General features: G+C 55.6%; 51 protein-coding genes and 10 pseudogenes. 40 read left to right on the top strand and 21 right to left on the bottom strand.

All coding sequences use genetic code 11. The features are described 5' to 3' along the window. The first annotated feature begins 362 nt into the window (after nucleotides 1-362). Nucleotides 363-2,735 (top strand): autotransporter domain-containing protein, encoded by a 2,373-nt coding sequence (locus tag GS611_RS19865; protein WP_371732303.1) that lies wholly within the window; start codon nucleotides 363-365, stop codon nucleotides 2,733-2,735. Between the two features lie 88 nt (nucleotides 2,736-2,823). Here GS611_RS19865 and GS611_RS19870 read toward each other — a convergent pair whose 3' ends face one another. After that, a complete protein-coding gene (locus tag GS611_RS19870) occupies nucleotides 2,824-3,753 on the bottom strand; it encodes an SdiA-regulated domain-containing protein (RefSeq protein ID WP_171638315.1) in 930 nt (309 codons plus the stop codon). 182 nt (nucleotides 3,754-3,935) lie between these two features. Between GS611_RS19870 and GS611_RS19875 the strand changes: the two genes are divergently transcribed. Next, a complete protein-coding gene (locus GS611_RS19875; protein ID WP_170428316.1) occupies nucleotides 3,936-4,694 on the top strand; it encodes a hypothetical protein in 759 nt (252 codons plus the stop codon). Here GS611_RS19875 and GS611_RS19880 read toward each other — a convergent pair whose 3' ends face one another. From GS611_RS19880 to GS611_RS19915, 8 genes are all read right to left on the bottom strand, one after another. Next, a complete protein-coding gene (locus GS611_RS19880; protein ID WP_171638317.1) occupies nucleotides 4,695-5,636 on the bottom strand; it encodes a metallophosphoesterase in 942 nt (313 codons plus the stop codon). Then, a complete protein-coding gene (locus GS611_RS19885; protein WP_171638319.1) occupies nucleotides 5,626-7,059 on the bottom strand; it encodes a hypothetical protein in 1,434 nt (477 codons plus the stop codon). The genes GS611_RS19880 and GS611_RS19885 overlap by 11 nt, the downstream gene beginning before the upstream one ends. A gap of 19 nt (nucleotides 7,060-7,078) precedes the next feature. Beyond that, nucleotides 7,079-7,723: a hypothetical protein gene (locus GS611_RS19890; protein WP_171638321.1), complete on the bottom strand. Its 645-nt coding sequence runs from the start codon at nucleotides 7,721-7,723 to the stop codon at nucleotides 7,079-7,081. Nucleotides 7,724-7,843: 120 nt separating this feature from the next. Beyond that, a complete protein-coding gene (locus tag GS611_RS19895; protein ID WP_171638323.1) occupies nucleotides 7,844-8,071 on the bottom strand; it encodes a hypothetical protein in 228 nt (75 codons plus the stop codon). A 348-nt stretch (nucleotides 8,072-8,419) separates the two neighbouring features. Then, nucleotides 8,420-9,034, bottom strand: a complete 615-nt coding sequence (locus tag GS611_RS19900; protein ID WP_171638325.1) for a hypothetical protein — start codon at nucleotides 9,032-9,034, stop codon at nucleotides 8,420-8,422. Between the two features lie 55 nt (nucleotides 9,035-9,089). Next, nucleotides 9,090-9,452: a hypothetical protein gene (locus GS611_RS19905; RefSeq protein WP_171638327.1), complete on the bottom strand. Its 363-nt coding sequence runs from the start codon at nucleotides 9,450-9,452 to the stop codon at nucleotides 9,090-9,092. Beyond that, complete coding sequence (locus tag GS611_RS19910) at nucleotides 9,425-9,730, bottom strand: hypothetical protein (protein ID WP_171638328.1); 306 nt, start codon at nucleotides 9,728-9,730, stop codon at nucleotides 9,425-9,427. The genes GS611_RS19905 and GS611_RS19910 overlap by 28 nt, the downstream gene beginning before the upstream one ends. A 22-nt stretch (nucleotides 9,731-9,752) precedes the next feature. Beyond that, complete coding sequence (locus GS611_RS19915; protein WP_171638330.1) at nucleotides 9,753-10,052, bottom strand: hypothetical protein; 300 nt, start codon at nucleotides 10,050-10,052, stop codon at nucleotides 9,753-9,755. A gap of 568 nt (nucleotides 10,053-10,620) precedes the next feature. On the opposite strand from GS611_RS19915, the gene GS611_RS19920 reads away from it, so the two are divergent. From GS611_RS19920 to GS611_RS19940, 5 genes are all read left to right on the top strand, one after another. Next, on the top strand, nucleotides 10,621-11,136 hold the full coding sequence (locus tag GS611_RS19920) for a DUF805 domain-containing protein (protein ID WP_171638331.1): 516 nt from the start codon (nucleotides 10,621-10,623) through the stop codon (nucleotides 11,134-11,136). A 71-nt stretch (nucleotides 11,137-11,207) separates the two neighbouring features. Continuing rightward, entirely contained in the window at nucleotides 11,208-11,978 is a 771-nt protein-coding gene (locus GS611_RS19925; RefSeq protein ID WP_171638333.1) for a hypothetical protein, read from the top strand. Further along, the gene (locus tag GS611_RS19930; RefSeq protein WP_171638335.1) at nucleotides 11,962-12,498 is read left to right on the top strand and encodes a hypothetical protein; all 537 of its coding nucleotides are present in this window, start codon (nucleotides 11,962-11,964) and stop codon (nucleotides 12,496-12,498) included. Before GS611_RS19925 ends, GS611_RS19930 begins: the two co-directional genes overlap by 17 nt. Nucleotides 12,499-12,777: 279 nt before the next feature. Beyond that, nucleotides 12,778-13,497 (top strand): TetR/AcrR family transcriptional regulator, encoded by a 720-nt coding sequence (locus GS611_RS19935; RefSeq protein ID WP_253285144.1) that lies wholly within the window; start codon nucleotides 12,778-12,780, stop codon nucleotides 13,495-13,497. Between the two features lie 122 nt (nucleotides 13,498-13,619). Then, nucleotides 13,620-14,726 carry an alkene reductase gene (locus GS611_RS19940; protein WP_171638337.1) on the top strand — a complete coding sequence of 369 codons (1,107 nt, stop codon included), beginning with the start codon at nucleotides 13,620-13,622 and terminating at the stop codon, nucleotides 14,724-14,726. A gap of 786 nt (nucleotides 14,727-15,512) precedes the next feature. On the opposite strand, the gene GS611_RS19945 is transcribed toward GS611_RS19940, so the two are convergent. After that, complete coding sequence (locus GS611_RS19945) at nucleotides 15,513-16,847, bottom strand: hypothetical protein (RefSeq protein WP_171638339.1); 1,335 nt, start codon at nucleotides 16,845-16,847, stop codon at nucleotides 15,513-15,515. A 99-nt stretch (nucleotides 16,848-16,946) separates the two neighbouring features. Between GS611_RS19945 and GS611_RS19950 the strand changes: the two genes are divergently transcribed. The 11 genes and pseudogenes from GS611_RS19950 to GS611_RS20000 all read left to right on the top strand — a co-directional run bounded on the left by GS611_RS19950 (nucleotide 16,947) and on the right by GS611_RS20000 (nucleotide 25,873). Further along, the gene (locus GS611_RS19950) at nucleotides 16,947-17,165 is read left to right on the top strand and encodes a hypothetical protein (protein ID WP_171638341.1); all 219 of its coding nucleotides are present in this window, start codon (nucleotides 16,947-16,949) and stop codon (nucleotides 17,163-17,165) included. A gap of 25 nt (nucleotides 17,166-17,190) precedes the next feature. Further along, nucleotides 17,191-18,657, top strand: coding sequence for a guanitoxin biosynthesis MBL fold metallo-hydrolase GntH (gntH, locus tag GS611_RS19955; RefSeq protein ID WP_216598352.1), 1,467 nt, complete (start codon nucleotides 17,191-17,193; stop codon nucleotides 18,655-18,657). 14 nt (nucleotides 18,658-18,671) lie between these two features. Then, complete coding sequence (locus tag GS611_RS19960; RefSeq protein ID WP_171638343.1) at nucleotides 18,672-19,652, top strand: GTP-binding protein; 981 nt, start codon at nucleotides 18,672-18,674, stop codon at nucleotides 19,650-19,652. 165 nt (nucleotides 19,653-19,817) lie between these two features. Continuing rightward, nucleotides 19,818-20,615 (top strand): transporter, encoded by a 798-nt coding sequence (locus tag GS611_RS21210; protein ID WP_171638345.1) that lies wholly within the window; start codon nucleotides 19,818-19,820, stop codon nucleotides 20,613-20,615. Nucleotides 20,616-20,666: 51 nt separating this feature from the next. Beyond that, nucleotides 20,667-21,248: pseudogene (locus GS611_RS21355) on the top strand (TniQ family protein); the annotation flags it as partial. 480 nt (nucleotides 21,249-21,728) lie between these two features. Then, nucleotides 21,729-21,845, top strand: a pseudogene (locus GS611_RS19975) (IS5/IS1182 family transposase); the annotation flags it as partial. A gap of 165 nt (nucleotides 21,846-22,010) precedes the next feature. After that, entirely contained in the window at nucleotides 22,011-22,424 is a 414-nt protein-coding gene (locus GS611_RS19980; RefSeq protein ID WP_171638347.1) for a DUF2141 domain-containing protein, read from the top strand. A 4-nt stretch (nucleotides 22,425-22,428) separates the two neighbouring features. Beyond that, a complete protein-coding gene (locus GS611_RS19985; protein WP_171638349.1) occupies nucleotides 22,429-23,019 on the top strand; it encodes a TetR/AcrR family transcriptional regulator in 591 nt (196 codons plus the stop codon). Between the two features lie 489 nt (nucleotides 23,020-23,508). Continuing rightward, a pseudogene (locus GS611_RS19990) lies at nucleotides 23,509-24,012 on the top strand (DUF1501 domain-containing protein); the annotation flags it as partial. 439 nt (nucleotides 24,013-24,451) lie between these two features. Next, on the top strand, nucleotides 24,452-25,351 hold the full coding sequence (locus tag GS611_RS19995) for a sterol desaturase family protein (protein WP_171638351.1): 900 nt from the start codon (nucleotides 24,452-24,454) through the stop codon (nucleotides 25,349-25,351). Nucleotides 25,352-25,366: 15 nt separating this feature from the next. Further along, nucleotides 25,367-25,873 (top strand): DUF2141 domain-containing protein, encoded by a 507-nt coding sequence (locus tag GS611_RS20000; RefSeq protein WP_171638353.1) that lies wholly within the window; start codon nucleotides 25,367-25,369, stop codon nucleotides 25,871-25,873. 9 nt (nucleotides 25,874-25,882) lie between these two features. On the opposite strand, the pseudogene GS611_RS20005 reads toward GS611_RS20000, so the two are convergent. Continuing rightward, nucleotides 25,883-25,993: pseudogene (locus GS611_RS20005) on the bottom strand (IS5/IS1182 family transposase); the annotation flags it as partial. A gap of 10 nt (nucleotides 25,994-26,003) precedes the next feature. Here GS611_RS20005 and GS611_RS20010 point away from each other — a divergent pair. Together GS611_RS20010 and GS611_RS20015 are read left to right on the top strand one after the other, a co-directional pair. Beyond that, nucleotides 26,004-26,411: pseudogene (locus tag GS611_RS20010) on the top strand (transposase); the annotation flags it as partial. Between the two features lie 137 nt (nucleotides 26,412-26,548). Further along, nucleotides 26,549-26,881 (top strand): annotated as a pseudogene (locus GS611_RS20015) (transposase); the annotation flags it as partial. Nucleotides 26,882-26,948: 67 nt separating this feature from the next. On the opposite strand, the pseudogene GS611_RS20020 reads toward GS611_RS20015, so the two are convergent. Next, nucleotides 26,949-27,309: pseudogene (locus tag GS611_RS20020) on the bottom strand (hypothetical protein); the annotation flags it as partial. A 12-nt stretch (nucleotides 27,310-27,321) separates the two neighbouring features. Here GS611_RS20020 and GS611_RS20025 point away from each other — a divergent pair. Beyond that, nucleotides 27,322-27,654: pseudogene (locus GS611_RS20025) on the top strand (DDE-type integrase/transposase/recombinase); the annotation flags it as partial. A gap of 75 nt (nucleotides 27,655-27,729) precedes the next feature. Here the strand turns inward: GS611_RS20025 and GS611_RS20030 are convergent. After that, nucleotides 27,730-28,361 (bottom strand): annotated as a pseudogene (locus GS611_RS20030) (peroxiredoxin). A gap of 134 nt (nucleotides 28,362-28,495) precedes the next feature. On the opposite strand from GS611_RS20030, the gene GS611_RS20035 reads away from it, so the two are divergent. The 6 genes from GS611_RS20035 to GS611_RS20060 all read left to right on the top strand — a co-directional run bounded on the left by GS611_RS20035 (nucleotide 28,496) and on the right by GS611_RS20060 (nucleotide 34,680). Further along, nucleotides 28,496-28,966, top strand: a complete 471-nt coding sequence (locus GS611_RS20035; RefSeq protein WP_171638354.1) for an Rrf2 family transcriptional regulator — start codon at nucleotides 28,496-28,498, stop codon at nucleotides 28,964-28,966. After that, the gene (locus GS611_RS20040) at nucleotides 28,963-29,628 is read left to right on the top strand and encodes a Crp/Fnr family transcriptional regulator (RefSeq protein ID WP_171638356.1); all 666 of its coding nucleotides are present in this window, start codon (nucleotides 28,963-28,965) and stop codon (nucleotides 29,626-29,628) included. Before GS611_RS20035 ends, GS611_RS20040 begins: the two co-directional genes overlap by 4 nt. 151 nt (nucleotides 29,629-29,779) lie before the next feature. Then, nucleotides 29,780-30,151, top strand: a complete 372-nt coding sequence (locus tag GS611_RS20045) for a hypothetical protein (protein ID WP_171638358.1) — start codon at nucleotides 29,780-29,782, stop codon at nucleotides 30,149-30,151. A 99-nt stretch (nucleotides 30,152-30,250) separates the two neighbouring features. After that, the gene (locus GS611_RS20050; RefSeq protein ID WP_171638406.1) at nucleotides 30,251-31,135 is read left to right on the top strand and encodes an MBL fold metallo-hydrolase; all 885 of its coding nucleotides are present in this window, start codon (nucleotides 30,251-30,253) and stop codon (nucleotides 31,133-31,135) included. A 14-nt stretch (nucleotides 31,136-31,149) separates the two neighbouring features. Then, nucleotides 31,150-32,832 (top strand): bifunctional protein tyrosine phosphatase family protein/NAD(P)/FAD-dependent oxidoreductase, encoded by a 1,683-nt coding sequence (locus tag GS611_RS20055; protein ID WP_171638360.1) that lies wholly within the window; start codon nucleotides 31,150-31,152, stop codon nucleotides 32,830-32,832. A 114-nt stretch (nucleotides 32,833-32,946) separates the two neighbouring features. Next, nucleotides 32,947-34,680, top strand: coding sequence for a SulP family inorganic anion transporter (locus GS611_RS20060; protein ID WP_171638362.1), 1,734 nt, complete (start codon nucleotides 32,947-32,949; stop codon nucleotides 34,678-34,680). Between the two features lie 5 nt (nucleotides 34,681-34,685). Here GS611_RS20060 and GS611_RS20065 read toward each other — a convergent pair whose 3' ends face one another. The 4 genes from GS611_RS20065 to GS611_RS20080 all read right to left on the bottom strand — a co-directional run bounded on the left by GS611_RS20065 (nucleotide 34,686) and on the right by GS611_RS20080 (nucleotide 38,399). After that, nucleotides 34,686-35,438, bottom strand: coding sequence for an anti-sigma factor (locus GS611_RS20065; protein ID WP_171638364.1), 753 nt, complete (start codon nucleotides 35,436-35,438; stop codon nucleotides 34,686-34,688). Further along, nucleotides 35,435-35,944 carry an RNA polymerase sigma factor gene (locus GS611_RS20070; protein WP_171638366.1) on the bottom strand — a complete coding sequence of 170 codons (510 nt, stop codon included), beginning with the start codon at nucleotides 35,942-35,944 and terminating at the stop codon, nucleotides 35,435-35,437. The genes GS611_RS20065 and GS611_RS20070 overlap by 4 nt, the downstream gene beginning before the upstream one ends. Nucleotides 35,945-35,991: 47 nt before the next feature. Then, nucleotides 35,992-36,381 (bottom strand): hypothetical protein, encoded by a 390-nt coding sequence (locus tag GS611_RS20075; RefSeq protein ID WP_171638368.1) that lies wholly within the window; start codon nucleotides 36,379-36,381, stop codon nucleotides 35,992-35,994. 350 nt (nucleotides 36,382-36,731) lie between these two features. Continuing rightward, nucleotides 36,732-38,399, bottom strand: coding sequence for a GMC family oxidoreductase (locus GS611_RS20080; protein ID WP_171638370.1), 1,668 nt, complete (start codon nucleotides 38,397-38,399; stop codon nucleotides 36,732-36,734). A 225-nt stretch (nucleotides 38,400-38,624) separates the two neighbouring features. Here GS611_RS20080 and GS611_RS20085 point away from each other — a divergent pair, with 225 nt between their 5' ends. The 3 genes from GS611_RS20085 (at nucleotide 38,625) to GS611_RS20095 (ending at nucleotide 40,712) form a co-directional block, all read left to right on the top strand. Then, complete coding sequence (locus GS611_RS20085; protein ID WP_171638372.1) at nucleotides 38,625-39,536, top strand: LysR family transcriptional regulator; 912 nt, start codon at nucleotides 38,625-38,627, stop codon at nucleotides 39,534-39,536. A gap of 176 nt (nucleotides 39,537-39,712) precedes the next feature. Beyond that, the gene (locus tag GS611_RS20090) at nucleotides 39,713-39,889 is read left to right on the top strand and encodes a hypothetical protein (protein ID WP_171638374.1); all 177 of its coding nucleotides are present in this window, start codon (nucleotides 39,713-39,715) and stop codon (nucleotides 39,887-39,889) included. Between the two features lie 478 nt (nucleotides 39,890-40,367). Then, nucleotides 40,368-40,712, top strand: coding sequence for a TetR/AcrR family transcriptional regulator C-terminal domain-containing protein (locus tag GS611_RS20095; protein WP_256420312.1), 345 nt, complete (start codon nucleotides 40,368-40,370; stop codon nucleotides 40,710-40,712). 182 nt (nucleotides 40,713-40,894) lie between these two features. On the opposite strand, the gene GS611_RS20100 is transcribed toward GS611_RS20095, so the two are convergent. Then, nucleotides 40,895-41,404 (bottom strand): MarR family winged helix-turn-helix transcriptional regulator, encoded by a 510-nt coding sequence (locus GS611_RS20100; RefSeq protein WP_171638378.1) that lies wholly within the window; start codon nucleotides 41,402-41,404, stop codon nucleotides 40,895-40,897. Nucleotides 41,405-41,481: 77 nt separating this feature from the next. Here GS611_RS20100 and GS611_RS20105 point away from each other — a divergent pair, with 77 nt between their 5' ends. After that, nucleotides 41,482-42,369: an EamA family transporter gene (locus GS611_RS20105; protein WP_171638380.1), complete on the top strand. Its 888-nt coding sequence runs from the start codon at nucleotides 41,482-41,484 to the stop codon at nucleotides 42,367-42,369. A 12-nt stretch (nucleotides 42,370-42,381) separates the two neighbouring features. After that, nucleotides 42,382-43,023: an NAD(P)-dependent oxidoreductase gene (locus GS611_RS20110; RefSeq protein ID WP_171638382.1), complete on the top strand. Its 642-nt coding sequence runs from the start codon at nucleotides 42,382-42,384 to the stop codon at nucleotides 43,021-43,023. A 76-nt stretch (nucleotides 43,024-43,099) separates the two neighbouring features. Here the strand turns inward: GS611_RS20110 and GS611_RS20115 are convergent, their stop codons facing one another. Both GS611_RS20115 and GS611_RS20120 read right to left on the bottom strand, forming a co-directional pair. Continuing rightward, nucleotides 43,100-44,194, bottom strand: coding sequence for a Gfo/Idh/MocA family protein (locus tag GS611_RS20115; protein ID WP_171638384.1), 1,095 nt, complete (start codon nucleotides 44,192-44,194; stop codon nucleotides 43,100-43,102). A 12-nt stretch (nucleotides 44,195-44,206) separates the two neighbouring features. Then, on the bottom strand, nucleotides 44,207-44,917 hold the full coding sequence (locus tag GS611_RS20120; RefSeq protein ID WP_171638386.1) for a UTRA domain-containing protein: 711 nt from the start codon (nucleotides 44,915-44,917) through the stop codon (nucleotides 44,207-44,209). A 105-nt stretch (nucleotides 44,918-45,022) separates the two neighbouring features. Here GS611_RS20120 and GS611_RS20125 point away from each other — a divergent pair, with 105 nt between their 5' ends. From GS611_RS20125 to dctP, 6 genes are read left to right on the top strand one after another with little or no spacing between them, the layout of a single operon-like run. Continuing rightward, entirely contained in the window at nucleotides 45,023-46,177 is a 1,155-nt protein-coding gene (locus tag GS611_RS20125; protein WP_171638388.1) for an LLM class flavin-dependent oxidoreductase, read from the top strand. Further along, nucleotides 46,177-47,067, top strand: a complete 891-nt coding sequence (locus GS611_RS20130) for an aldo/keto reductase family oxidoreductase (protein WP_171638390.1) — start codon at nucleotides 46,177-46,179, stop codon at nucleotides 47,065-47,067. The genes GS611_RS20125 and GS611_RS20130 overlap by 1 nt, the downstream gene beginning before the upstream one ends. Then, on the top strand, nucleotides 47,064-47,582 hold the full coding sequence (locus GS611_RS20135; RefSeq protein ID WP_171638392.1) for a flavin reductase family protein: 519 nt from the start codon (nucleotides 47,064-47,066) through the stop codon (nucleotides 47,580-47,582). Before GS611_RS20130 ends, GS611_RS20135 begins: the two co-directional genes overlap by 4 nt. 53 nt (nucleotides 47,583-47,635) lie before the next feature. Beyond that, complete coding sequence (locus GS611_RS20140; RefSeq protein WP_171638394.1) at nucleotides 47,636-48,223, top strand: TRAP transporter small permease; 588 nt, start codon at nucleotides 47,636-47,638, stop codon at nucleotides 48,221-48,223. Next, nucleotides 48,224-49,513, top strand: a complete 1,290-nt coding sequence (locus tag GS611_RS20145; protein WP_152460165.1) for a TRAP transporter large permease — start codon at nucleotides 48,224-48,226, stop codon at nucleotides 49,511-49,513. A 24-nt stretch (nucleotides 49,514-49,537) separates the two neighbouring features. Further along, entirely contained in the window at nucleotides 49,538-50,599 is a 1,062-nt protein-coding gene (gene dctP / locus GS611_RS20150; protein WP_171638396.1) for a TRAP transporter substrate-binding protein DctP, read from the top strand. Nucleotides 50,600-50,629: 30 nt separating this feature from the next. On the opposite strand, the gene GS611_RS20155 is transcribed toward dctP, so the two are convergent. Then, nucleotides 50,630-51,100 (bottom strand): tetratricopeptide repeat protein, encoded by a 471-nt coding sequence (locus tag GS611_RS20155; RefSeq protein WP_171230701.1) that lies wholly within the window; start codon nucleotides 51,098-51,100, stop codon nucleotides 50,630-50,632. 3 nt (nucleotides 51,101-51,103) lie between these two features. Here GS611_RS20155 and GS611_RS20160 point away from each other — a divergent pair, with 3 nt between their 5' ends. Both GS611_RS20160 and GS611_RS20165 read left to right on the top strand, forming a co-directional pair. After that, nucleotides 51,104-52,387 carry a cytochrome-c peroxidase gene (locus tag GS611_RS20160; RefSeq protein WP_171638398.1) on the top strand — a complete coding sequence of 428 codons (1,284 nt, stop codon included), beginning with the start codon at nucleotides 51,104-51,106 and terminating at the stop codon, nucleotides 52,385-52,387. A gap of 63 nt (nucleotides 52,388-52,450) precedes the next feature. Beyond that, a pseudogene (locus GS611_RS20165) lies at nucleotides 52,451-52,564 on the top strand (IS5/IS1182 family transposase); the annotation flags it as partial.

The following is a 52,564-nucleotide window of genomic DNA, read 5'->3' on the forward strand; positions in this document are numbered from 1 at the left end:
GTTTTCAGCCGTGAATCATGCCGCTCGCTGAAAATCAATGGGTCCTGACCCTAGCTATCGACTCCGAAATCCAATGATCCATGCCTACACTCAATGGCGCTGTTCAGCGCCCATCAAGCTCGGCAAAATCGTTTCAAGGCTTGACCTTTTGCGATTGCTTCTGCGCATAGGTGGGCATGGTCGGAATGTAAAACCCGGCTTGTCTTGTCTCGCAGTAAATGCACGAGCAGGTCTGCGTTGCGCAGACCTTCCCGTGTTGTGAGCTTGCTCATATGCCACAACAAAAAATCCAAAAAGATAAACTTTGTTTTTCTAGTCCTAAGTTGAGGTAGCTTCGCTTGTACCGCGAGAGGAGAAAGTTGGTGATAAATAATAGGCCGTTCCCACTAAGTCGAATTGCTCAGCGCATCACTCTGGCGAATATCGCATTCTTAATCTTGGCTTATTTGATGTCGCCAACCAAAGTGCAAGCCCAAAGCTCACAGGCCTGCGTGGAATTAGGTGCTCCTCGAATTGAGTACTCTTCTGGATCTGAAAGCATTCGCGTTAATCAAACAATCTCAACGACGGAACGCACGTGTCTCCCGATCCCAAACGGACCCATTACAGGACTTACAATTGGAAACTCCTCGATCACGTCCTCAGGTGAAATTGAGTTGTATGTTCCTGGCCAAAATACCGTTTCAAGCAATGCTTCAGTTTTAACTCTTCTGAATGTTGATGTCGCCGCAGGCAGCGGAGACTTCGTATCTCGGGAAGCGTTGGCAACAAACATCAATGGAAAGCTCAGAGTGAACCTCATTGGAACTTCGATTGGTTCCGGCAGATCAATGACGTTCGCTCCCTTCAACGGCGCGAATATCGACCCCACTGAAGTCTACTTCCAGTCTGACCGCCCGCTAACCTATGACAACCTTACCGTTATGGGAGCGACCGAAGTAGTTTTTGGGGCCTACTATATTCAGACTCGGGTTGCTGAGGCTTCTGATTTCACACTGACGAATAGTTCAATTTCTTCAACCAGTGACCTGGCGATAGCGGCAGGCACGACTGTTCGGCTTGATGCAGCAAGTAGTTTGAACACCGTAAACTTTGAGAATTTTGGCACGTTGGCCGGCACGGGAACCGTGAACGCATTCAACTTCACAGTTAAGAACGGGGGGGTGCTTTCGCCGGGCTTTTCAATTGGTACACTTAATAACAGTGGCGGAATCGCCTTTGAAACTGGGTCAAGGCTCTTAAGTGAAGTCGATCCAACTGCCGGGCAGAAAGCTGACTTGGTGTCATCCAGCGGGCGGGTGACAGGGATTGACAACGCCACAATCCAAGTCGAAGCCGCTCGTCCCGGTCTGACTGCGCAAGACTATGCGGCCGGCAACAATTACACGGTCCTTCAAGCCTCGAGTATTGATGGAGATTCGCCAACACTTGTTGCAGGTGGATCTCTGCCGGCTTTGTCTAATCTGACGATAGCCAATACGCCCACCGCAGATGGTCAGGTCGACATTGCATTCACCGCACAACCGGTCTCAAGCTTACCGCAGAACCCGGCGGTTACCAGTTCGCCAAACGCCAGCAACCTCGCTGGAGCGGTTGCTAATACCACAAACACATCACCGGGGACGGGGCTCAGTAGCGGTTCAACAATTGGTGCCGCTGTCAATACGCTCACCAATTCAGGTCTGGCTGGGTTTAATCGCGTGCATGCAGAACCCTATTCCTCAAACCTGACTATTGGGCTTGAGCAACTAGACCTGATAACAAACACTGTTCTGAGCCATGCTGACTGCCGCAAATATCAAGCAGTTGGTTTCAACAATCAAAACAGACCCGTTGCATCAGGTGGCATCGACACGGTCCGCAGCCCTAGTGGCGCAATCGACTGCTCTGATCGGCGCTGGTGGATCGACACGGCCTATGTGAGCGGGGACGTTGATGGAAGTAACGGCCTTGGCACATTCGACTATTCGCTGGGCACCATTTTGGTTGGAGCGGATGTCGCAAGTACCAATAGAGGTGTGGTCGGCGTGTATGCAGGTTTCGGAACGTCCTCCATGGATGAGCACGATCAAGTCGACCAAGATTTTTCGACCGACAACTATCACGTGGGCGTCTATGGGCGAACAACAACCGGAACTTGGGAGTTCTCCGGACTGATCGGTTACATGTTCGGTGAAACCGACGCCAAGCGAAACAACCCTTCTGTTGATGGCTTTACGGGAGGCGAGGCTAAATCGGATTTGGACCAAGAGGGAATCCACGCCGGTATCCAGGCACGGAAGTTGTTTAACCTGGACAGCGGTGCAAGGGTTTCTACGGTTTTTGGATTGAACTACGGGCGTATTCAACAAGGTTCAGGCACAGAGACTGGCGGTGGTGACTTCAACTACTCAATTGAAAAAGCGGATGCAGAGTCTCTGGTCGCGTCCATTGGAGTTGACTACCAACGGGACTTCTTGACAGAGAATGGTGTGCTAACCCCAATTGCCTTTGCTCGTTATGAGTATGACTTCTTTGCCAACAAGGATAGTGAGCACGATATCACTGTAACGAGCCCGATATTTGGCACTTTCACACAAGTCGGACAAAACCGAGGGGCAAATGGCTTCGTGCTTGGTCTGGGGCTAGGGTATCAGATATCTGATCTGGCCAGACTAACGGCAGGATATGGCTATTCAGTTCGCTCCAACGGCCAAGAGCATGGCCTCGGTGCAAACTTAAGTGTTCGGTTCTGATTAGGGCGGACCAACGAAGAGGAGTGGTAAGCTAGCTGCAACAACTTGCGGAAGCTATCGTGGCAATGTGAGCGTCATTCTCTAGCGACTAAAATTTGGGGATATTAAAAACATAAAGCCGCGATTTCTTGGCGTCGTCTGTCAGGATGTAGAGAAGCCCTTTGGTCTCATCGAGAGCGATACCTTCGGGATGTTTAACTTCCTTTTGTTTGCCATCTTCTGTGAACGTCAAACTGATGGATTTTATGGACTTGGACTCTGGATTATAGACGAAAATTTGACGGCCTTTGTCACTTACAATCCAAAGAGAACGTGAAGACGGGGACCATGCCAGGCCGCTCAAATCCAGTTCATCATTATCTACAACCTCGGAGATAAAACCTGCATCGCGGGCTAAAGGAATCATCTCAATAATTTCATCTAGCTCTGGTGATACGACCATTAACAACCTTGGTTGTCCCTCAATGCCAATGAAGACCCGCCCGGATTCCGGGTCGACGGCGATGCCCTCAGGTCCCTTGTTCAAAGGGTTACCGACGAGCAATTCAGCGGCGTCCGAGTAGCCTTTGAGAGATGTTAGAGGGATTGTAGTTAGTTGAATGGGGTCAGTCGGGTGAACGACTAGAATTGATCGATCGGTTTCCTGAAGTACTAAAACAGACCCATCTTTTCGTGATGCGACGCCCTCCAGATCTGATCCCGCCAATGAAGGCAGCTTGAATGAGTTTCCTAATGCCCCATCGATTCCAAGTAGGTGCAGTTTAGGTTCAGCGTCGCTTACTGACCATAAGAAGCCTTCCGCGTTGGACAGAGACAATCCGGAAGGCTCCGAGAAGCCTTCCGATTTATCCGCCACCTTGAAGGAGTCGATGAGAGTCAAACCGGGACTCTCGGCGTGGGCGAGCTCGATCCATGCCAGAAATGCAACAGTAGCGCTTGCAAAAGAAGCGAGTTCTCCAAGCTTGGGTAAGCACCGTGAAAACCCAAGTTTCGACCGAAGCAGTTTGTGTTCTGACATTGGATTTTCTCGCGCTTGGACCATATCCTTGTATCAGCGTTCGTATCACAGTCCGGACGCGATGTCCGAAGAATGCACGGTAATCTCTTTACCTGATCCCGCCTGTTGCGATTGAATTGAATAGGGCACGATGTGCCTTTGGTGAAGCGTAAGCCTTTGGCGTGAGCAGGAAGGAAGACAAGTTGAATACGACCCTCACATTTGTGACCGTGTTGTTGATGCTGCTGTTGCCAGGTGCTGCGGTGTCACAAGTCGACCCTGCGACGATGCTGGCCGGGGCTTCGGGGTCGGAAATCGTTATCGAACGCCGGTGGACGCAGTTTCGTGGCAAACAGGAACTGTATTTCTTTACTCTCGATGTGATCGTAACGATCATTCTGGCTGGCTTGATCGTCTATCATCCGGTGAGACGTAAAGCCCGTAGAAGTGTCAGCGATATCGTCATGCCGCGACTGTTCTTCCTTTATGCGCTTGTCGGCATGGCGGTTGGGTTTCTGGTCGTACAGCACGGATCGATGATCGGGTTTGTGATTTTTGGAATAGGAGCTCTGTTAAGGTTCCGATCAAATATGGATGACCCGGTCGACACGGTGGAAATGATTATAGTCACCGTGCTTGGGCTGGCGGTAGGGCTGGGCTTACCCTTGATGGCCACACTGGTGGCGGTTGTATGTTGGTGTTTCATTTGGCTCGGTGGGCGAAACAAGGGCGTGGAAATTTCGCTCAAGGCTTCAAACGAAGAGCACTCATTGAAAGTCAGCGGGGACATTGAAGCCATGGCCGCAGACGCTGGCTGGAAGTTGGTCCGAAAACACCACGTACCCGGAAAATCTCGCGTTTCTTTGCTTTTCATCACTTCGGGTGGATTGTCGGAAGCTCGGATCGAAGAGATGATAAACGATCTGGTCCCTGAAAAAGTTGAGCTGAAACTCAACCTCTAATCATTTCACAAGGTCTAAGCGTTTCAACACCGCATTCGGGGATCTGATCTCTTTCGGGAGCGACTTGAAGTTTACTGACCTTTCGAAATCAGGCCCTCGATATACTGCTATCCCAAACTCTCCGTTTGGTTGGAACGTAACATGAGTGAAGCTGTGAGGTGATTTGGCATTGTCACCAATAAGCCGTCGCGGGCCACCTCCCAAACAAGCTTGGGAAACATAAGCCACACCGTCTTTCCAGCCTGGGTAGAAGGCATGATGGTGGCCTGACAGATGCAGAACGACACCGCTTTCTAGGTAAATTTTTTCAAGTGTTGGGTCACCGATGATTTCGCGTTCGCGCTGGATCGCGAAGGGCCAAAGTGGGAGGTGACTGAAAGTGACAACCGGATTCCCATTTGCGCCCAGTTCCACGAGTCGGTCCTGTTGATTACCGGATAGCGGCCCTAAGGTCGTTGCATCCAGAGACGCAAACGTAATGCCCTGCATCTTGAATGCGTAGAAGAACGGGTAGTCATCTGAAATCAGGAAGTCGACGCCTGGTTTTCTCGGCGCCCATTCCTCTGCGTATATTTTTCGTTCACGCTCGAACCCACGGTACGCAGAGGCATCATGGTTTCCTGGCGTGACCGCAAATGGAATGCCGGCAGCCTCTAAAGGGTCTGATACGGCCTCGTGAAACGCCTCCCACATCTCCCTGACCTGTTTGTCGGATAAGTTGGGGATGCGCTGTCCCGCAACCATATCTCCAGTCGAAATAACCAAATCGGGATCAATCTCGACTATCCGTTTGATCGCCTTTTCGATGCGCGCATCGTATCTGACCGAGCCATAGCTGCCGTTCAGATCCGATATGACGATCACATCCAAAGCGGCCGCTTTGCAGGCGAGCACGACCGTCCAAACGAACGCCGCGACAGTGATCGAACGCTTACGGATCATTGCAGTCCAGGCCCTCCGCCTCGGTATTATTGTTCAAAAAGAATGCGACAGGATCCAAGTCGAACATCAAATCACCATTAGAACAATTGTCCCAGAGAATGGACGTTGCCAGCTCGGTGTTATTCACAACTTGGGCAATCTGCCTATCTGACAACCCAAGGCTCCGCGACAACCAGCCGTAGACGAGACCTTGAGATTGAAGATCACTATTCAAAGCAACCAAGCGCCGATACGTGCTTGGAGAGAAGTGGCGAATTTTCTGCAGCATTTGAGTAGATTTCGCGAAGTTGGCATACTCGACACGCCCACCAGCATCGTTGTCGTTTAGATTGCTGCGACGGATCAATAATGCCTCGGCGGGAATATCTCCATCGTTCGGCTGATGGTGCTTGGCTTTCTTATGCTTCAACTTTCCGTCTTCGACCCAATACCAATAGGGTGTGAAGTCTATGTTTCCTACACGGTCCTGCTGGCTGAAGATGAAGTCGAGTAGAACAATCTCGGTAAGTTCTTGCATCCAAAATGCCATCTGTTGGTCGCTGACATCGGGGCCGAGATCCTTGTTGATCATCCTGTCTTTTCGGCCTTCACTAACGCCCTCTGCAATGGCCTCTGAGATTGGTTTTGAAGACCGCAAAGCCAAAAAAGCAGGCGTTTCCTGAAAATCGCGGTTTTGACCTTTTCCCCATCCAGACTTGCGCGTGCCGTTGATTTCCGAACCGTATCGATGCCCAGGGCTATCAAGCAGGACACCGTATATTTGCGTTCGGTCTGCGGTGAACAGATCATCGGTCGGTTGGTATGAGTTCGGGTCGGCGTCCGCAGCTGCAAAGACCCGCCAGCCTTCATGGTTCATGCGCCCGCCGCGAGAGCCGCCAGAAATCGCAAGGCCAGGCTCTGCAACCTCGGAGAAATGCGCCTGGGCGTCCATGCTACGCCAAACGGCGACTGGAACTTTGACAGTCGCGTCGAAATATCTGGAGAAATGATAGTAAAGCAGCGACGAAGTGGAAAACGTTCCACTGGTGCCCTTTTGGTTCATGGTGGACTTGAATTTAGCGACCCTATCCTTGGCCAGATCTTTCGCCGCCTTTCCCTCTTTGCAAGCGTTTCTCTCGAATTCAGAACGGTTCCCCGTGTAGGGTCCTTCCGAAATATCGTAGACGGCCATTCCTGGGCTGGTGCTCCAGGTTTTTGGGCAAATGGCGATTTCGGGCGCATAGAAATCGATTTCGCAATAGGTAGTTTCTTCCTCAAGATCGCTGTTCTTGTACTCGCCCGTTGGGACTTTTTCGATCCGAATGCAGTGTTCCGTAACACCATTGGGACTATCAAATGTCGTGGCTTCTCCGCGAACATCGTCGCTCGCCCACAAGGCAGTGGGCGCAATGAAAGCCAGTGATCCCAGAAGATTGAACCTCATTTGGATAGTCCTCCCGATGTCATTTGGGGCAAATCGCGGCCTGTTGTTCGCCGGAGATCTTCAAACTGGGGTCGACACTGAAGTTAGAGAACTTCGAGTCAATCCACTGGTCACACCCGCCTGAACATGGGGCCCCGTTTCGGGCATCATTCCAATATTCCTTGGCCCTTTCTTCCGTCCATCCGCAAAACTGAACAAGCGCCATTGCCGACAATGCACCAGAGGAATGAACGCCCCACATGCAGTGCACCAGGACAGGACCCTTTCCAGGGTCCTCAATCACCTCGTGTATGGCGGCCATGACAGTGCCGGGTCGGGACGATCTGGCGCTCTGATAGTCAAAGGATCCGTTTCCGCAACTGGTGCGGCCGTATTCGGTGTTCTTGCCGAAGTCCGCATAAAACCCGGCCGAAAACCCTTCATCGCACAGTGTTTCGCGCTGAGCGTTGCTCAAGCCCGTTCGACCCTTGTCGCCGCCCTTGAAGCCAGAGCGATACAAAACTCCGCTTAGGACTGGGCGAAAGAAAGCGACGCCATCGACGCCTCCGTCGCTGCCCTTTGAGAGCATCTGGCTGTTGCTTGGGCCACCGTTTCGACTGGTGACGTCAGAATTCGCCGCAGTTGCCAGAACACCGATGAATATGAGGGACGTCAAAAACCGCATGCCAGTTCCTTTCTATTCTTAAGCGCTATATGCTCAAACTCTTCCCACTTGGTAATCTATTGGAGCGGCTCATTCTCAGCAGCCGTATCAAGTGCGCGATAGACTTTCCGAACTGAAGCTTTAGATTGGCCACACCAGATTGATGATAAAGACGACCACGAAGTAGGCCAGAAATACTTTCCAGTTCAATTGGTCTTTGTTTTCTTCGTTTATCACGCCGGCCAATTTCAAGGCCAGGTTTGTTACAATTAGAGCGACGATGGTAACCGCCGCATGTGCCAAGTCGAAATGCAAACTGAAGCTCCCTTTTGCAGATGTTTGATTGATGAAAAATGTGTCAGCAGTCACCTGATGGCAGCATAGTTACATCTGAGTACCTTCCCTCAGATGTCGTGATCCGAGCACATGCACCAGTATCTCTGTTAAACCAGTACGAGGTCAGCCCTTCGCTGCGGATGAGTTCAAATCCGAGACTTTGGATGCCCATTTCAGCTTGGCCCGCTCTTGCCCCTTCAAATGACGAAAGATCGCTAGAGCTGCCCACAGTTGGTGCACTTGCATCCACTGATCCAACACTGTCGTCGCATGCTGCAAGCGCAGTAATACACGCCGTGCCGATCACCAATAGGACCTTGGGTTTCATCTGTTTTTCCCTCGCTTGTTTGGACTTGCGTTCCAGGGTTTCTGATTGATCACCTATTCAATTCCGAAAATGACGTTGTAGTCGACAGAAGAGTTGCTGCGATTGATAACCTCCACAACATGATCACCGGATTGCCAAAGCTGTCCTCGATACTCTTTGTCCGCCGACATCAATCCTAACAATTCAGATCCATCAGGGTTACGAATAACATAGTCCAAGGAGCCATTTCGCGGCGCAACTCGGACGTAAAGAAACTGTTCGTTCTTTGCACCGAGAACATATTGCTGCGACGCTCCGGGCGCGAGTTCACCAACTAGTTCGGCGCCGGTGGAATCAGCATCGAATTTGACACGTTGGCTACCGGTAGAACCGGCGGCGCCTGCCACTGCTCCACCGCCATCATCCATCGCTTCGACAACCGACATCTCGCCGATGCTTCCATCCTTGTAAGCGATGCAGCGCCAAAGTGTTCCACCTGCATCACGCAGCACAACGAGCGTACCAGCTTCCGAGAACTGAGAGCTTTCAATCGTTCCGGATTGACCGTCTGGTCCACCAACCAGCCGCAAATGGTCGACACACGCGTCGTCGGCTTCTGACATTGCAAAAGCAGCTGTGCTCGCGATTGCGAACATGGGTGTGAGGAGTTTGAGTAAAACGAGTTGCATCAGATGGTTCCCTGTTGGCTTGTCCTTACAGTTTTGTTCCGTACAAAGCGGAACCTCACTTTGCTTCTCGTAACTTTGACAGAAATTCATCGCATGCCTGTGCGCTGCCGACGATCTCATCTGTCGTTTCAATTCCTTGCAGAGATGCCATCTCGGAATTTACGCGATTGAGGATTTGATCCGCTTGCTCGGCGGTGATCAGGTTCTCGGCTTGTGCTCCTTTCAATGTGGTGCAAACACCGGCGGACAAGCCTGTCGCAACGCCGACCCCCATTGCGGCCCCGCCACCCAAGGTCATCGCTCCAACCACGCCGAGGACGAGCCCGATCACAATTCCCAAGATTACTTTTCCCATGTTTTCCTCCTTTTGGGTGAGACAGAGCTCCGCCTTCACTTCTGGCGCAAACTGCGTACCCATCTGCAAATCAAGACCAGCGCTAACAGGTTGAGCACCGGTACAATCGCCGCAAACCACGGTTTGGCTGACTCTGAGACCAAATCCACTAGAATTATCCAAGGCAATCCCAACGGCAAAAGGAACACCCCGGACAAGGGATCTCGTTCCTGTCCCAACCAGCCAAATGTGCCGGTCAAGAATGCAATCAACGCCAACAGGTACAGGATCGAGAATACGATGATGGTGGTTCTACAAACCAAGTCGAGCCTCAGCAGATCAAGCCAGTGCTGCGCAGCCATTATTGGCCACGCATCAGACTGCTCACAATGCGCCTTCGTCGCCCAGGAACTCGATACCAGCCGTCGCGCCATCACTGTAGGCAATACAATTCCACGGAGCCCGATCCTCTCCAACGCCGACGGTGACCTGTGTTCCAGCTTCGCTGAATGCGGATGAGAGCACCACGACTTGCGAATTGTTCGTTGTTTTGGCCACATCTCGCAAACACGCCTGCTGAGCGGGTGTGAGTTCGGCGGGCGCACTGGATGTACCCGTGTCCTCACAGGCCGCAAGCAGTGTGAAACAAGTTGCGCCCGCAATCATCACTATCTTGTTGGTCATTTTCTTCTCCCTCTGAGTCTGTTGAAATTAACGAAGTTGGATACGCTTGTTTGAGGATCTCGCGTTTGGGCAGCCGACAGAACATACCTCGATCCTGTGACGACCTTTTCCAAAACTTGCTGCGGGGGAGCTTGGCGGGCAGATCACTATTACGTTGACTGCCAAGACCTCCAACAACGTGGGATGGCCGAATGACGTCACTAGCAAATGCTAGAGCAAACTCTGGAAAGAGGGCGAGTACGTTAAGTCTAAGCATCGCGCCCTCCCAACGACTGATCCGTGTAAAATGCCTTCCGACCGCCAGCACTCACACCAGCAGTCGGAAGGGCCCGACAATTCGGGCGACAGCGACAACAACGGAGGTAAAATGAAAGCTGTGTCGAATTCGCATGTTTGAATCTATTTTCTAAAAAATCAATATTTTTTCCGCGCGTAAAATTCATTACGCTCTCGTGCGATAGGCTTCTGCTTTCAAACAAAGGTAAGAGGGAGCATCCGTAGGGGCGAGTTCGCTCTCCTAAGCGGCGCAGCGTTTAAGGCCGCACAGAAGTTAAGAATGGAGTGAAATATGGGATTTAGCGAAGCCGTTAAAACGTGTTTCTCGAAATACTTTCAGTTCTCCGGTCGGGCTTTACGCTCAGAATACTGGTGGTTCTTCTTGTTCGTGGTTCTCGCGAGCGCTGCTTTAGCTGTGCTGGATACGATCATATTCGGGACCAACCCCGAAACAGGGCAGGGATCTCGGGTTCTGTCCTCTGTTTTCCAACTGGCTGTTCTCATACCCATGCTGGCCGCCGGTTGGCGGAGGCTGCATGATACAGGACGACCTGGCTGGTATTTGCTGCTGCCGATGGCGCTCAGCATTACAACGCTTTTTGTTATGCTGGGCGGCGTGGCGTTCTTCTCGGTATTGGAGCAAGGGACGGAAAACCCCGATGCATTACGAGGACCCGCGGCAGTCCTGGGCGTGACCGGTATTGTTGTTGTCTCAATTCTTCAATTCATTCTGTCCATCCTGATGATCTGGTGGCTGACGCGACCTTCCCAAGAAGGCGCAAACGAATACGGCGCACCTGTTTCCTAACCTTGTTGCCCGGGTAACGGACCGGAAACTTTGGCCGAATGACAGTACGAACCACACCCCTGGAGAAAAAAATGAGGTTCAAAACGATTTCCATTGGAATGCTACTGATGGCTATGGCGACCACAGCATCAGCGGAGTGGTCGTTCAACTCCGGGCCTAATCCCAATGCATTTATTCAGACCGGAAACATGACGCTGGAGCTTCAGTGTGACCGTATCCGCTTTGCTCCGGCTGGATATGAGGACAGCCAGGACATTGTACAGAAGCAAGGGCTTTCCATTCGGTTTTTAAAGAATGGCACCACCGAAGTTGGGGCATTTCAGGTTGGCGCAGAAAACGCGGCTTTGCAGATCGTCGACAATTATCCTGTCGAGGTCAGTTTCAATAGTCAGCAGGATTATAGTTTTGTACTGGACCAGCTCGCGGCCAATGCATCCGTTAACCTGTCCATGATTGATCAAGATGTCAGCTACGGAATCTTTGACTTGAAAGGTTCCAGCGCGGCAATTCGGTCCCTTCGTTCCGCCTGCGATTCAGGAGCTAGCCAAGGGGCCTCCTACGAACCCCCAGAAGGCATCGTCTATTGTGGTGGCGGAGCGGTAGAGCGTGTCATCGAACCGGTAATTTTGGACAACCCGGACGGAGAATGGGACGCGCGAGTAACGGTCAACGGCGCGTCGATCAGAGCCATGACGGCCTATAGTTACTTCGGAAACTATGAGCCGCCGGCCGGATTTGTCGTCGCCCTGCTTGGGGAAGACATGTCCGAGTTTCTGATTTTTAGCGAAGGCTCGTCAAACTGGCTGGAATACGGGGACTACAGGTATGATCAATGCAACTGAAGCCACCTTCCAACCGGCTTCCCAATTGGCAAAGTACTTGAAACGTTTGGTATCTGCGATCCTGCTTGGTTCGGGCCTGGTTTGGACCTCACCAGTTGTCGCGGCTGACGTTTCGCAACTTCCAACCGGTTTGCGAGCAAAGGTTGATCTGGCGGCACGAGCCTGCGCGGAGTTCAACAACGGTCAGTTTGGCTTAGATTGGGGCGCGGTCGAAAGGGTCGATCTCAACGGAGATCTACAACGCGACTGGGTTTTGAATGAGTCTGGTTTTGCGTGTTCGAGCGCCGCATCTCTTTACTGCGGAACTGGCGGATGCATGTCGCACTTTTGGGTTAGCGAAGAGGTGCACTCCTTGCTCAACCAAGGCTGGACGGTCGTTGATTTTGGGCGTCGACGCGTTGTCGTAGCGGATATTCATGGATCCAATTGCGACGGAATAAACCCAACGCCATGCGTCAGCGCTAGTGTTTGGGATGGCGAAGCCGACACTTGGCGCTCATCTGCTGGCGATTGGGAGTGAGCTGCATTTGGGCACCGCAGATAAGCCTGACGGCCTGTTTATTCGATGAGTTCTCTGTGGCACGCAATGAGGTCATTGGCCATGGATCTACCGAACCAATCTCTGGTTTGTGAGTGATCAACATCAACGCATTGGACAAAGCCACCAGTCACTCTGTCCAGTGTTGGAAACTAGTACCGAGCGTGGGCTCTCTTTTCGACGATCACGATCCTCTTCGTCTGACACTCCCGCAAAAAGACAAACAGTCCTGATCCCAAGATTAGCGTGACACCAAGCGGGATGGGAAGGTTCTGTATTTCTACCGACCTAAATTCCTTTCTCTGGTCACAATACGGACTGACCATTCCAAAAATTTCCTACCGCCACCTTGATTTTCTGGATCAATCATTCCAAATCATGCGCATGAGCAAAAAAACTCTACCCAATGGCGACATCAAATCATCCGCAGGTCCAGGCAGACCTCGTGCCTTTGACGAAGCTGAGGCTTTGGAAAAAGCCTTGTGCGTATTTTGGCACAAGGGCTACGAGACCGCGTCCGTGGACGATTTGACCAAGGCCATGGGTTTGAGCCGGTCCAGCTTCTATGGAACGTTCGTCAACAAGCAGACTTTATTTCACAAAGCTCTCAGGCACTATTCAAGGCGTGGTTTGAAAAATCTGCGTGACGTTGCAGATGCGAGCGGAAATGACCCCGTTGGTGCGATAATGGAAGTTTTGGCGAACCCACAAGGTGGTCGTGACGGCTGCATGCTGATCAATTGCCTTACGGAGCTTGCTCCTCATGATGATGAAGTGGCGGCTCTCGGGCGACAGCATTTGGAGAGTATTGACGAGATTATTGCGAGAGCGCTTGAGCCTTCAGATCCGGGTGTGGCTCTCGACAAGGCGCGCGCCTATGCCTCCCTTGCAATTGGCACGCTAGCCTTGCGCAAGGCGGGCGTTCCCGATGAGCAGATATCGCAAACCCTGAAACAAGCCCGGTTGGTGATTTCGCCATAAGGCCCCCCGCCACCATAAGGAAATGAAACCTAACACAAACTCAAACAAGAGACGGTGATCCTAATATTGGACTAATCGGTCCAATAATATCTGAACGAAGTTTACAAAAGAAGGAAGCAGCAATGGCTGATGAAAAACTGTTCTCCGGCATCAAAGCTGGTGCAATCGAGCTGAAAAACCGCATTGTCATGGCGCCATTGACCCGCAACCGGGCAAGAGCCGAGGATGACAGTGTCCATGAATTGCAGGCCAAGTACTACGCCCAGCGGGCGGGTGCAGGTCTGATCATAACGGAGGCTTCGCAAATCTCGCCCCAAGGCAAGGGCTATGCCTGGACGCCCGGCATTTATTCCGAAGCGCAGATCGACGGCTGGAAAAAAGTGACTGAGGCCGTCCATGCCAAGGACGGGAAGATTGTAATCCAGCTTTGGCATGTGGGCCGGATTTCGCATTACAGCTTGCAGCAGGATGGTGGCGCCCCTGTTGCACCATCCGCAATTGGAGCCAAGGCCAAGACGTTTGATGGTGAGCAGTTTGTTGAAACATCTGAACCGCGGGCTCTGGCCATCGAAGAAATTGCTGGCATCGTTGCGGACTACCGGAGGGCTGCGGAAAACGCCAAAGAGGCCGGTTTCGACGGTGTCGAGGTCCACGCAGCCAACGGATACCTTATCGATCAATTCCTGCGGGACGAATCCAACAAGCGTGAAGACGAATACGGCGGTCCTGTCGAGAATAGAGCGCGGTTCCTGAAAGAGGTCATGGACGTGGTTGTCGATGTCTGGGGCGCCAACCGCGTTGGTGTCCGCCTCAGCCCATTCTCGGACGCCAACAACATCTCCGACAGCGACCCACAGGCGACATTCACCCATGCGGTCAAATTGCTGAATGGCTATGGGCTGGCCTATCTCCATCTCGTGGAGGGACAGACCGGCGGCCCGCGCGATATTCCGGAAGGTGGCGATCTGAAGGCGCTCTATGAATTGTTTGACGGTGCGAAAATCGGCAACAACGCTTATGACCGCGAAATGGCGGTTGAAGCGGTTGAAACCGGAGCCGTCGATCTGGTGGCCTTTGGTCGGCCGTTTATTTCCAACCCGGATCTTGTCAACCGGCTGGAGAAAGACGCCGCGCTGAATGAGCTCGATCCAACCACTCTCTACGGCGGCACTGAAAAAGGGTACACCGATTACCCGGCACTGGAAGAGGAAGCGGTTGCCGCAGAGTGATACATCGCTCTTAACTCCGTAGTGACAAACAAAACCAAGCAAAGTGAGCGCGTCGGTTTGAACGCGCTCACCTGGCAGTTACGGAAATGCCCATTCTTGAAGCGAGGATCTATCACTAGCCTGCGAATTAACTGCTTCCCTATGATCAGGGTTGAATATTTCCAATCAGAATGCACTCTTGATTGAAAGGCGCCCGGTTTTAGTTGAAGAAGATGTGCGGTGACTACTTTCAATTTAGCGCGTTTCTTGAACCGCGCAAACTTATGGGCAAATCGTGCAAACTTATGGGCAAATCGTGCAAACTTATGCGCAAATGCCGCGCAAAATTATGGGCGAACACAGCCGAATTTCCTGAATGAAATCAACGATAGTAATGCATCGTTATGAGAACACCTACATCATGTGTAGGTTTGCGAATAACACTTCGCGCACCCAATAAGTTTGCGTAGTTTGCCCATAGTATTGCGCGGCACGATTGTCTGCCTTAACGATGAATTCAATCAGTTTTTGGCTCAGTCGTTGCGGTTATGGTCCTTTGCGTTGCTCGATCACGCAAAGGGGCTTCCTAAGGAACCTTGGGTTCCATGCGGCCTTTTTGCTTGGATTCTCGCGAACGTCTGCAATGCGTAGAATGCGGGCTTTGCAAATCTGCAAAGCCCATCCTCAATCGACAGACGGCGTGGTCTGGCTCTATCACCGATTTTATCAACGCCGTGTGATTTAAAAGCGGAATTATATGAATAGAATTTGACGCTCGTTTCTAGGCAATAGGCGCGATACGTTTCGTCAGTATCTACTCAGCGTCTCCAGTATTATGTTCCGCGTATTGACGTCGTTGTGGAAAATCCTGCCGGCGAGAAACTCGGACGGAAACTCAGGCCATGTCCTGCGCATTTCAGTGACGAGCCGTCGTGCTTCTTCTGAATTTCCCAACTGATCATACGCAACGGCTTGGAATAAGAGCGAAGGCGCACTGACTGGCGCTCCGGCAGCTGGCGCTCCCTGAAAGGCTTCAACAACACTTTTATAGTTCCCGAGCATTAGTTGTGAAACGCCCCAGATGTTTCTCGCACCAAACCTACCAGATCCTGATTTGGGTCTCTCTGGGTTGCTAACCTCGGCAGCAAGTTCCGGGGCGTTAGCCAAGATGGCGGTCATACCTGCAACGTCGAGAATATGGCCATCCTTCGGCGCCAGTTCGACGGACATTCTAGCGTATTTCAATGCCTCGTTTGGCTGGTTTTTGACAGCCAGCACCCAACCATTTGCGCCGTTTGCCCACGCATCAGAGGGGGACAATTCAAGCGCTTTTCCAGACATTTTCGAGGCTTGATTGAAGAGATCATCCCTTTGTGCTTCATCCGGCGACAACACCGCCAGGATCGCCAAGACCTGCGCTGATCCGGCATAGCCGTCGGACAGACCCGGGTCGAGTTCCCTGGCGTACTGGAACATTCCCAGCGCTATTTGCTGACGCTTGACATCAAAAACGGGGAAAAACATGCCGCGGGCTTGATCCGCAAGGTTGACCGCCTGGAGTCGTGTCAATGATTGTTCACCAAGCGCCACACGTTCTGCTTGTTCGATGGATCGAGTTGTTGGCACAACCTCCCTGCTATCCTGGCTCATCCAGATGCCAAGCACAGCGACCAATGCAAGAACACCCAGTCCTGCATGCAGCAGTTGCCGCGAACGCCAACGGCCTACTGGATTGTCGCTCTTCAGCTCACTTGATGTGCGGTCTTCGATTGTAGGTTCGAATGAAAACCGCGGCTTGTATCCGCCGGGGTCAACAAAAATGCGAACTCCATTGCCGTCCCAGTGATCTTCGTAGAACTGATGCAAAAGACGACGCAGCCGCCTTGCCTCAACGCGAACCAGGTTTTGACCACCAGTACCATCTATGCGCCGCCCATAGACCTCAACAGCGATAGCTTTGCCTCTAATCTGATTGCTTCGACCAGATAGAGATTCCTCGACTATATAGGTGAGAAATTGCGTGAGTCGTGGTGAAGCTTGAAACCCGTCGCTTGATACGATTCGGCTCAGAGCTTCCCGAATGAGTTCCGGAGAAGGCTGCCCAACATGTTGATTTATTGTTAAATCGTTGGATTTGTTCAATGTCAACTCACCCCCAACTCACGGTGACTCACTTGGCCTTTGCGGTCAACCGCACTCATCTTGATTTGAGAATAGATAGTGGGTGTCGGGACTTTTCCAGTGACGGTCGACCTGATTGAAGAAATTCCAGAACTTTCTGATGTGCTGTCGGGGCGTATCGGAACGGATGCGCTACTCGGCGAGGTCATCGAAGACCTGAAGAAAGCATCTGCGTTTTCGAAAGACGCATCGATCTCGGCCTTAGAGCGCGCCGAATGGGCCCACATCAAATCTGAACTCATCAACGAGCTTCGCCGGATGTTGAAGCGCAACCTTTGAGATACTTCCAACTGAGGACCAATCCATGACCAAGGAAGACAATAGAAAAGACCAGGACGACAAACAGGTTCGGGCATCAGATCAAATTGAAGACCCGTCGCGGCGGAGTGTTCTTAAGGGCTTGGCAACTGGAGCGGCTACGACAGGGGCAGCTGGGTTTGCGGCAGGAAGTGCCGAGGCCCACGAAGGAGGCGGTCCACTGGGAGAAACACTCAAGAACCCATATGGTGGTCGACCCGCAGGCGGCATCTCTTTGCCAGAGTACTTCCGTCCTACGAAGTACATGACTGGTTCAAATGCGAACTATTTTCCGCTTAGTGAGGAGTTGGGGCCAGATGAGATGCGCATCTCATTCTGCGGCTCAACACCATATCCGCCGCGCGAAGATCAGGCGGGTACTTGTATCATGGTGGAGTTGGGGAATGGAAAACGGTTCTTCTTCGACTTTGGGTCCGGTTGTGTCCGCAACATCATTGCGATGCAAGTGCCTGGGCAGTTGATCAACGATATCTTCATCTCTCATTTGCATGTCGATCACTACGCCGACATTCCTTATATCTATCCGTTCCGGGCTTGGTCTGGAGGGTATACACCATTGCGCATCCATGGTCCCTCTGGTCGGACACCCGAACTTGGCACAGCTGGAATGGTCAAAGGCATGCAACAGATGCTCAAATGGCATCTGGAGGCCTTTGATGTGTTCCCGATTGGGGACGGCTATGAGATCGAGGTCAACGAGTTCGATTTCCGCCAAGAAGGTGGCATCGTTTATGACCAAGACGGTGTGACTGTTCGGTCCTGGCCGCGCAGTCATGCCAAGGACGGCGCAGTTGGTTATCGGCTTGATTGGAACGGTCTGAGCTTTGTATGGACCGGCGATGGACGCCCGGATGAGCTTTCACGGAAATACGGCGAAGGCGTTGATGTCTTTGTAACCGAAATGTCGGGACAGGATATTGGTCAGTTGATGACTTACAAATACGGTATCCCACAGGATCTCTTTAATTACACTATCGATACGCATCACACCTCCCACTATGCCGTGGGTAAGCTCTTTGCTGACACAAGGCCGCGTTTGGGAATGGTGACACACTATACCCAGGACGAAGACATTGACGCTGAAATGCTGGCTGGTATTCGCGCCCACTACGACGGTTTGTTCCAATGGGGTCTCGATGTAGCCGTTGTGAACGTGACCAAGGATGCAATCTGGTACAGGAAAGCTGCATTGCCCGGAAAATCCGGTACTGTGCCACCATTTCGTGAACTGGCTGCGGCAGCCGAGGCCGGGCGTATTGAGCTTCCGGATGAAATCACATTACCGAATCCGAGGCTCACCCGAGCAGATCAGCAAGACCAGAAGTACCGTGATATGGAGATCGATCCACGCGAATACTACCCAACTGACGTTTTCCGAGCACCCGGCGGAGATTGGCCGCAGAACTTTACCATCAAAGTTTCTGATATAATCGGCTCGCGCGATGAAGACTGAGAGGAGATCCAATCATGATTGAATTCGGTTCGACTTCTGCGATCCCCGTAACGATCCTTACCGGCTTTCTTGGAGCCGGTAAGACAACACTTTTGAACCGCATCCTGACCGGCAATCACGGGTTGCGGGTTGCGGTTCTTGTAAATGACTTTGGATCCATAAACGTCGATGCAGACTTGGTGGTCGGCCTCGAAGATGACGTCATGAGCCTCGCGAATGGGTGCGTTTGCTGCTCGATACGAGATGATCTGATTGAAACGGTAGAAGCTGTTCTCGCTCGGCCTGAGAAACCAGAATACATCGTCCTTGAAGCAAGCGGAGTGTCGGATCCATCGTCAATCGCGATGACGTTTACGGATCAACGGTTCCGGGACATGATCCGCTTGGACAGCCTTATGTGTCTTGTCGATGCGGAACAGCTATTTGCTGCGCCAGAACAAATGGAACTGAAGCTTCGTCAAATTGCGTTCTCGGACATGGTCATTTTGAACAAGGTTGATCTTGTCGACAGGGCCACAGTTCAGAAGGTGCACGACTGGCTTGGCTCTCGCTTCCGTCGCTATCGTCTTGTCGAAGCTGTCAATGCGGACGTCCCACTGGATATACTTCTTTCAGTCGGTCGCTTTGCCGCCGAACAGCTACAAACAGAAATACCCGATCATCATGAACATGGCCCCGACTGCGGTTGCCGCCACACTGATCATTCAGACAGCTTTTCAACAACTATGATGAAAGCTGAACACCCCATAAGCCTATCCTCTCTCCGCAGCGCTATTCGGAAGCTTCCCGGTGATGTCTATCGTCTCAAGGGTTTTGTCTTCAGTGAGGAGGATCCGGATCATCGCATTCTTGTTCAGGTCGTTGGAAAACGTATGGACATCGCACGGGATGGAACATGGGGTGACCGCAAACCCGAAACAAGGCTTGTCGCGATAGGCGCACCGGGGGCCCTCTCCGAGGATGTGCTTTCGGATACGCTTATGGAGACAGTCTGAAAGCCATGTTCGATCAAGTATTTTGGCTATAAGTCAACCGTGCTGGATAATTTCATCCAGTTCGGCGGCGGCGGACTGTGAGTGGGCCATTGACGTCATTGCCTACCTGGCGATCTCAAGTGCAAGCCACCCATGAGAAAACGGCCAGCTAAGAGGAGACCGCCTATGAACCTCAGGTTGCTACGCTGCTCCATACTTGCCGGGATTGGTGCCCTTTCTGGTACTGCGTGCGCAGAGTCCCAGGAAGAAGAACTAGCAAAGCAACTTGCTAACCCCGTGGCCGCTCTCATTAGTGTACCATTCCAGCTGAACTATGATCAGAATTTGGGTGCCGACAGAAATGGTTCGCATTGGATATTAAACGTACAACCGGTTGTTCCCTTTGATCTTACGGATGATTGGAACCTCATATCCCGAACAATTCTTCCAATTGCCTCCATAGATGGTGGCCTGCCGGGTTCTGGATCCGAGACTGGGCTAGGAGATACTGTTCAAAGCTTATTCCTTTCGCCCAAAAAACCAAGTGCGGGCGGTTGGATCTGGGGGGCTGGCCCCGTTTTTCTGCTGCCAACGTCGACAGATAACAGCTTAGGTCTCGGAGAGTGGGGTGCTGGAGTTACCGGCGTGGCACTCAAACAGCAGGGTCAGTGGACATATGGTGGCCTTACAAATCACATCTGGGACATTGATGGTGATACCGACATCAACCAGACGTTCTTACAGCCATTTATTTCCTACACAAATTCGAACGCGTGGACGTTCACATTAAACACTGAGTCCACCTACAACTGGGAAACCGATCAATGGTCTGTGCCAATCAACGGTGTTGTCACCAAAGTTACCCAACTCGGGGTTCAACTTATCAGCGTAGGCGGGGGAGTACGCTACTGGGCCGACGGCCCAGATAGTGGACCTGACGGTTGGGGCGTAAGACTTGTAGCTACCTTGCTATTTCCCAAATAGTTGAGCCCTTCCTGAGAGAATACCGCTTACGGTTATCGCAGCGAGAACTTCTTTCAGGAATTTCTCTTAAGAAACAGGCAAACTTTCTGCCCGGCTTGCTTGCTGTCGGACATTGAGACCAACCGAGACGGATTGAGAGTGGGCGCAGCACGCATCAATTGGACATTTAGCCCGGTTCGAACCTGTCGATATCACAACGTACCTTTGGTTCGAGCGCGTAAGGCAACAAGCAATGGTGCGAAGATCGACGCGTCGTACTTGAAACCTGACATTGCGGATCTTGAGGACATCCTGGCGCACTCAAAAACTCGAAGACCTTCTGAACTTCAAGGTTATGTGGAGAAACGGTTGGAAGGTCATATGGTATCGAGCTGGATGGATAGCCAGCCGATTGACCTGGCGAGCCGTTCTACCGAGATGCTTGGGGCATGTGTTGAGTTTGGGGCTCATACCGCGTTTTCGAAGCTAAACGAAGACAACTGGGATCACGCCGCTAAGGTAGGTTACGAGTTCACATCGAGGGGCGAGGAGGGAATTCGAAACGGCCTGAGATACCTATTGAATAGCTCTGAAAAGAACCAATCGCAGTCCGGGCCGCAGGGAACATTCGGAGGGCTTTTTCACTGGGTCTAGGCCGAACGCGGTGTTAAGCACATCGGACCTTTCAAAGAGGTTTTTCGGGAGTTCATTTTGGACAACGTCCGAGTAGAGCTAGGTACGTTGCTATTTGGCTCAGTGGTAGATCAAGCGAGGGTTCACTCAGTAGCGTCGCTTGCCAGAAAGTATGCTCTGCATCCGAAAACGGTTAGGAGTGCTTTGACAAAGTCCGGACTGCTTCGCGGCCCAAACGACCACTTTTCAATGCGTCAAACCGCTCGCGTCTAGCAAGCTGAGAAATTGATCAAAAAATTTGTCCGAGCTGTGCCTGTAGCTAAAATTCCGGATTACATCGAGTGCAAGAGGGCGCAGGCGCAGCAATAGTTGAAAGCAGGGATTCTTGAGCCGGTTGTAGATGATGAAAAGAAATTTAGCGGTCGCCACAAGCGCCGCTACAAACGACGCAACCGCCCCTCTCGTGACATTGCTGTGCAATGCACTGCCGGGCAGTGATACGAGATCATGTTCGGACGCCTGAAGGATTGGCGGCGTGTGGCAACCCGATATGACAGATGCCCAAAGGTATTCCTTTTGGCCATCGCTCTAGCAGCTACCGTGCTGTTCTGGCTGTAATTCAATGAGTCTGGAGCCTAGTTCGTGTGTGGGAGAGTGTGGAAACCAACGTTCTTATGACCGATTTGAACGTTCAGGGGTTTGGGATTGCAGTTTGCTGTCGCATTTGAGAATTAATCGTGCTTCACCTATGTTCGCTTACACTTGGCAGCTTTCGGTGATCTGATGCGATTTTTGAGATACACGGCGATGACAGCCTTTTTGGCCATTGCAAACAGCTCTTTTGCTCAACCCTCCAATAACGCACCATTTCTGACTACTGTTGAAGGCCTTCGAAACGGAAATGGAGTAATCATCGTAGCCGGCTTCAATAAAGCTGACGCATTTGAGGCAATGGACGTAACCAATGCGGCAGCGATGGCACAGATACCGGCGTCCGGCTCAAAGACCGCCTTCACGTTTCATTATTTGCCCCTGGGAGACTACGCTTTTGCCGCTCTTTACGATGAGGACATGGATGGTGACCTGGACATGAAGGTCCAGGTCCCGACCGAGGGCCTGCCTCCAGAATTCAAGGATGTTGCTGTCTTATCCGGTGGAACCGCTCAGTCGTCATTGCGGCTGAAATATTGGGATTAGAACAATGGGACGCCCTTCAAATCGCGATGAGCGCTATGGTCAGGTCATGGAGGCGTTTGTGCGCTGTGTCGCACGGATGGGCCTGGATAGTGCCACCTTGAGTGCGATTGCAAAAGAGGCGGGGTTGACCCGCCCACTGATCCGTCACCACCTTGGCAACCGGGATGAGATGATCGTGGCCTTGCAGGATTACGTGTTGGACCAGTTCAACAGTGCTGCGAACGAATTGGTTGCCGCATTGCCGGATTCAGAGCCCGCGCATGCCTTGGTGAACTACCTATTCTCCGATCAGTCAGATTCGTCACCCGATCTGGTTCTGGCATTTGCGGCTCTTACGGCTCGGGCCAAAGAGGATGGTGAACTCAGATTAAACTGCCGGGCTTCGATCCTTGGATTTGAAGCGCAGGTTACTGAGGTTTTGCAGCGGAACTATCCCGGGGCTTCAGAGGTCAACACCCAGCGCGCAGCGCATGGCATAGTGGCGCTTTACTTCAACACGGCATCGCTTGCTGCCTTGGAGATGCCGGCAGAGTGGGTGAACCAGTCGAAGGCGATGGCAATTTCGCTATGTGAAAATCTGGCAGACCCCGCATAAAACGCAGCCATTCCGCAAACTACATTGTGTTCGCCCTGCTGATGACCTCGGTTCTCCTGGGCTATCAATTTCTTTGGGGTCTGTTGTTTCTATATTGGAGCGTCCTTGGCATATCGTCTGGACAAGCTTTCTTGTTGACCGATGTCTGCATGGCAACTGAGCCGGTCCTGTTCTGGTGTATCCAGATCGCCAGGGTTGTGCTGGGTTTTTTCATGCTGCCGGGCGACTTCTTTCCATCGGTGGCTTAACTTTTCCAGAAGAGGAATGCACCCAATGTCAAACATGCTTTACCCCACTCAATGATCTGCTGAATGACAGTTTCAATCGTATGATGTCAGCCGATCAGTCCGGAGATCCCTTCAGGGAAACCTACCTGCGCCTGACGCGAAACGCCCAGGCCCAGCACGAGACTTTCGCTGCCGCCACCAAGGGCATTGAGGCCCCGGGCAGGTTCCCTGAAACTGACCTCGCACAGCAACTCAAGATGGTGGCCGCACCATCGCCGCCTCTGATCGTCTCGGGCTGGAGCAGCAGACTTTTTTTGTGCGCTACATCGGCTGGGACCATCATGATGAGTTGCTTGAAACCCATGCCAGCATGCTTGCCGTGTTGTCCCAAGCTCTGGGCGCCTTCCAGTCCGCGCTCGAAGACATGGGGCTGGCGGACAGGGTTGTCACCTTTACCGGTTCCGATTTTGGCCGCACGCTCACATCGAATGGCAACGGATCGGACCACGGTTGGGGCGGCAATACCTTGGTGATGGGGGGTCCCATTGTCGGTGGCCGAATTTTCGGTAACTACCCTGTCCTGGGGTTGGGCGATGACAACCCGCTGGATGTGGGTGACGGCGTGCTGATCCCAACGACTTCCACCGATCAGCTCTATGCAGACCTTTCTCGTTGGTTTGGTGTTCAGGATGCGGCCCTAACTGAGATACTCCCCAATCTACGGCGTTTTGCGGCTCCGGGCGAACGACTTGGGTTGATTGGGTAACACCATACTTTCAAGCGGTGATCGCATGAAATGCCCCGCAATGATCGTGGCATTCGTTTGACCGCAGGCGGCCAAGTGTAAACACTTGAATGCTTGCTCGCTATTGGTTCTGAAGGCGTCGGCTCCCACGATCGAGACAACAACTTCGTCCAGATGCCATTCGTCATCGAGATTGCCATCCGACCGGGGATGGTTCGTTCTGGTGAACCCCCGTCCGAAGTTTCCGGCCCGGGCTGTATTTTATATTGCGAAACGACGATGCTGTGCTCGGGAAGAAGATCTGAGCTCGAGAGCGGCCAAACCCTTTTCTTTATTAAGCAGCGTTTTCCTGCAGTGAATGCGTTTTTAAACCAGAGCTTCATTTGTCGAGCGGTCTACTTGACATGGGTCTGAAATCCATTACTTGTCACAAAAGACAACTTATTAGGAGGCGATGAGAATGGAACTCCTCAACACGTACATTAGCGACTTTCAGCTCAACTATTGGGAGACAATGATCGACGAGTGGTTTTTCGTCTTTGCAATAGGTTTCCTGATCTTTGAGCTTGTACGCTACGCCATAGGGAAAAAGCTTAGCTTCGAGATGGTTGGGGACACGGTCACCAACTTCATCACTCTTGGCTTTTTCATTGCGATTACCTTTGTGCTGATGGCCGGCTTTTATGTCGGAGCGTATGTCTGGGCGTCGCAATATGCTGTGTTCGACATTCCCACGACATGGGCGTCGTTCCTGATTGTGCTGGTTCTTGCGGACCTTGCCTATTACTGGGAACACCGAATCCTGCACCGGATCAATATTCTGTGGGCCACCCATTCGGTGCATCACAGTTCACCTTTCTTCAACATCTCGGTGGCTTACAGGCATGGTCCGCTGGATGGCTTCTGGCCCGTCTTCTTCCACCTGCCGTTGGTTCTTCTCGGCTTCAATCCCTTCGTTGTTTTGATTGCGGAACTTCTGGTGCAGCTCTACCAGACGGCGCTGCACACCGAGGTGGTTCGCAAGCTTTGGAAGCCCATTGAGTACATCATGAACACGCCGTCGCATCACCGTGTGCACCATGGGTCAAACCGCAAGTACCTGGACAAGAATTATGGCGGGATCTTCATCATCTGGGACCGTATGTTTGGCACATTCGAAGAGGAGAACGAGGAAGTCACCTATGGTCTGGTTACGCCCATCAATTCGGTGAATCCGTTTGTGGCGTTTTTCCACGGCTTTACCCGTGTCTTTCGCGATGCGTGGCGTATGCCGGGTTTCCGGAACAAGCTGGGGGTTCTGTTCCGTCCGCCCGGCTGGCAGCCCAAGAAACAAGACGCCAAAACTTCGAACCACTCTTAAGGCGAGGACCAAGCCATGCCGTCCAACTCAAAACGCATCTTCGGGGTTCTGGCCACAGCCGCCCTGTTTGTTGGCGGAGCCTGGGTCGCCTCAGGTCTTCGCACCGACATCGCCGTGACCTCGGCCTCTTCGACAGGAACGCCTTCCGACTATGGGCTGGTGATCAACCTGCGCGGCGCACGCAGTGACAAAGGTCAACTTGTTGTCATGGCCTTTGTTAACGCTGCCGCCTTCGACATACTGGATTACAACGCAGCCGCTGGCTTTATCGCGCTTCCGGCCAGCATGGAACCGCAACGCGTGGACTTCCCTGATCTGAATGCCGATTACTATAGCGTTGTGGCCTACCATGACGAAAATGGCGACTATGAGATGGGTTTTGACGAAAACTGGATGCCAACGGAAGGTTATGCTGTTTCGGGAATGAATGACCTCTATGATGATCCTGTGTTTGAATATTCACTGATCAGCCCGGGCATGCCGGTGGATTTGGTTCTCTTCTATTGGCCCGCGCAATCCTAGGGTCAGGATTCATAACCAATAGATGACGAGAGCGGCGAGCGCGATGGCCGAGAGGAACACCTTTGGTGATCGGTCATAGCGTGTCGTCACGCGTCTCCAATCCTTGAGCTTGCCAAAAATCCCAGAAGACATGGAAAAGATCGCAGTCATGGGCATCGACATCGGTAAAGACACAAGCCACCTCGTCGACTTTGGTCATGCAGGCCGGCGCGTTTTGCGCAAGAAGATTGAGCGGTTAGAACTAACGCCGATCTTTGAGAAACTTTCGCGTTGCATCGTTGGGATGGAAGCCTGCATGAGCGCGCATTTTGTCAGCCGACTGCTGCGAGAGCTCGGTTTTGAGCCTCGGATCATCCCAGCGACCTATGTGAAGCCATTCAACAAGGGACAAAAGAAGGACTACAATGATGCGGAGGCAATTGCAGAAGCAGTGATGCGTCCAAACCTGCACACGGTCACTGAGAAGAGCCAGGACCAGTTGGACCTGCACGCAATGCACCGGGTTCGTTCCTGGCTGGTGGCGCTGCGGACTGCCACGTGTCGGACGTCAGCGCCAATGGGACAGTTTAGGTCGATTTGATAAGAGAGGGTTTCTGGCACATCGTAACCACCAAGGAGTGGAGATGATATAGGTCAAAGCGTTTAGCATTTGATCCAGTGGATCAAATGTAGCGCATGACCGGAACGTGTAAGAGCCACGGCGAGAAGGTCGTCAAAGACATCCTCCGCGCCACCCGCAAGCAGTATTCAGCGGAAGAGAAGATCAAGGTCGCACTGGACGGCCTGAAGGGCGAGGACAGCATTGCAGAGCTGTGTCGCCGCGAGGGCATAGTGCAGAGCCTCTACTACAGTTGGTCCAAGGAGTTCCTGGAAGCCGGCAAGAAACGTCTGGCAAGCGACACGGCACGTGCTGCGACATCGACCGAGGTCAAAGGCCTGCGCTGTGAGGTCCGCGATCTGAAAGAAGTTGTGGCAGAACAGGACTTGGAACTGCGCCTGCTCAAAAAAAGCATGATCGCGCCCTCTCGGCAGCATCCTTCGGATGCGCTTGCTGGGCAGTGAATCAGGCGTCCACGCCCCCCTTTTTGACGCCCAAACTGGTCGTTGTGCGGTGCGCCTTCAGGTAGGTCGCGTCCACTGCCCGGCAGTCGAAACGCAGTTTCGATGAGAGGAGATCATCACGGTCTTATCGTCTCCGTGCTTAGCGGCCAACCCGGCTATCATCCGGGCGAAGATGCCCTTGCCGCTCCACCGTTTCCAGTGGTTGTAGAGCGTTTCCCGGGCTTACGCGGCCCCACTGGGGCCACAGTCCCCTTCAACTGTGCGGGCCGTATTCCTTCGGCGCATCGCGCCAGCGCAAACCATTGCGACTAATGAAGACTATTCCGCTCAACACCCGCTACCTGGGCGTCGGTCAGCCAAAACAGATCAGACATGTTCACCGCTCGTTCTTCGCCCGCGCACGTGAGGTTAACGGTTTGCCGCGCAAGATCGTCATCGACAAAAGTGCTGCCAATACAGTTGGCATCACGGCAATCAACAAGATGCTCAAAAGCTTTGGTTGCCCGATCCTGATTGAGACGGTCAGGCTGAAATACCTCAACAACATCATTGAACAAGACCACCGCTTCATCAAACGAAGGATCAGACTCATGCTGGGGTTCAAATCACTCGTTTCAGCCGCATCTGTCCTGGCAGGCATAGAATTGGCAAACATGATCCGCAAAGGTCAATTTGCGCCCGGGCTTCGTCCGTTTCAGCAATTTATCCAGCTGGTGGGGTATTCGCCTCTCAAGTTTCGTCTATACAACTCTCAAAGAAATTTGCGACAGAACCCGCGCAAGTCCGGCGACCTTTCAGCCGGCCAGTTTCACCTTCCGCAAATAAGGCCGGATCTCTTCCCAACCTTGCGGGAACAGTTCCTTGGCGTTTTCATTCGGAATTGATGATGGAATGATCGCCGCACCACCAGGCACCCAATCGGCGGGCAGGGCCACGCATTTCGCGTCGCTGGTTTGCAGCGCATAGATCACACGCAGGATTTCTTCGAAGTAGCGCCCAACGCTGATGGGATAGGTCATGGTCAGGCGTAGCACCTCGTCGGGGTCGATGATGAACACCGACCGTACCGCGGCGGTTTCGGACTGCGCCGGGTGGATCATCTGATACAGTTTGGCGATCTTCAGATCAGGGTCGGCCACGATGAGAAAGGTCAGGTTCGTATGCTGGGTGTCGTTGACGACTTCGATCCAGCGCAGGTGTTCGGCGACGGTGTCGGTGCGCAGATCGATGGGTTTCACGCCACGCTCGGAAAATTCGTCGGCCAGCTGCGCAATGCGGCCCATTTCAGTGGTGCAGACCGGAGTAAAGTCGGCGGGATGGCTGAAAAAAACGCCCAGTCGTCGCCGATCCAGTGTTGGAAGGAAAACGGGCCGGTCGTGGTGTCCGCTTGGAAATCGGGAACTACGTCCCCAAGAAGCAAGGTCATTGGTCTTCCTTTCGGTCTTTTGGGCTTTATTTCATCGGTTCAGGTAGTTCCGTGCCGCATCCCGGTCAGTGACAAGATCGCCGAGCTTGCTAATAAGTTATATTTAGAATAGAGGTTTCGAAAAAAAGGCGTACATGAAACTCACATCCTATTCCAATTTCGCTCTGCGTTCGTTGCAGTTGGCGGCGCTTAAGGCGCCGAACCGCATCCGCGTAGACGATGTCGTGCGCGTGCACGGGCTGGCCCGACCGCATATCGTGAAGATCGTGCACGAATTGGGCCGCGCCGGTTATCTGGAAACCACGCGGGGTCGGGGTGGTGGGTTCCGGCTGGCCAAACCGGCCGAGGACATCGTCATCGGCGATGTCATTCGCCTGACCGAAGGGCCACTGGACGTGGTCGAGTGTTTCAATCCTGAAAAAAATACCTGTCCGCTGATCGGAATATGCAAGCTGTCACAGGCGATTCAAAAAGCGACCCGGGCGTTCATGGCGGTGCTCGATGATCTGACCCTCGCCGACATCGCCGCAAACCGGGGTGAGTTGCTAAACCGCATCGCGCCGATCGAGGAGGGCATCGTGGCACCCATGCGCAAGGCAAGATGACGATCACCGACTGGACCGAGCGTTTCCACGGCACCAGCCGCCTTCCCAAACCGGTACGGGAAAGGTTGCGGACAGCCGCCCGAATCCTGTGTTTCCCGAAGGGTGCCCAGGTATTCGGGCCCGACAATGTGCCCGACAGCCTGCTCTTTCTGTATCACGGCCGGGTCCGGGTCTCTCAAAGGTCGGCTTCCGGGCGCGAGATTGTGTTGTATCGAGTCGAGGCCGGTGAAAGCTGTGTACTGACCACAGCCTGCATGTTGGCCGAAGAAGCTTATAATGCAGAAGGTATTGCCGAGACCGATGTCGTTGCCGTGGTTCTGCCGAAGCTCTCGTTTGATCGTCTGGCCTCGGAAGAGGATGCCTTTCGCCAGTTTGTCTTCGAGGCCTATTCGCGCCGATTGATCGATCTGTTGCGGGTGGTGGATGATGTGGCCTTCGGGCATCTGGACGTGCGCTTGGCCGAGCGTCTTCTTGTCTTGGCCGAGGGGGGCGATGAAATCCGGGCCACCCATCAACAGCTTGCCAGCGAGCTGGGCACTGCGCGCGAAGTCATCACGCGGATTTTGCAGGATTTCCAAAAGCGCGAGATGATCAGCCAATCGCGCGGACGGATCACTTTGACCGACAAGCCTGCATTGGAAAGACAGGCTCAGGGCGTCTGACAATTGCCAAAGGGTTTCGGGTTTCGTGACTTTGTCACTGAACTGGTGCTTTGAAAGATATATTTGCATTTCAACTTTAGATTCGCGCCCAAGGTATCGAGGCCCTGAACAGAATTTCGGTTGCCGGCGGACCAAAACCCAGGAGACGGAAATGGATGACCGCAAAAACATCCCGAAGCTCGGCGGCATTGCCCTTGCGGCGCTTGCCGCTGCGGCGGTCGGTGCGCTCGGCACCTGTTTTCTGCGGCACGATGCACCCGGCCGCAAGGCTGGAAGGGCCGGCAGCCCGATGCGGCATCGCCACACAGCGGAAGGGCAAGGCCATGACGACGTGAACACGCCGGGATTGCGCGGCCGAAATGCGACGCCCGAGGAAATAGCCAAACTGGCAGCGATGTTCCGCAACTTCGATCCCATCACGGGAAATGTCGAAAACCTGCCGGACGGCATCCGTACCGTCACCCGGTCACCGGATACCCGGGTCATGGCGGCCGTTCACGAAATGATGTTGACGCGCGGCTGACAAAGGCTCGACTCGCGCCCAAGAGGAGGCACGAATATGAACGATCAGAAGTCCATTGACACGCACAACCAAAGGATGACAGACGCGATCGCGACGCCGATTGGCGCCTATCCTGTTGACCAAAGCGTCAAGCCCGAGGTTCAGGGGTTCTATGACGAGGCGACGGCGACGATCAGCTATATCGTCAAGGACCCGACGTCGAACGCCTGCGCGATCATCGACAGCGTGATGGACATCGACTATGCGGCCGGCAGGATCACGTTCGACCATGCCGACCTGCTGATCGTCGAGATCGAAAAGCAGGGTCTGAAGCTGGAATGGATCATCGAAACGCATGCGCATGCGGATCATTTGTCGGCGGCGCCCTACATCCAGCAGAAGCTGGGCGGCATGATCGGCATCGGCGAGAACATCAAGATCGTGCAGGAGGTGTTCGGCAAGATCTTCAACGAAGGCACCGAGTTCCAGCGCGACGGCAGCCAGTTCGATGCGCTGTTCACCGATGGCATGACCTACAAGATCGGCAACATGATCGCCTTTACCATGCACACGCCGGGCCACACGCCGGCCTGCATGGTGCATGTCATGGGCGATGTGGCTTTTGTGGGTGACACGCTGTTCATGCCCGATGGCGGCTCGGCCCGGGCCGATTTCCCGGGCGGGGATGCCGGCACGCTGTATGACTCGATCCAGAAGGTGCTGAGCCTGCCGGACGAGACGCGCCTGTTCATGTGTCACGACTATGGCCCCAACGGGCGGGACATCCGCTGGGAAACCACCGTGGCCGAGGAGAAGGCGCACAACATCCATGTGGGCGGCGGCAAGAGTCGGGACGAGTTCATCAAGATGCGCACCGAGCGTGACGCGACGCTGGCCATGCCGACACTGATCATCCCGTCGATTCAGGTCAACATCCGCGCGGGCGACGTCCCGACCGATCAGGATGGGAATCAGATGCTCAAAGTTCCCGTCAACAAACTCTGATCTGCAGAGGCACCATGGATATCAGGAAAATATCAGACGCACTGTCGGTCTCGCCGCAGATCACGCCGGGCGACATGGAAACCGTCAAGGCGGCGGGGTTTCGGGCGATCATCTGCAACCGGCCCGATGGCGAAGGTGCCGATCAGCCCAGCTTTGACGAGATCGAGGCTGCGGCCCGGAAACATGGCCTTGAGGCGCGCTATGTCCCGGTACAGAGCGGGATGGTCAAGGATGATGACGCGCAGGCATTTGGCCGTACCCTGACCGAGTTGCCGGGCCCGGTTCTGGCCTATTGCCGGACGGGCACGCGCTCGGCCACGTTGTGGTCGCTGCACGAGGCAGCGCACAAGCGGTCCGTCTCCGAGATTCTGACGGCCACCAAGGTCGCCGGTTACGACATGAGCGGCGTCGCCCGCCGAATCGCCAATGGCGGCAAGACCCCGACCGACACGGGGGACGCGTCCTTTGACGTGGTGATCGTAGGCGGCGGCGCCGGGGGCATCGCCACCGCCGCCAGCCTGCATGCGCGCAAATCCGGCTTGTCGATCGCCATCATCGACCCGTCCGACGTGCATTATTATCAACCCGGTTGGACCCTGGTGGGCGGCGGCGTATTCACGCCCGAACAGACGGCCAAGACGATGGGTTCGCTGATCCCGAGGGGAGTCAAATGGATCAAGGCCGCTGTGGCCGCGTTCGAGCCGCAGAACAACGCCGTGATTCTGGATGGTTGCCGGGTCGTCAAATACGACCGTCTGGTGGTGTCTCCGGGGCTCAAGCTGGACTGGGGCGCGGTTGAGGGGCTGGAGGAAACGCTGGGCCGTAACGGGGTGACCTCGAACTATCGCTATGACCTGGCGCCTTATACCTGGCAGTTGGTCGAAGGGCTGAAGGCGGGCCGCGCGCTGTTCACCCAACCGCCGATGCCGATCAAATGTGCCGGCGCGCCGCAGAAGGCGATGTATCTGTCGGGCGATGCGTGGGTCCGGCGCGGGGTTCTGAAGGATATCGACATCCAGTTCATGAACGCGGGCGGGGTGCTGTTCGGGGTAAAGGACTATGTCCCGGCGCTGATAGAGTACGTCAGGAAATACGACGCCACGCTGAATTTCTTTCACAATCTGGTTTCAGTGGACGGCCCCGCGAAAACGGCCACGTTCACGGTGGCCAAACCCGATGAGCAGCCCGAGCAGGTGACGGTCGAGTTCGACATGATGCATGTCTGCCCGCCGCAGGTGGCGCCGGACTTCATCCGGGTCTCGCCGCTGGCCGATGCGGCGGGTTGGGTCGATGTCGATCAGGCGACGCTGCGGCACAAGAGCTTTGACAACATCTGGTCTCTGGGCGACGTGATGAACGCCCCAAACGCCAAAACCGCGGCCGCCGCGCGCAAGCAGGCGCCGACCTTGGCCGACAACATCCTGGCCGATATCGAAGGGCGCTCGCCGGTGGCGGCCTATGACGGCTATGGCTCGTGCCCGCTGACGGTGGAGCGCGGCAAGATCGTGCTGGCCGAGTTCGGGTATGGCGGTGTTCTGAAACCCAGTTTCCCAAAATTCCTGATCGACGGCACCAGACCCAGCCGCGCGGCCTGGTTCCTCAAGGAAAAGCTGCTGCCACCGGTCTATTGGTCGGCAATGCTGAAGGGCAAGGAATGGATGGCCAAGCCCGAACCGTTGAAAGTCGCGGCTGAATAAGCCGCCCACCCCCGAAACCGACGCAAGTTCTGTCCTGTCTTCGCGCAAGTCAGGCCTTGATCTGGCGGTCAGAGCCATCTCGTGCTGACCGCCGCCTTTTCAGGACGAAACCCCATGCAGAGCCTTTATCGTTACCTTCCCATTCTCGACTGGGGCCGCCGGTATGATCGGGCGGCGCTGTCGAACGACCTGATCGCCGCAGTGATCGTCACGATCATGCTGATCCCGCAATCGCTGGCCTATGCGCTGCTGGCGGGGCTGCCGCCCGAGGCGGGGATCTATGCCTCTATCGTGCCGATCATCCTCTATGCGGTTTTTGGAACCAGTCGGGCGCTGGCGGTGGGGCCGGTGGCGGTGGTGTCGCTGCTGACGGCAAGCGCCGTGGGGCAGGTGGCCGAGCAGGGCACCGCCGGATATGCGGTGGCGGCGCTGACACTGGCCTTTCTGTCAGGCGGGTTCCTGGTGTTGCTGGGCGTGTTCCGGCTGGGCTTTCTGGCCAACTTCCTGTCGCATCCGGTAATTGCGGGCTTCATCACCGCATCGGGCATCCTGATCGCCACCAGCCAGCTCAAGCACATCCTGGGGGTCAGCGCGCATGGGCATACTCTGCCCGAGATGCTGGGATCGATCGTTGAGAATCTCGGCCAGACCAACGGGATCGCCCTGGTGATCGGCGTGCTGGCAACGGCCTTCCTGTTCTGGGTGCGCAAGAACCTCAAACCCGCGCTGCGACGCATTGGGGTGCCACCGCTGCTGGCGGATGTGCTGACCAAGGCCGGGCCAGTGGCGGCCGTTGTGGCAACCACCGTTGCGGTCTGGGCCTTCGGGCTGGACGCGCGGGGTGTCAAGATCGTCGGCGAGGTGCCTCAGAGCCTGCCGCCGCTGACCCTGCCGGGACTGTCTTCGGACCTGATCGGCGCGCTGCTGGTGCCCGCCATACTGATCTCGATCATCGGCTTCGTCGAAAGTATTTCGGTTGGGCAGACGCTGGCCGCCAAGAAATGCCAGCGTATTGACCCGGATCAGGAACTGATCGGCCTTGGGGCGGCCAATCTGGGCGCCGCGTTCTCCGGGGGATACCCCGTTACGGGGGGATTTGCACGATCGGTGGTCAATTTCGATGCGGGCGCCGAAACCCCTGCGGCCGGTGCCTTCACCGCCATCGGGTTGGCGATAGCCGCGCTGTTCCTGACCCCGCTAGTCTACTTCCTGCCCAAGGCAACGCTGGCTGCTACGATCATCGTGGCGGTGCTCAGCCTGGTGGATTTCTCGATCCTGAAAAAGACCTGGGGCTATTCGCGGGCCGATTTTGCCGCCGTGGCCGCCACCATCCTGCTGACCCTGCTGGCCGGGGTCGAGACCGGCGTGGCCAGCGGTGTGGCGATCTCGATCCTGCTGCATCTGTACAAGACCTCGCGCCCGCATGTGGCCGAGCTGGGGCTGGTGCCGGGCACCCAGCACTTCCGCAACATCCTGCGCCACAAGGTCGAGACCGACCCCACGCTGGTCACGCTGAGGGTGGATGAAAGCCTGTACTTTGTGAACGCCCGCTTCCTCGAGGATCTGATCCAGTCGCGCGTGACCGAAGGCTGCGAGATCTGCAACGTGGTTCTGATGTTCTCGGCGGTGAACGAGGTCGACTTTTCGGCGCTGGAAAGCCTCGAGGCGATCAATGACCGCCTGCGCGACATGGGCGTCGGTCTGCATCTGAGCGAGGTCAAAGGCCCGGTCATGGACAGGCTGAAACAGTCCCACTTCCTCGACGACCTGAACGGCAAGGTCTTTCTGTCACAGTATGACGCGTGGAAATCCCTGACCGACCGCGAACCGGTGCGCGCGGCAGAATAGCCCTGTCAGATCAGTTCTTCATGGGCCTTGCGCGCGATGGTTTCGATGACCTGGCGACCGGAGCGGCCCACCATGGAATATTCCCACCGCCCATCCTGCCAGAACACGATGCCCAAATCCCCGTCGCGCCGGTATTGAAACGAGGTTCGAGCTGGGTCCGTGGTCAGATTGGCAAACAGGCTGAGGCGGTCGCCGGATTCGTTTTCGTACAGGAAGAAGGCCGCCGGGCCTTGGCCCAGTGGCAGCAGCCGACCTCCGATCAGCCGGTAGCCGGTCTCTCCCAGTTCCGGCGCGATCACCGACGCGCCCAGCCGGTTGCTGAGCCAGGTTTGCAGATGCTCGCGCTCATCGGCGAACACCTCGACCGGGTGCAGAACCTCGGGTGAATAAAGGGCGTGTGCCGCTGCCGCCTGAATTGGTGCCTGCGCCATCAATTTCTCGGGCTTGACAGAATCCCGCGACAGGAGCAGACCACTGCCCAGACCCAAGGCAAAGATCGCCACCGCTGCGGCCAGCCGCCCTAACACACCGTGACTGGTGCCTTCGCGCGCCCTGTGCATCAGCCGGTCCAGTTGCGCGGGATCGGGCTGCGGCACCGAGATGCGCATTATTCCCGCCTGCCGGATCATTGCCGCCAGCCGCGCACGGTCGGCGGGATGTGCGGCAAGGTGCCGGTCCAGACGGTCCTGCTGAGATGGCGTCAACTGGCCGTCGACTGCGGCCTGAATCAGAGTGTCCATGTTCGGTTCGGTCGTCATGTCATGCTCCGCAATCGTGATTTGCCCGCCTGTTCTTCCGGGGCTTGCAGCCGTGTCCGGGCCCGGGACAACCGAGACATGACGGTGCCCTGCGGGACGCCCAGCAATCGGGCGGTCTCGGCATAGGTCAACCCCGCGATGGTGACCGCCAGCAGAACAAGTTTCTGATCCTCCGGCAAGGCGTCGATCCGACGCCACAGCCAGCGCAGTTCCAATCGCTCTTCGGCGGTCGCCTCGGGCGAGACCAGTTGATCCAACGCCCGAGGATCGGTTTCGGGACGGATCGCAGCGCGCCGCCGGTCATTGCGAAAACAATTAAGCAGGATTTTCATCGCCCAGGGCTTGACCGGGTGGCCCGGCCATCTGAGCCCCTTTTTTCGGATCGCGCGCAAGACCGCATCCTGCACCAGATCGTCGGCCAGGTCGCGATTCCGGGTCAGTGAAAACGCAAATCGCCACAGATCGGGCAAGGCGTCTTCGAGTTGCTGGTCGAATGTCCGTGTCATCGTCTAAGCCAAAGGCGGCCCGGTCGGACCGCCCCCTGGCGCCGCAATCAGGGCCGCGCGGTATGCCACACGCCCTTAACGCCGTCGCCGGTCATTTCTCCGGGTTGCTTGTCCTTGATCCACAGATACAGCGGTTGGCCCTTGTAGGCGACCTGCATTGTTCCATCGTCGCGCTGGATCAACGAATAGTTCTTGGGCAGTTCGGTTCCCGCGGCTGCGGTCAGCGGCGGCCAGTTCACTGCGCATTGATCATAGCAGTAGGACTTGCCCGTTTCGTCTTTGTCGAACGTATAAAGAGTCATCTTGTTGGCATCCATCAAAATAGTCTGATCGCCCAGTTTCCCGGTCAGGACCGGGGCGTCGCCAGCTGCGGCGGCGGTTGCAAGGGCGCATGCCATCAGGGTGGATGCGGTCAGCGCAAAAGAAGTGCGGGTCATTCGGGTGTTCCTCCGTGTCGGGCGTCTGCATCATCGCAGACATGACACTTACACGCAGGCGATCGGGTTTATTCCCCCGGGCTTGAATTTTATTCGCGCCCGGCAGGGTCATGCGTGCCGCGCCAAATGCCGGTTGATTGGACAAAGACATCGGGAAGTGGATGTCGCGTCGCTGCGGAGCGATCGGAACATCGTTGATGCCGCGCCCGGATCGCCCAGCAACATTGCGACAGCAGGACCGGTGATATACCGGCCAAAGTTGGCGACTCTCACGCCGGTCACCGGAAGATCGGAGAACGGCTTGCGCGTGGTTCCTCTGGGAAGTTGTTGCACCCGGATGCCTACAGGATTTATTGACCGGCCAGCATCCAGCCTGCGGCCTTTTCTGCAATCATGATCGTGGGCGAATTGGTGTTTCCACTGGTGATCTCTGGCATGATCGAGGCATCAACGACGCGCAGCCCAATCACCCCCTTCATGCGCAAATGCGAATCGAGAACGGCGGTTTCATCATCCTCTCGGCCCATCTTGATCGTACCAACCGGGTGAAAGATCGTGCTGGCGATGTCGCCTGCCAAACGGGCCAGTTCCTCGTCGGTTTGATACTGAATGCCCGGCTTGAACTCTTCCGGCTCGTAAGCTTCCATCGCGGGCTGAGACATGATTTCGCGTACCTGCCGCAAACTTTGAGCGGCAACCCTGCGATCTTCGTCTGTGTCGAGATAATTGGGGGTAATCTGGGGCGGCTGACGGAAATCCGAAGACGCGATGCGGACATGCCCGCGGCTGGTCGGATTCAGATTGCAGACGCTGACGGTGATGGCGGGGAAATCATGCAGGTCTTCGCCAAACGCCTCAAGGCTCAGCGGCTGGACGTGGTATTCGAGGTTGGCGTGTGGTCTTGCCGGATCAGACCGGGTGAAAGCCCCCAACTGGCTGGGCGACATGCTCATCGGGCCAGAGCGCTTCAGCACATATTCCAGTCCGATCTTGGCCTTGCCTATCAGCGAATTGGCCAGGGTGTTCAGCGTCTTGGTGCCCTTGACCTTGTAGACCGCGCGAATTTGCAGGTGATCCTGTAGGTTCTCGCCCACATAGGGCGCATCCATAACGACATCAATTCCGTGCTTTTTCAGAAGCGCCGCCGGGCCGATCCCCGACAGTTGCAGGATTTGCGGCGAGTTCACGGCGCCCGCAGACAAAACCACCTCCTTTGAGACCTCGACCGCAACGGGCTGTCCTTTGTGGCAGACAACTGCCCCGGAACAATGCAACCGACCGGTCTCGCCTGTTTCGAAAGTCAGTTTCTCAACCTGCGCCTCGGTCCAGATCGTCAGGTTCGGGCGCGACTTGGCGGGACGCAGAAATGCCTTGGAGGTATTCCAACGCCAGCCAGAACGCTGGTTGACGTCGAAATAGCCAACCCCGGCATTGTCGCCGGTGTTGAAATCATCGGTCTTGGGGATGCCGTATTCGACCGCGGCTTCGGCAAAACTGTCCAGAACATCCCAGCGCAGTCGCTGTTTTTCCACCCGCCATTCGCCGCCATGCCCGTGCAGATCGGAAAACCGACTGTTGTCGCCGGTGCGCGGATCGGCGCCGTCATCCAACCGGTAGTGGTTCTCATGAGCCTTGAAGTCGGCCAGCGCGTTTTCCCAGTTCCATGCCTCTTCACCGGTGAGCTTGGCCCAGTTGTCATAGTCACGGGCCTGGCCCCGCATATAGATCATCCCGTTGATTGAGGAACACCCGCCCAGCGCTTTCCCGCGCGGGTAAAGCAGGCTGCGCCCGTTCAGCCCCTTAGCGGGTTCGGTTTTGTACATCCAGTCTGCGCGCGGGTTGCCGATGCAATAGAGATAGCCAACCGGAATGTGTATCCAAGGATAGGTATCGGGCTTGCCCGCCTCAAGCAGCAAAACCCGGTTCCCTGGATCGGTGCTCAGCCTGTTGGCCATCAGGCACCCGGCCGAACCGCCGCCAATCACAATATAGTCGTACCTGTTTGCGCCATCAGACATCTTTGTCTTCCACCTGTTCTGTCTTTTCGTTGCCAGTTGTGCGCCAGAGGGAACAAGGTATGCTGTTCTCTTGCAGGCTGCACGATTATGCGGCACGTTTTCTCCGCCACAAGCCAACGATGTGGTTCACGCCCCCTCCCGGAACGCTGGTTTTACCGATCTCTGCGGGAGCGGCAGGCAAAAAGCTAATGACAATTTGCACAATACCATATTAGTAAATTTTATATGGACCGGTTTTCGAGCATTAACACCATCCTGGCCTTCGTGACGGTGGCCCGGGAAGGCAGTGTTTCACGCGCAGCCGAGGTGCTGAACCTGACACAGCCGGCCATCAGCCATCAAATCAAGCGTCTTTCCGAAGATACGGGGCTTACCTTGTTCAACCGAACCGCTACCGGGTTGCAGATCACTCATGACGGCACTGCGGTATTAGCGAAGGCTCAACACGTCCTCGATGCAGTCAGTGATTTCCAACGCAGCGCCCGCCTGCGCGTTGGGCGCTTGAGTGGAAAACTGACGATCGGTACGATCGTCGATCCGGAGTTCATCCGGTTGGGGCGTCTGTTGGCGAATTTGCGCGCAGAGCATCCTGATGTTGAAACCGAACTGAAGCACGGGGTCAGCGGAGATATTTTGACATGGCTCAAGCGGGGTCGGGTTGATGCCGGGTTTTACTTATGTGGGCCCGATGACCTATCCAGCATCGGGTCGGACGGAGACCATCCGGTGCATGCCATCAAGTTGGCCGAATTCACGTATCGCGTGATCGGACCGGCTGGCTGGCAGAAGCAGGTGGAAGAGTCCGACTGGTCTTCGCTTGCAGCCCTTCCTTGGATCGGCACGCCCGAAGCCTCTGTTCACCATCGCCTTCTGGCCAAAGTTTTCGAACGTCACGCCTGCCGCCCGAATGTGGTTGCGCTGGTGGATCAAGAAGCTTCGATGCTTGAAATGGTCAGGTCTGGCATTGGCCTGAGCCTCTGCCGCGAGTCCATCGCGCTGCATCAAAAGCAATCCTTCGGGCTTGCCGTCTGCAATTCCGTGTCTGTTCCTGCGTGTCTGAGTTTCGCGGCATTGGAACGTCGCAAAGACAACCCGATGATAGCCGAGACATTTGACCTGTTGCTCCGGTCCTGGTGATCGCGTCTGGGAGGTTGAAAATACTTCTGAGGCGTGTTGCAAATTGCCATCCGGCGCGTTCTGCGCGTGGTACGGCGGGCGGCGCTATAAACCTGGTCGGCCCCAAGTGCCATGTTCTGCACAGACAGCAAGTGAGCAAAGGACAACTTATTGCATAGTGGGGTGGGTTTCAAACAATGGGTGGTGACGATATCGGCCCGGCTGCTGCGAAGACCATGCATGGTGCAACCGTGCCGCCTTCGTTTCTTGTCGCGTTCCACGCCAAAAACATTGGGAAAGACGTTCAGACAACCTATGATCTGATCCCGGGCGACGACAAGAAACGACACTGGGTCGAGGACGGCGATACGTGACGCTTCATCGGCTGTAACCTCTTTGGCGAGCACCCCGAAACGAAGGCCGAGTTCCGCAACCCGCACATAAGATGACGGCAAAGCTCATACGGGAACGGTCAAGCGATCCTGTAATTGACCAACCAAAATGGCAGAGGTCGCGGACTGACTCTGCCTTGTCAGTTTATCTGCCAAAGAACTCAACCACCGCATCCGACGATGCTTTTACCGCCTCGGGTTTGTAGTAGAAGTCCACGTGCGAGAACTGATCAAATGCCAGTTCCTCGTGCTTATTCGTTAGCTTTCCGACAAATTGCGTTGAGCTAGGGGCGGTGAAGGCCGTACTGCTGTAGATGGTCAGGGATGGCTGCACGATCTTGTCGGCTTAGACTTCTCCGATGGAAAACAGAGACTGCATGCCCCGACCGCCGATGAGCATGTTGGTATAGGTCGGAACCGCCTTCGGCCCTTTGACCCGGATCGTGACTTCGTCGAGCAATTGAAGGAAGCCTTGCGGCGCTGCATTGGGGTGATTACGGAAGAGACGGCCATCGGACTGAATCGGATGGTCATCTCAGAATTGATCCGTGACCTTGACCGGCCCCGGCAATTCTTCACTGAAACCGCGACACTTGATTACCCAATAACCAGGCTGTTCAGCGAAGCCGTGGATGTGGGCGTTATCCGAAAGGCTGATCCGGTTTTTGCAACCAACCAGCTATTGGCGCTGGTAAAGAACTTCTTTTTCTGGCCAGAGTTCTTCCTCGGTAAAAACCCGACGCCCAAAGATGTTTTGGACGATTGCGTCGTGATGTTCCTGGCGCACTACAAAGCAGACGTTTGACGCGTGATCGCGAACGCCCGCTTCGTACCGCGAAATGCACCTTCGAAAGGTTCAGGACTTTGCACCTGCGGCCAAAGTCCGGTCTGGCGGGCGCCGCAGAAGCGATGACCGGTCTGGGCCGCCCATATCGATGCGTCATAGAACCAAAAGGTCGTGGTCATGCGTTGCATCTTGAACGACGATTAATCGCTTGAATTCGCCCCGCTTTCGGAGTTCACCCTTTCATCCAGCGTTTTCAGAAGCCTGTTCAAGTCTTTGGCTTCTGCCGAGGTTAGTCCGCGCAAAAGGCGATGCTGTGTGTCGACATGATCGACGACGGCTTTCTCGATCGTCGCAAATCCGGCTTCTGTCAAACGGATCAGAAACCCGCGTTTGTCTTCAGGGTTTGGCACCCTCTCGACGAGGCCGTGTTTGACGAGTTGATCGATGCGATTGGTCATTGTTCCCGAGGTCACCATGGTCAGATCCAGCAATGCTCCAGGGGATAAGCCATCGGGTTTTCCGGATCTGCGCAGGGTCGCCAGGACATCAAAGCTGGCGGCGTTCAACCCATGAGCCTTCCAGGTTCTTTCCATTTCGCCCCGAAGCTTGGAAGTCAATCGTGACAGCCGACCGATGATTTCCATCGGTCCGACATCAAGGTCGGGCCGGGCCTTGTTCCATTGGGCAATGATGCGGTCTACGTGGTCCATGAAACTATATTGCGAAGTTATCTCTTGACGTCAAGATAAATGGATATATCTTGACCTCAAGATAATGGAGATCCGCGATGAGACATCTCGACATTGCACTAACAGCCATTGCGCCGCTGGTTTGGGGCAGCACCTACTTTGTGACGACGGAATTCCTTCCTTCAGGGTATCCGGTGACGATGGCCGCCCTGCGCGCTCTGCCTGCCGGCCTTCTGCTGCTGGTAATGGCGCCGCGCTTGCCGAAAGGAATTTGGTGGCTGCGCATTTTCGTTCTCGGCGCGCTCAACTTCACGCTTTTCTGGGCCTTTCTGTTTATCGCAGCCTATAGGCTGCCTGGAGGGGTCGCGGCGACAGTCGGTGCGATACAGCCTCTGATCGTCGTGTTCCTGGCCGCGCTGCTGCTTGGGACAGCGATCAGAGCGTCGGCCGTGATGGCTGCCTTGATCGGCATCTTTGGTGTCGGGCTGCTTGTCCTAGGGTCAGGTATAAGGCTTGATCCCATCGGTTTGATTGCCGGAGTTTGCGGGGCGGCCTCGATGGCGGCAGGCACGGTCTTGACTCGGAAATGGCAACCTCCGGTGCCGCTGCTTACCTTCACCGCCTGGCAACTGACCGCCGGCGGTCTGTTGCTGGTGCTTCTGGCCGTCTTCATCGAGCCGCCGCTTCCAACACTGGATGCACGGAACCTCTCAGGCATCCTCTACCTAGCGCTCATCGGGGCTGCGCTCACCTATATCCTGTGGTTTCGCGGTATCTCACGGATAGAGCCAGGGGCCGTCTCGGCGCTTGGTTTTCTCAGCCCGCTCGCCGCCGTTCTGATCGGTTGGGCATTGCTGGGTCAGGCGCTGACACAGATGCAAATCGCCGGCGCCGCGCTTGTCTTTGCAGCAATCTGGGTTGGTCAAAGAGCGGCGCGTACCCGCCCATCTGAGCTTTTGAAAAGCTCCATCCGCCACCCATTGTAAAGGAGAACTCCGATGAAACTCATAGTATTTGGTGCCACCGGCAATGTCGGTTCTCGCGTCGTAACGGAAGCGCTTGCTCGCGGGCATCTCGTAACCGCAGCTATTCGAAACGAGGCAGCGATTGCCAAGCTGCCCGAGGGTGTCAGACCGGTTATCGCGGATGCGACAGATCCCGCAACCCTCGTCGCAGCCATGGAGTCTCAGGACCTTGCGATCAGCGCGTTGCGCTCTGCGCCCGGGCGCGAAGGCGAGATCGTGGCTCTGACACGTTCGATCCTAAATGCTGCTTCACGCACGGGTCTTCGGGTGATCATCGTTGGCGGCGCCGCGCGCCTGCATCTGCCAAACGGCAGTCCGCATACGGTTCTGTCAGATCCGGATTTCTTGCCTGACAACATCGTTCCAACAGCCCGCGCATCGATGGCGCAATGGGAGCTCTGCGCCTCTGAAACATCGGCAAATTGGACTTATGCCAGCCCTCCAGCCCTTTTGCAGCCCGGCCCACGCCTGGGCGCGTTCAGAACCGGCACCGACACGCTGCTGGTCGATGAACTGGGCAATTCGGAGATATCGATGGAAGACTTTGCCGTTGCGCTGGTAGACGAGGCACAATCAGCCAATTTCCAGTGTGCTGCGTTCACGGTCGGTTACTAGCACTTGTTCAAGAGCGCCAGGGAAAGGCAGACCGGCCAGCCGACCAGCAGGCCGGGCAGGGACCAGCGGGAGCGGGTCAGGCCAGATAAACCGTTTCACCGGTTTCAATTGCCTGTTGTGCCGCTTGCCCCATCCTGACAGCCCAGAGGCCGTCCTTCAAACTTACATCCGGTTTTGCTGTTTCGCCACGAAGCACGGCCAGGAACCCTTTGTGCTGATAATAGGTCGACCCATTGTGATCCCCTGCCGCCAAAAGGGTGGGGTCGACCGGAACGTCCATTGATACCGGACCTTTGGGGTTGCGCGGGCTCAGGATCACCTGCGGCAGCGGCGGGGCACCCAAATGGTCGGGCCAGAATCGTCCGGGTCCGGGAACAAACGCCTCGATCTTGGCGTCCGGTCCGACGGCCGATATTTCTTCTTGGTAGCGTGCGCCTTCGGCAAACATGCAAAGTTCCAACATCGCGCGCGCGCCCGAGACAAAGTCGACCAGAACATAGCCGTGATCCAGAATATCCGGGGTTTGACCGTCGTAACTTTCGTCCAGATGGTTCACCGCCTGCCCGCCACTTGCCGTGATGCGCACCGGATCGGATCGCAATATCAGACGCATCAAGTCGAAGAAGTGGCAGCATTTCTCGACGAAAGTACCGCCAGTATTTCGGTTGAACCGGTTCCAGTTGCCGACCTTGTCGAGGAAGGGAAAACGATGCTCGCGGATCGACAGCATTTTCACCCCACCTGTCGCCTCGGCCTTGTCGATCAAAGCAGCGATAGGGGGCATATACCGGTATTCCATCGCAACCCAAATCGGGCAGGGGTAGTCGCGCTGCAACTGCTCGAGCCGGGGCGCGTCCTGCGGGTCGGTGAACAATGGTTTTTCTACCAAAAGCGGCAGAGGACGTGTTTCCGCGATTTCGCGGATCTGGTCCAAATGAAGATGGTTCGGGCTGACAATTACGACGCAGTCCAGTTCCTCTACCGCCAGAAGCTCTTGCACGGAACCTACCATGGTTGCGGTCGGCGCAATTGCCTTGGCGGCATTTGCCATTTCCTGATCGGGTTCAAAGATCGCAGCCACACTGGTACCTTCCAGCAATCCGATATTGTGCAGGTGCTCTTGCCCCATCATGCCGCATCCAATCAGCCCGTAATTGATGGTCCGGGTCATATGCGTTTCCTTCTACTTCAGACGTTGAACGTAGTTGGCCTGATCCGGGTCGAACCAGGTTTTTGAGAATTCGACGGGTTCGGCGCTTTCCGACCAGCTGAACCGCTCGATGTAACCGACTGCTTGGCCGGCTGGCTTGGTGAAGTCAGAAGGCGTCCAGTCCGGTAGAGGCCGGACCGAAACCCTGTCTTCGGCTCTTGCGATCCAAAAGCCCAACTGGCGCTGATAATAGCGATAGAGCGAGTCGGACAGCAGGCTCTGGTCGATCAGGCCCGCTGATTCGTCCAGCCAGATTTCTTCGACAGCGATGATTGTATCATTCAGGTAGCGCATCCTCCGGACACGCGAACCGGCGTCAGAAGCACCGAATTTTGGCAGATCAACCGGCTTTTTCAGATGGTCAACCGACAGGATATCCGCACGAGGCAGGCCACCCCCTTCGGGCAGTTCCAGCCTAAACATTGCATAGACGCTGCTTTGCGTACCGGTCTCGCGTATGTAGTTCCCCGAGCCTTGGATTCGCTCCAACATCCCCTTTTTTTCTAGCTCTGAGAGCGATTTTCGCAGCGTCCCAACCGAGACATTCAGCTCTGCGGCCATCTCGCGCTCGGGCGGCAATCGTTCACCGTCAATAAGGCGACCAGCCGCGATGTCACGGATCAGAAGTTCCGCGATCTGAATATATACCGGCAGGGCATTGGGGTTTCGGTTGGATGCAGGCACGGCAGACGCTTCACTCGGTCGCAGGAAAAATTGATACACTATTGATCTACATCAAAGCGATTGCTACGCAAGAGGAAAGTCAAAGATGTACGGAGCGTGAATCAAATGAGCATCGTCCCCATCACATCCCCCGATCTGGATGCGGCCGAAGTTTCGTGGTTCGCTGCCCTGTGTTCCGATGATTACCAGTTCCTTGGCGTTCCCGACGGTGACCTGCGGTCGAGTTGGCAGCATTGCTCGAACATTGTGAAAGAGGCCGAAGCGCAGGGTTTTCGCAACATCCTCTGCCCGTCCTCCTATCAGGTCGGTCAAGACACGCTGAGCTTTGTCGCCGGCTGCGCTCCGATCACCGACCGGATCAACCTGCTGGCCGCCGTACGCTGTGGCGAGATGCAACCGATCATGCTGGCCCGCACCATCGCAACGCTGGACCACATGCTGAAGGGGCGTTTGACGGTCAACATCATCTCATCCGACTTTCCCGGTGAGAAGGCCGACAGCGCGTTCCGCTATCAGCGCTCGCGCGAAGTGGTGGAGATTCTGAAACAGGCCTGGACGCAGGATGAGATCAATCATGCAGGCGAGGTCTATAACTTCTCGGGCCTGACCACCGACCCGGCCAAGCCATATCAGACCGGCGGGCCGCTGCTTTATTTCGGCGGCTATTCTCCCTCTGCCCTGGACCTGTGCGGCGAGCATTGTGACGTCTACCTGATGTGGCCTGAAACCAAGGATCAACTGGCTGAACGGATGAAGGCCGTTCACGCCGTCGCTGAAAACTACGACCGCACGCTGGATTACGGGTTGCGTGTCCATATGATCGTTCGCGATACCGAGGCTGAAGCACAGGAATACGCGGATTACATCGTCTCGAAGCTGGACGACGAATATGGTCGCGCTATCCGCGAACGGGCGCTGGATTCGACCTCGCTGGGGGTGGCGCATCAGGCCAGAAACCGCGATCTGGCGGATGAATACGGCTATGTCGAACCCGGTCTCTGGACCGGTGTTGGCCGGGCACGGTCTGGTTGCGGTGCCGCTCTGGTCGGATCGACGGATCAGGTTATGTCGAAGGTCGAGGAATACCAGAAGATGGGCATCCGCGCCTTCATCTTCTCGGGCTACCCGCATCTGGACGAAGCCCGCCATTTCGGCGCTCGGGTGTTGCCGAATTTGAAAACCTGTTCTCTTCCCGAAGCTTACGGAAGGGTTCCCAAAACGACCCCGGCCACACCGCTGGGCAACGGAGAACGCCGCTGATGCAACGTGTGAAACTATCTGACTCGCTGGAGATGAGCCGCCTTGTCTATGGCATGTGGCGGTTGGGCGATGACAGTGACACGTCCGCGGGCCATGTCGAGGCCAAGATTCAGACCTGTCTGGATCAGGGTATCACCACCTTCGATCAGGCCGACATCTATGGCGGCTACCAGGCCGAGGCCGTGCTGGGTGCCGCCCTGCGCGCCAATCCAAACCTGCGTCAGAAGATGGAGATCGTCACCAAATGCGACATCGTCGCGCCGGTTGGCCGTTACGCGGATGCGAAGGTAAAATACTACGACACCTCGCGCGCCCACATTCTGAAATCGGTCGACACGTCGCTGTCGGAAATGGCGATTGACCACATCGATCTGCTGTTAATCCACCGCCCGGATCCCATGATGGACCACCATGAAACCGGAGCCGCCCTGGATGAGGTTGTCGCCAGCGGCAAGGTCGGCGCGGTGGGTGTGTCCAACTTCCGCCCGTGGGATTGGTCGTTGCTGCAATCGGCGATGAATACGCCGTTGGTCACCAACCAGATCGAAATTTCTCTGGGTCAGATCAGCCCATTCACCAACGGTGATTTGGCCTTTCACCAACAGCATGGCCATCCGTTGATGGCATGGTCGCCGCTGGGTGGAGGCTTGTTGATGGCCGGAAACCCGCCGGTTGGGGTCGTTGCCGATGAAATCGCAGCCGGGTTCGGCGTAGATCGCGCCGCCGTCGCTGTGGCGTTCCTGCTGGCCCACCCGGCCAACATCCTGCCGGTTCTGGGCACCAACAATCTGGACCGGATCAAACGCGCCTCGGACGCATTGAAAGTCAAACTGGATCGCGAAAGCTGGTTCCGCCTGTACGAGGCGGCACTGGGACATGAGGTACCATGATGAACGCAATCTCAAAGGACATGACTCGCACCTTCATTCCACATAAGGACGACACACGTACTCTGCGCGACGCCTTCGGCCGCTTTGCAACCGGTGTCACCATCGTGACCTGCGACAGCGCGGACGGTCCGGTCTGCATCACCGCCAACAGCTTTTCGTCCCTGTCGCTTGACCCACCGCTGATCATGTGGGCCGGAGACCGCAACTCGCGTCGCTTCCCCTATTTCCACAAGGCCCGCCATTTCAGCGTGCATGTGCTGTCGTCGGACCAGGCCGAGCTGTGCTTCGGCTGCTCGAAAGACGCATTTGCACTGCGGGACATCAGCCACGAGCGCTGTGAGAATGGGACGCCGGTGTTGGCAGATTGCCTTGCGCGGTTCGAATGCGAACAGCACGCGTATCACGATGCAGGCGATCACGTTATTGTGGTTGGAAAGGTTCTCAAGGCCAGCATGTCGGATGGAGACGCGCTGACCTTTTATGCCGGGAAACTCGGCCAATTCGCGAAAGTCTAAGCGCGATTTGATGACCGTGGGGGACACCCACGGCTGACCAAGGGAGGATCCGCATGGGCGGACTGGCATCGGTGCTTGCACCGATTGCATTCGTGAACGAAACCGTGCTGCGTCTGGGCCGGGCGTTTGGTGTTGTTGCGATTGCGCTCATGGTGATCGCAATCTTGATCCAGGTGTTTTTCCGATACGTTCTGGGCAATGCGCTGCCGTGGCCGGATGAGGCCGCGCGGTTCTGCATGTTGTGGATGACCGGTCTAATGGCGCCCACCGCCTTTCGGCGTGGCGGCTTTGTGGCCATAGACATGCTGGAACGCTTCCTTCCCCGTATCATCGGTCAAACGCTGAATCTGTTCCTGCTTTTGCTCTCGTTCGCCGTCCTGCTGGTCGCGGTCAATATCGGCTGGTCCGAGGTTACCGGCTTTGGCGGAAAATTCGCCACTGCCGCGCTGTATTTGCCCACCTCTTTCGGGTTCGATGAATGGTATCGCATTCCGCGCAGTTGGATGATGGCATCGCTGCTGGTGGGGATCATCCTGCTGATCTCGGTGAATATCGAGCTGATCCTGCGATCCTTCATCACCTTGCTGGGCGGCGGCCACCTGTTGCCTGAAATTCCTGATGCGGCAGTGGGGGCCGAATAAGTGCTGATCTGGTTCCTGCCCACCTTCCTGATTTTCCTGCTGATCGGCCTGCCGGTCTTTTTCGCTTTGCTGGCGGCGCCCGGTATCCTGCTGTGGCTGAACGGCCAGACGAACGACATCACGTTGCTGTATCGCAATGTCTATAACGGCATGGACAGCTTCCCTCTGATGGCGATCCCCTTCTTCATGCTGGCCGGAGAGCTCATGAACCGAGGCGGCATCACCATCCGCCTTGTCGAGTTTTCGCAGGCTCTGATGGGTCATCTGCGCGGTGGTCTGGCGCATGTGAACGTGCTGAGTTCGATCCTGTTTGCGGGCCTCTCGGGATCCGCCGTGGCGGACACCTCGGCGCTAGGGTCGATGCTGATCCCGGCGATGGAGAAACAGGGCTATACCCGGAAATTCGCCGCCGCGATCACGGCGGCAAGTTCCGTGATCGGGCCGATCATTCCGCCCTCGGGCATCATGATCATCTACGCCTATGTGATGGGCGAAAGCGTGGCCGCGTTGTTCCTTGCGGGGATCGTGCCGGGCGTGATGGTCGGTGTCGGTCTGATGCTGATGATCAAACTGATGGCCGACCGCTATGACTTCCCCGTCGCCAGCCGCAAATACACATGGCCCGAGCGGCGTCAGGCCAGTTTGAAGGCCTTTTTCCCATTGATGACACCGGTCATCATTCTGGGCGGTATTCTGGGTGGTATCTTCACACCGACCGAGGCTGCGGCAGTCGCCGTGGGCTATGCCTTCATCATCGGGTTCTTCATCCTGCGGACATTGACATGGAAAGAGGTCCCCGAGGTGCTCAGCAATGCAGGCATGACTTCAGCCGTTGTTCTGCTGCTGGTTGGTGCTGCGATGGCGTTCAAGACGGTCGTCAGCCTCAGCCATGCGCCGGAACAACTGGCCTCGCTGATCCTCAGCCTGTCAGAAAACCCGCTGATCCTTTTGTTCCTGATCAACCTGCTGCTGTTCATCGTCGGCATGTTCCTGGACGCAGGCCCCGCGATCATCATCCTTGGACCAATCCTTGGACCGATCTTCACCAGTCTCGGCGTCGACCCGATCCATTTCGCCATCATCATGAGCGTCAACCTGACCGTCGGCCTCGCCACCCCGCCAATGGGCCTTGTGCTGTTCGTGGCCGCCGCCGTATCGCGCGAACGGGTTGAAACCATCGCCAAGGCGATCCTGCCGTTCCTGGCGGTCGAAATCATCGTGATTTTCCTGATCACCTACATACCCGCACTATCCATGACGATCCCGAGGATAACGGGATTTGCCAACTAACTGAGTTCCACAGGGAGGAAACGCATGCTCAGAGAATTTATCAAAACCGCAGCGGTGGCCACATCGCTGGTGGCGGCGTCCGCCATGGCTGCGACAGCCGCCGATTATACGCTGCGCGCAACCGCAAATTCGAACGAAAACGATGAGGATTATGACGGTCTGATCGTCTTCAAGAACTATGTCGAATCTGCCTCGAACGGCGCGATCGAGGTCGAACTGTTCATCGGCACACAGCTCTGCTCGAACGGGGCCGAATGCTTGCAGGGCGTGGCAGACGGCACCATCGACATCTACATCTCGACCTCGGGCGGTGCCTCAGGCATCTTTCCTTACGTGCAGGTTCTGGACCTGCCTTATCTGATGGCAGATGACCGCGTTGCCGAGCATGTCCTGTCGGGCGATTTCACCCGCACAATGCGCGACATGGCGCTTGAGGACTCTGGCGGCGCGATCCGTCTGATGACCATAGGCAACACCGGCGGCTGGCGCAACTTCGCCAACACACAGCGCCGCATTGCCGAGCCCGCGGATATGGAAGGTCTGAAAATCCGCACCGTCGTCGCCGACCTGCCGCAGGAACTGGTCAAGGCGCTGGGTGCGTCGCCCACCCCGATCCCGTGGCCGGAACTGTTCACCAGCTTCCAGACCGGTGTCGTTGAAGGATCCAAGAACGGCATCACCGACATCATGGGCATGAAATTCCCGGATGCGGGCCTGCAATACGTAACGCTGGACGGCCACGCCTATATGGGCGCATTGTGGTGGATGAACAACGCCAAGTTCCAGGAGATGCCCGAGGATCTGCGCCGCGTCGTTGTCGACGGGTTTTATGCCCTGCAACAGGCCACTTTCGCCTCCCCCAAGCGCAAGTCGATCCAAGCCTATGAAGATTTCGTCGCCGGTGGCGGAGACCTCTATGTGCTGACACCCGATCAGAAGGCTGCGTTCAAAGAGGCCGCAACGCCAGTCTATGATTGGTTCCAGTCCAACGTTGCGCGTGGCGACGAGATCTTTGCTGCACTGACCGAGGCGGTCGCGGCGGCTGAGGCGGACGTCAACGCCGCTCGTGATGCGGATCTGAAGTGAACGGTTGGGCCGGGCTTTGCGGCCTGGCCCTCACCGAAACGGGTACATCCACCCTTTGTAGTCGTTGACCAGAACATGCGCCTTTTCGATCTGCTCCGGCGACATTTTCTTGACCACTTCCTCAAGGCTGATCGCCGCGTCGGGGTCGCCGCCAATGGCGCTGAGCGTGTACCACATATACGCTCGCACCAGATCGGGCGCGGGCATGCCCAGACCCAATTCATAGTACCAGCCAACGCCCGATTGCGCCCCCGGATGCCCCTTCATCGAGGCGCGCAGATACCATTCAAAGGCCCGTTCGTAATCCTGCTCGACTCCCAAACCCAGCCCGTACATCACGCCGATCAACTCTTCAGCCTCGGCGTTGCCCGAGCGCGCGGCTGGAAGAAGTTCCTCGCGCGCAGCTGCAAACTGTCCGGCTTCCATCATATCGCGCGCTTGTTCCAGTTCAGCCAGAGCCGGAGACGCAAATACGCAAAGGGCAAAAACAAGCTGGCGCATGGGATGGTTGCCTTCTTTTGGGTCGGGGCCGCTGTGGCACAGGATTTGCCGCGCCCGCTGACCGATGATGACTTTATCCCCTTTGATATGGAACAGGCCGCCATCGGTCATCAACTGTTTTACGACCCGATCCTGTCAGGCAACCGCAACATCGCCTGCGCCCATTGTCACCACCCGGATTTCGGCACTTCGGACGGGTTGTCGCTGGGCATAGGAGAAGGCGGGCAGGGGTTGGGGCCGGACCGCACACCCGGCACCGGGGCCGACAGAATACGCAAGCGCATCCCTCGGAACTCTCCGGGCCTGTGGAATCTTGCGGCCAAGGACATACACACCGTCTTTCACGACGGCAGGCTGAGCATTTCCGACGTCTACGGCAACGGCTTCAATTCCCCGGCGCAGGAGTGGCTGCCCGAGGGCCTGAACTCCCTGCTGGCGGCACAGGCTCTGTTCCCCCTGACCTCACAATTCGAGATGGCGGGCAATGTGGCCGAAAATGAAGTCACAGGCGCGGTGCATGATCGTATCGACAACGGCTGGCCCATTCTGGCGAAACGCGTCCGCACCGATCCGCGCTATGGTCCGGCCATCGTCGCCGCCTTTGATGAGGTCGAGACGACCGAGGACATCATGATCACGCAAGTCGCCAACGCTCTGGCCGCTTTCATGGCGATCGAGTGGCGTAGCACTGACAGCCCGTTTGACCACTATCTTGCGGGCGACATGAATGCCCTTTCACCTGCGCAAATCGAGGGGATGAGGCTGTTCTACGGAAAAGCCCGCTGCTCCGCCTGCCACCGCGGACCGCTCATGTCAGATCAGAAGTTCCATGCACTGGGCTTGCCACCCTTTGGGCCGGGTCGCACCCGGCAGTGGGATCCCTTCGTCCGGGATGTCGGCCGCATGGGTGAAAGCAACCGCCTTGAGGATGCCTACAGGTTCCGTACCCCTATGCTACGCAATGTTGCCCTGACCGCGCCTTACGGTCACAATGGCGCCTTCCCCGATCTTGAAAGCGTCATTCGCCATCATTTGGATCCGCAGGCCAGCCTGGACAAATGGACCCCTCAAATGGCTGCCTTACCCAAGGTGCCATGGTTGCAAAAAACGGATTTTCTGGTTTGGCAGGACCAATATGAAATGGCACGTCAACGCAAGAAAATTGATATTGATCCGATCCAGCTTGCGGAATTGGAAATCGAAAACCTGATTGCTTTTCTGCATTCGTTGACAGGTCGCAGCGTAGACTCTCCGATATTCGGTGTGCCGAAAGGATTTACTCCTTAGGGTCAGGATGCATTGATTTTCAAAGCGCTGCATGATTCACGGTTCGAAAAACGGAGCGGTGATATGAGCGACCTTTTCTGGCTGACTGACGAGCAAATGGCCAAACTTTCCCCTTTCTTCCCGCGGTCGCATGGCAAGCCACGGGTCGATGACAAGAGGGTGCTGAGCGGGATTATC

Source organism: Ruegeria sp. HKCCD6119 (genome assembly GCF_013110585.1).
Lineage (GTDB): Bacteria > Pseudomonadota > Alphaproteobacteria > Rhodobacterales > Rhodobacteraceae > Ruegeria.

Coding starts and splice junctions, on each gene's coding strand:
- GS611_RS19870 (WP_171638315.1), bottom strand. CDS start 3,753: ATGTCAGAACACAAACTGCTTCGGTCGAAACTTGGGTTTTCACGGTGC.
- GS611_RS19880 (WP_171638317.1), bottom strand. CDS start 5,636: ATGATCCGTAAGCGTTCGATCACTGTCGCGGCGTTCGTTTGGACGGTC.
- GS611_RS19885 (WP_171638319.1), bottom strand. CDS start 7,059: ATGAGGTTCAATCTTCTGGGATCACTGGCTTTCATTGCGCCCACTGCC.
- GS611_RS19890 (WP_171638321.1), bottom strand. CDS start 7,723: ATGCGGTTTTTGACGTCCCTCATATTCATCGGTGTTCTGGCAACTGCG.
- GS611_RS19900 (WP_171638325.1), bottom strand. CDS start 9,034: ATGCAACTCGTTTTACTCAAACTCCTCACACCCATGTTCGCAATCGCG.
- GS611_RS19905 (WP_171638327.1), bottom strand. CDS start 9,452: ATGGGTACGCAGTTTGCGCCAGAAGTGAAGGCGGAGCTCTGTCTCACC.
- GS611_RS19910 (WP_171638328.1), bottom strand. CDS start 9,730: ATGGCTGCGCAGCACTGGCTTGATCTGCTGAGGCTCGACTTGGTTTGT.
- GS611_RS19915 (WP_171638330.1), bottom strand. CDS start 10,052: ATGACCAACAAGATAGTGATGATTGCGGGCGCAACTTGTTTCACACTG.
- GS611_RS19920 (WP_171638331.1), top strand. CDS start 10,621: ATGGGATTTAGCGAAGCCGTTAAAACGTGTTTCTCGAAATACTTTCAG.
- GS611_RS19925 (WP_171638333.1), top strand. CDS start 11,208: ATGAGGTTCAAAACGATTTCCATTGGAATGCTACTGATGGCTATGGCG.
- GS611_RS19930 (WP_171638335.1), top strand. CDS start 11,962: ATGATCAATGCAACTGAAGCCACCTTCCAACCGGCTTCCCAATTGGCA.
- GS611_RS19935 (WP_253285144.1), top strand. CDS start 12,778: ATGGGAAGGTTCTGTATTTCTACCGACCTAAATTCCTTTCTCTGGTCA.
- GS611_RS19940 (WP_171638337.1), top strand. CDS start 13,620: ATGGCTGATGAAAAACTGTTCTCCGGCATCAAAGCTGGTGCAATCGAG.
- gntH (WP_216598352.1), top strand. CDS start 17,191: ATGACCAAGGAAGACAATAGAAAAGACCAGGACGACAAACAGGTTCGG.
- GS611_RS19960 (WP_171638343.1), top strand. CDS start 18,672: ATGATTGAATTCGGTTCGACTTCTGCGATCCCCGTAACGATCCTTACC.
- GS611_RS21210 (WP_171638345.1), top strand. CDS start 19,818: ATGAACCTCAGGTTGCTACGCTGCTCCATACTTGCCGGGATTGGTGCC.
- GS611_RS19980 (WP_171638347.1), top strand. CDS start 22,011: ATGCGATTTTTGAGATACACGGCGATGACAGCCTTTTTGGCCATTGCA.
- GS611_RS19985 (WP_171638349.1), top strand. CDS start 22,429: ATGGGACGCCCTTCAAATCGCGATGAGCGCTATGGTCAGGTCATGGAG.
- GS611_RS19995 (WP_171638351.1), top strand. CDS start 24,452: ATGGAACTCCTCAACACGTACATTAGCGACTTTCAGCTCAACTATTGG.
- GS611_RS20000 (WP_171638353.1), top strand. CDS start 25,367: ATGCCGTCCAACTCAAAACGCATCTTCGGGGTTCTGGCCACAGCCGCC.
- GS611_RS20035 (WP_171638354.1), top strand. CDS start 28,496: ATGAAACTCACATCCTATTCCAATTTCGCTCTGCGTTCGTTGCAGTTG.
- GS611_RS20040 (WP_171638356.1), top strand. CDS start 28,963: ATGACGATCACCGACTGGACCGAGCGTTTCCACGGCACCAGCCGCCTT.
- GS611_RS20045 (WP_171638358.1), top strand. CDS start 29,780: ATGGATGACCGCAAAAACATCCCGAAGCTCGGCGGCATTGCCCTTGCG.
- GS611_RS20055 (WP_171638360.1), top strand. CDS start 31,150: ATGGATATCAGGAAAATATCAGACGCACTGTCGGTCTCGCCGCAGATC.
- GS611_RS20060 (WP_171638362.1), top strand. CDS start 32,947: ATGCAGAGCCTTTATCGTTACCTTCCCATTCTCGACTGGGGCCGCCGG.
- GS611_RS20065 (WP_171638364.1), bottom strand. CDS start 35,438: ATGACGACCGAACCGAACATGGACACTCTGATTCAGGCCGCAGTCGAC.
- GS611_RS20070 (WP_171638366.1), bottom strand. CDS start 35,944: ATGACACGGACATTCGACCAGCAACTCGAAGACGCCTTGCCCGATCTG.
- GS611_RS20075 (WP_171638368.1), bottom strand. CDS start 36,381: ATGACCCGCACTTCTTTTGCGCTGACCGCATCCACCCTGATGGCATGC.
- GS611_RS20080 (WP_171638370.1), bottom strand. CDS start 38,399: ATGTCTGATGGCGCAAACAGGTACGACTATATTGTGATTGGCGGCGGT.
- GS611_RS20085 (WP_171638372.1), top strand. CDS start 38,625: ATGGACCGGTTTTCGAGCATTAACACCATCCTGGCCTTCGTGACGGTG.
- GS611_RS20090 (WP_171638374.1), top strand. CDS start 39,713: ATGGGTGGTGACGATATCGGCCCGGCTGCTGCGAAGACCATGCATGGT.
- GS611_RS20100 (WP_171638378.1), bottom strand. CDS start 41,404: ATGGACCACGTAGACCGCATCATTGCCCAATGGAACAAGGCCCGGCCC.
- GS611_RS20105 (WP_171638380.1), top strand. CDS start 41,482: ATGAGACATCTCGACATTGCACTAACAGCCATTGCGCCGCTGGTTTGG.
- GS611_RS20110 (WP_171638382.1), top strand. CDS start 42,382: ATGAAACTCATAGTATTTGGTGCCACCGGCAATGTCGGTTCTCGCGTC.
- GS611_RS20115 (WP_171638384.1), bottom strand. CDS start 44,194: ATGACCCGGACCATCAATTACGGGCTGATTGGATGCGGCATGATGGGG.
- GS611_RS20125 (WP_171638388.1), top strand. CDS start 45,023: ATGAGCATCGTCCCCATCACATCCCCCGATCTGGATGCGGCCGAAGTT.
- GS611_RS20130 (WP_171638390.1), top strand. CDS start 46,177: ATGCAACGTGTGAAACTATCTGACTCGCTGGAGATGAGCCGCCTTGTC.
- GS611_RS20135 (WP_171638392.1), top strand. CDS start 47,064: ATGATGAACGCAATCTCAAAGGACATGACTCGCACCTTCATTCCACAT.
- GS611_RS20140 (WP_171638394.1), top strand. CDS start 47,636: ATGGGCGGACTGGCATCGGTGCTTGCACCGATTGCATTCGTGAACGAA.
- dctP (WP_171638396.1), top strand. CDS start 49,538: ATGCTCAGAGAATTTATCAAAACCGCAGCGGTGGCCACATCGCTGGTG.
- GS611_RS20155 (WP_171230701.1), bottom strand. CDS start 51,100: ATGCGCCAGCTTGTTTTTGCCCTTTGCGTATTTGCGTCTCCGGCTCTG.
- GS611_RS20160 (WP_171638398.1), top strand. CDS start 51,104: ATGGTTGCCTTCTTTTGGGTCGGGGCCGCTGTGGCACAGGATTTGCCG.